This window comes from Vibrio sp. T11.5 (assembly GCF_027587155.1).
Taxonomy (GTDB): domain Bacteria; phylum Pseudomonadota; class Gammaproteobacteria; order Enterobacterales; family Vibrionaceae; genus Vibrio; species Vibrio neptunius.
On sequence record NZ_JAPPTP010000017.1, the window covers coordinates 57,672 to 103,775 of the forward strand.

The window sequence follows — 46,104 nt, forward strand, 5'->3', positions numbered from 1 at the left end:
AGCTGGAGTTTAAAGTCATGCTGGCTTCACGCTGCAGATGAGAATGTGTTAAGTGAACTGTTTATACTCGGCATTGATGCACCGTGGAAAGAGATGCTCGACATTGCCGGAAGACGATGTGAATTACCACTATATGCCTTTGACGAACAACAATATTGGGTTGATTCTCGCCAAGATAAAAAACCGCAGCCGCTAATCACTCCAGAACCCGTAGCAACATACCCTCTGGAACCGTTAACACTGCGTTGCGCAGTCATAAACGACTTCCTGAGAACTTGTACATCTCGTAAGTCATTCAGCCTGATCGACATTATCCGAGGGGGAAGAATACTCCCTCGCCATCGAGATCATATCAAGGCGCTGTTAGATCTCTTGCTATCACAGGGGTATTACCACAAGCAAGGCAAACAGTGGGTGTCGTCTGAATCAGGACTGCCAAACGCCGACATCATCGCTCAGCATTGGCGCTCTGAAACAGAGGGCCATCACTTGGCCAGTGTCCAGCGTACCTGCACACAGTTACTAGCTTTAGGGCAGTCCCTGCCAGAGTTAATGCGCCAACTCGAACATGCCGAAAACCTAAGCAAGCACCTAGCGCCATTACTGGATGGCGATAGTGCAATACCAGTCAGCCCAAGCCATGATGCCGACCTAGTATGGCAAAACACGCTCTCAAGCCTCACCTATCAAGACTGGTCGCCATTGGCGGAGCATGGTGATTTACGCACAGCCATTAAGCACCAATGCTCAACGTTTCTACCCTGCGGTTGCAAAGATGTCGATCTATCGGTGTCGGCTAAAATTGGACTCAGCAATGTGTCAAGAGTTGCCATCAATCGACTCAGTAAAATGTGGGGACAAGATATTTATCACTTGCGAGCACAGGCCCCTCAAGGACACTGGGAGTGGCTTGCTCGAATTGAACCTCAGGCGACAAAAAAAGATGACCCAGCGGAGCTACTCCCTTCACCGCACAATCGCTATCACTGGCAAGTACGTCCTATTGAAGCAGACCAACCGCTGAATCCTATCACCGTTGAACAGGTGGCATCGGCATTTAATGAGCTAGGTACTGTCCACAGAACGGCTGCCGAACAAGGCATACTGGTTTTACCTTCAACTCCCTTATCAGAAACGGCCACACTGCTCGCACAAGGTTTAAGCAATAGTCCTGATAACTTATGGATACTGACTTGTGATGCGATGAAAGCGACGCCTAATGACACCACAGAGCCTACCGCAACGGCCCTGTTGTCTCTGATACGCGTCGCACGTACAGAGTATCCTAACAAGCGCTTTTGTGTCCTAGATATATCAGAAAGCGACGCGGAAGAAGTTACACAAGTACTGGCGCATGCACCGTTTGTATCGGCTAGCGAGCTAGCCTATCGAGACGATCAATATTGGGCTTATCAACTTGAGCATGCTCCGACCAATGATAACTCCATTCCAGCATCTTGGTTCAATGCCGAGGGCAGTCATCTTGTGACGGGTGCAATGGGAGGAATTGGCCGCTTAGTGATTCGTTGGCTAGCCTCTTGCGGTGTCAAACGCGTCATAGCAATTGGCCACCACCAACACTCAGACTGGTCAGCGTTTTGTGCTCAGATGGCCAAGTTCGGCTGTCAAATTGAAACACATTTGGTCGATTTAACCTTGAAAGGTGCACTGACTAAGCTGCTCAACCAACTCGCAGATAATCAGCCTGTCGCAGGTGCCATTCATGCCGCTGGTAATCCTCATCATGGTCTGATCGACCAATGGGATTCGCTGACGGCAGAACAGGTAATCCGTGTAAAAGCAGAGACCTTCGCAACACTTTATCAGTGGTTAGAAGCTCGACAGGCAGGTTACCTGATCGGCTTTTCTTCGGTCGCAACTCTCGGCGCACCGACACAAGGGCTATATGCTGTCGCTAATGCATTTATTGACGGTTTTGCTCAATCTCATCATGCCGATGGACACTGTCGCGTCATGAGTCTGGCTTGGGGGGCATGGGATCACGTCGGCATGACCCGCGACGCAGCACTAGTTGCCAAGCTGGGTGAGGAAGGTATGCATACACTGACACCAGCCGAAGGCCTATGGCATCTAAGTCAAAGCTTATTAATGGGTACCAAGCATGCCTTTGCCATGAATATAAGTTCAAACTCGCCTCAATTTAGCCAACATTTTACCTTGGAATCATCAGGGAGAGCCGCTGCCGATTGTGCCTCTTTGGTCGTAGATGGGCTAGCGACAAGCACATGGCTTGAGGATCGTATTCGATACCAGCTAGGCTTGGCTGAAAATGACCTACTAGAACCTCAACAAGACCTCATGCAGCTAGGTCTGGACTCGTTGCAATTCCTTGAGCTCAACGCTGCGATACAAAAGCAATTTAACGTTAAACTCACCGCTGAAGAAGCGTATCAGGCAATGACCATTCATGGGCTTGAAGCATTAATCGATAGTAAAAGCCATCATGCAGAGCCTCAGCCGTCCCTGCCTTTTGTTATCCAACCGGATCAGCGACATCTGCCATTCCCACTGACACCGATTCAGCACGCCTATTGGGTAGGGCGTGAATCTTGGGTGCCTTACGGAGGCATAGCATGTAACGTCGTGTTTGAATGGGATCTATCACACTCTCAGTTTGATATTCAGCGGCTAGAAGCGGCATGGAATGCACTGATACAGCGTCATGACATGTTGAGAATGTCCGTCTTACCCACTGGTGAGCAAGTTATCTTAGAAGAGGTTCCAAATTACACGTTTTCGACTCAGGACCTATCCCGTTTAGATAACAACGCCAAAACACAAGCACTGGCAGAAGCGCGTCAGACAATGAGTCAGCAAGTCCGTCCAGCCACTCAGTGGCCTTTATTTGATGTACGTATCAGCAGCCTCTCTGAGCACCAATACCGACTTCATATGAATCTTGATTTGCTTCAGTTTGATGTTCAGAGTTTTAAGATCATGATGGATGATCTAGGTCGTGCTTACCATGGCGAACATCTGCCACCGCTATCACTTTCATTCCGCGACTATGTGGTCCATGAACAGGCGTTAAAGAACCAACCAGATTGGCAAACTTCTTGGAACTATTGGCTGGACCTGTTGCCATCAATCCCCAAAGCACCTCAACTACCACTGGGTAATGTGGCTAATTCGTACAAGCCAGAATTTGTTACTCGGAAAGGCAGTTTACCAAAATCCCAGTGGTCGAATCTGAAATCACACTGGCAACAAGCTGGCATTACGCCATCTGCAGGCTTGCTGACGTTATTCTCTCGCATACTTGCTAAGTGGTCAGAATCCCGTGCTTTTACACTGAATATGACCTTCTTCAACAGACAGCCATTTGATCAGAACGTGCAAGATCTAATTGGTGATTTCACATCCGTTCTTTTGATGGATTTTGATTGGTCTCAAAATCTGAACCTGAAAGAACAATTGTCTCGTACTCAGGAAACGCTTTGGACCCGTCTAAGTCATAGTCAAGTCAATGGGGTTGAAGTGATGCGAGAGCTAGCAAAATACCGCAAAGCCGAACAGCAGATGACGGAACAGGAAGCATCACTCCCCATGACACCCGTCGTGTTTACCAGCATGCTAGGCATGTCGATGGACGGTATGGACATTGAAAAAGCAATGACACACTTGCTCGGCGATCCCGTTTATGTACTCAGTCAAACGCCACAAGTCTGGCTAGACCACCAAATCATGGAGGTTGATGGCGAGCTGAAATATCACTGGTACTGCATGAATGGCGTGATCGCACCGGATGTACTAGATGACATGTTCACACAATACGGTCAGTGGCTTTGTCAAATGGCAGAGGCACCAAGAGAATTCGAACGCACAACCCTAGTGTCGAAATCAGCGTCAACACCATACAAAACAAGACTCCCTGAGATTAGCTCTGCGATAGAAAGTGAAGTGACTAATGCTTGGTCATACATAGAGCACAAAGCACTTACCGGGCTGTTAACGACCTTACGTCGACATCAGATCTTTCACCAACGTGACCAACTGTTCAGTTACTCTCAGATCATACAAGTACTGCGCACCGCACCAAAGCATCACAAATTAGTCCAACTATGGCTGGATCAACTTGTAAGAGAAGGCTTACTTCACTTCGACAATGGCCTCTATCAATGGCAAGGACATGAACCCACTGCGCCAGACTGTGACTTACCACAGAGCGAATGGTGTCAGCGTCTATCTCAATATCTAGACGAATCACTACAAGCACACCCAGAATTATTGAATGACCAAAAATCCGCACTGGAGATCTTATTCAAAGACAACCAGATCACTGATGCTCTATACAGAACGAACCCTTCTCTAAAGATACTCAACCAAAGCGCAGCCAATCTGATCTCAGCGCTGGGAGAGAAAAAGGGAACACCGCTAAAAGTCCTAGAAGTGGGTGCAGGAACGGCGGCAACGTCCACTGCAGTTCTTGGCCAAGCCGCTCGATACATTGAGCACTATCGTTTCACTGATGTGTCGCAAGCGTTTTTGAACGAAGCCAAGCAGTCTCTAGCGCAGTACAACCAAGTTGATTTCGGATGGTTAGACATTAACCTCGCTCTCGAACCCGAAATGCGAGTAACGGGCGGCTATGACGTCATTATTGCAGTCAACGTCCTTCATGACGCAGCAGACCTTCCTGCCACGCTTAAACAGCTTAAAGGCGCACTCGCCAATAATGGGCATATGCTGCTAATCGAAGCCACTGATCAATACAGCCCGATGCAACTGGCCACGGTTGGCTTTATCGAAGGGATCAATGCCTTTAGCGATTTCCGCCAACATACTGGTAGCGCTATGCTCAGCGCCTATGACTGGCAACAAGTACTTGGCGAGCAGGGCTTGGTGATTGAGCGACGTTTCCCAGATTCTGAGCAATCCGTGTTACGCCAACATTTATTCTTGGCCCGAGCCACACAGAACGACTCGCCGGAGGCATTACCTTGTGCTTACTCACCCAAAGACAAAAACAAAGCACAAGAAGTGATTGTAGAGTCTCAGAGCGTACCAACCCAAGATGCACTCATGTCGCGTATCGCTGAAATCTGGACATTATTACTCGGACAGTCAGTGACCCCGCAGACAGACTTCTTCCTGTGCGGAGGCGACAGTTTAATGGCCACTAAGATGATTGTGGAAATCAACAAACAGGAGATTGCTCACGCTAGCTTACAGCAGATATTTGAACATTCGAAACTTGAACAATTCGTTCAAGTGCTGAACGGCACCTTGGATCAACAAGCGGGTAATGAAGAGCTAGAAATCAGCTCAGAAGAACATGAAGTTCAGCAAATCTGGCAAGAACTCCTTAGCCAAGACATCACTTCGGAGACAGACTTTTTCCAGTGTGGTGGAGACAGTTTGATGGCGACTAAGCTGATCGTTCAACTGCAGCAAGCAGGATTTAAAACAGTGACTCTGCAACATATCTTTGAGCAGCCAGTTTTCGCTCAATTCTGTAAGCATTTATTCAAGCCGGATGCTGAAGCAACGGTCAATGCACAGAAAGCTAATAGAGACTACCCATTGACTCCGTTGCAAAACGCCTATTGGCTGGGAGAGAGCAGCCTATTTTCTTTAGGTCAGGGCATTGCACACTTTTACGCTGAACTAGAAATTAAGGACCTGAATCGCGCAAGGCTTGTCGACAGCTGGAATACAATGGTACATCATCATGATCAGTTGCGTGGAGAGATTCGTGAAGGGCATTATTGCACTCTTCAAGAAGTACCCCATTATGAGCCTGATTATGTTGACCTAACACAATATGCAGAATCGGACAAAGCACAATATTTGACCGAAGCACGAGAGCACATTGCAGCACAAGGTATACCGACTGATCGCTGGCCTCTATTCAACCTCACTATTATCAAAACAAATGAAGACACTCACCTACTTCACCTGGTGATTGATTTAGTCGTAGCCGATGGGACAAGCCTCAACCTGCTATTCCAGCAGTGGCAACAGTTATACAACGACTCTTCAGCGACTCTGAATAAACCTTCAATGACGATTGCTCAATATCTGGATCAGAAAGCAGAACGACATGCAAATGGTTCGCAACACGCCTCTCGACAATACTGGATAGAGCGCTTGCCAACTCTACCGGATGCTCCTGCACTTCCCTTAGCGGATTCGAGAGCAGAGAGTATGAACCAATGCGTGCTGACACACCGCGTGTCTGAAAAGGACTGGAACCAGCTTCAACGTCAGTCACTTGGCCACAATGTTTTACCTTCTATGGCAATGCTGGCGACTTTCTGTCTCGTTTTACGACGTTGGAGTGATACACACCACTTTTCGCTCAATGTACTGCACAGTAATAGACCAGCAAGCGAACCTGATATAGCCAATTTAGTGGGGAACCTGTCGACGACATCCATGTTGGAAGTAGACATCAGTAAAGAACCCACTTTGCTTGCTCTTATACAGCAAGTTCAACAGCAAATGTCAGACGACCTCGCCCATGCAGAATTTGACGGACAGGACGTTTTGACCGAAAAGAACAGGCTCAATCGTAACTTCAGCGCAGGTATGCCCGTTGTGTTTAACGATACCGTGTCTGTTGGCCAGCAAAGCTCTCTTACGTTGGGTACACTGCGTGATTTTGGGGCACAAACACCGCACGTTTACCTAGACGCGATGCTCATTTCCTCCGCATGCGGCGGCATAGACATCAAATGGACAGTGCAGCAAGACCACCTCAAACCGGGGGTTTTCGACGCTATGTTCCATGCCTATACCAAGGCTGTAGAATCACTGACGACCAGTGACTGGCATAAACCCCTTTGTGTCAGTCTATCTGAGTCGCAATGGGGACATCAGTCAAACAGTTCTAAAGCTAGCCTCACCGAACAGCTAAGCGCTTCAAAACCTCAATCCTTACTGGAAATGATCAAACAAGGCTATGAGGCATACCCAGAAAGAATCGCGATTCAACAAGGGGAAACGTTGCTGACTTATCGGGAGATCTGGAACGCGGCCCTTGGGTTGGCTTCCTCGATTGCAGCCAACGACGATGACGCTCCTTTAGTTGCCATCGTCATGAACAAAAGTTGGCAACAGGCCGTGGCAGCAATAGGTATCTTAATGGCAGGTAAAGCATACTTACCTATTGATGCCGCCTACCCTGAAGCAAGGATTCATGCATTACTTGAACAGGGTCAAGTCACAACCGTTGTTGCTGAAAAGGGATTAAAAGTCGCTTTAGACACTTATCGTGTCCTTACTCCATCAGTCAGCCATACGCAGCACAACGAGTTCCAACCTAAGATGGTGGGGCCATCGGATCTAGCCTATGTGATCTTCACCTCGGGTTCTACCGGGCAGCCCAAAGGCGTGATGATGGATCATCAAGCTGTCGTCAATACGCTTTTGGATGTAGAAAGCCGCCTTTCTCTCGATTGCGAAGACAGAGTACTGGCCATCTCTTCGCTCAATTTTGACCTGTCTGTATTTGATGTGTTTTCAACCTTACACTGCGGGGCTTGTCTGGTGATACCTGAATCATCGCCAACCAAAGACCCTGATGCCCTGATCGAACTCGCCATTAAAGCACAGATCACCATCTGGAATAGTGTTCCAGCGTTTGCTCAACTTTTGGCTGATGGATTGACATCACGCTCCTCAGTGCTTCCGTCGTTGCGTCATATAATGATGAGCGGCGACTGGATTCCTGTATCTCTCCCTGAACAGCTGAAAGTCATTGCTCCCAACACCAAATTACTCAGTCTGGGCGGTGCCACAGAAGCCGCCATTTGGTCCATTGCTTACCCCATTGAAGGGAGTCATGCTGAACGCAAAAGTATCCCTTATGGTAAGGCGCTTACGAACCAAGCCTTTTTCGTTCTAGACAGCCAACTTCAACCATGCCCAAACTGGGTTTCTGGTGAACTCTATATCGGTGGTTCGGGTTTATCACTTGGTTATTGGCAGGATGAGTCGAAAACACAGGCCGCGTTCATCACTCATCCAGAATCCGGCCAGAGATTGTATAAAACGGGTGATCTGGGTCGCTATCAAGACGATGGCAACATCGAATTCTTGGGCCGTAATGATCATCAGGTCAAAATCAACGGCTATCGAATTGAGCTCGGAGAGGTAGAGAGCACGCTTCGTCTGTGTCCGAACGCGGGTTTGAAAGAACGGCTACAAAACATCATCGTTCAGCCTATCGCGATCGAAGGTGTAGGAACAAGATTGGTTGCCTATACGGTCTGCACACAGCCAGAACCTCAAGACGCAACACATTTACTCGATCACGCAAGAAACAATCTGCCTACTTATATGTGCCCAGTTCAGATAGTCTCGCTTGACACTATTCCTCTGACATCTAATGGAAAAGTAGATCGAAAGGCTCTGCCAACTCCGGTGGTTGAGATCAACGCAAATTCGCGACCTCCAATGACAGAGACAGAAGAGCAGATTGCTCAGATATGGCGTGACTGCCTGCAGCAAGCTGCCATTCCAGCCAATCAAAGCTTCTTCGACTTTGGGGGGAATTCACTCGCTGCCGTTAGGGTAATCAGTCGAATCAACTCACAGCTCGGTAGCCAGCTTACCGCAGGTCACCTTCAGTCTCATGATACTATCGAACGGTTGGCATCACTGATCGATCGTCGGACAACATACGAGAGCTCCGAGCCTGTACTTCTTAACCCGACCAAAGAAGCCAAACCGCCTCTGTTTATCGTGCATCCGATTGGTGGGCACTTACTCAGCTATCAACCTCTAGCCCAGCAATTAGATCATGTTTCCTTGTATGGATTGGCTTACCCAGACACGGGGTTCAAGCAAAATGAGTTCGACGTAACACAGCTAGCACAGCACTATCTGAATCAAATAAAAAGAATTCAACCACACGGTCCCTATCGTCTAGCGGGCTGGTCATTTGGTGGCATCGTTGCTTATGAGATGGCCCACCAGTTGGTCGAGAGCAAGAAGAAGGTTGACGCTTGCATCTTAATCGACAGTTACAGACCAATACCTCAAAAAGAAACCATGTCTGCTCAAGAAGTGCGCCGCCATTTTTATGCTGATGTGATTGGCCGCTTCCCGCAGCTTATGCAGGTAGAAGAGCCCGATCTGAGCACTGACGATTCACTCTGTGGTCACCTTTCATCAGCGTTTGGGCATATCGCAGCAATCGAAGATGTGACCAAGGATAGCGTACAGCACTTACTTGATGTGTATCGCCGAAATCTGGCCGCCATGTTGTCATATACCGTACCTGAGCTCACCTCTGTGAACACAGCACTTATTGCAGCTGGTCGGAATAACCATCTCGATTTTATGAGTTACCAAGATCCCATCATTGCTCAAAGCCCACATCATGGTTGGGGTGATGTGTGTGATCTGACCGTACATGAATTGGATGGCGATCACTATACCTTACTGCAAGAGCCCAACGTCAGCGAATTGGCTAACACGCTCGTATCTTTGCTTGATCGAACTCTGAAGCGCACTCAGGGTTCGCAATCTTCCACAATGGAAATCCTAGAAAATGAATAAAACAAAAAAAATCATCATTGTTGGTGCCAAATTTGGGGAGCTTTACCTCAATGCGTTTATTGATCCACCCGAACATTTGCAACTGGCTGGCCTGCTTTCAACAGGCAGCCCACGTTCAAAGAACCTTGCAAAAGCATTTGGCGTGCCTTTGTATACGAACGTATCTGATTTGCCGCAAGACATCGATATCGCCTGCGTCGTTGTGCGAGCCTCTGTTATAGGAGGCACTGGCAACCTTATCGTCGAAGAGTTGCTAGAACGAGGAATACATGTCATCCAAGAACACCCAGTGTCGATCAATGAAATGACACGCCATCAACGTCAGGCTGCGCAGCATCAAGCCCATTACTGTGTTAACGCTTTCTATGCCGCCTCGGACGCAGGACAAGCTTGGCTAACCAGCACCAATCATATCGTACAACGCACAGGCCAAAAACCAAGCTACGGTAACATCACCACCAGCAGACAACTTTTGTACTCAACACTGGATTGGCTGCTGCAGAGTTTTGGAACACAAGCCGAGCCGTTAACGCCTGAATTGCTGAACAAGCAGCCTCAGTTTGATGTAATCAATCTGCGTTCACAATCCGGTCATTATTTATTGCAGTTGCAAAACTATCTCGACCCCAGTGACCCTGATATGCATAGTCTGGCAATGCACCGAATGATGCTTGGTTGGGATAATGGTTACCTTTCATTGACAGACAGCTACGGCCCGATCACCTGGACACCCGTTTTGCATGCCGACAACCACCAAAGCGATCATCTCAGTCTGTATCAGCGTGCAGGCACTCCTGAGGGCGACTACCTTCAAGCTCCCGTCACTCAGGTGCTCTACCAAGAGAACGCTTCACGACTCGAGACATTTGAAACCCTAGGGCCAAAAGGCGTCGCCAACACACTGAGTATGTTCGCTCGTCTAATTGACGGCGAGCAGGATATCGCCCCTCTGGGTGTTGCTCATCAGCGAAATGTCGCTCGTCTATGGGAAGAGATCTTAACCCTATGTGGACCAGCAAAAGAATGCGCTCTCAAACCCGCCGATATGGTTCACTTTCCATTGGGAGGTGCAGCATGACCACAGCTACTTTCAAGGTGTTATGTCAGCGAGGAAAGGTGGTTGATGAACTGTGGGTGATCTGCCCGTTTGCTGGCGGCAGTCACAGCGCCTTCACTAGTTGGGCTTCCCTGAAGGAAAACGACCTACCTAACAATACGCAGGTTCTTCTTGCCACCTACCCCGGCCGTGATCAACGAATGAGGGAGCGTGCGCTTTCTAGCATCGGTGCGATCGCCTGTGATGTGTTTGATGCACTCATGGCACGCATGGCTTCTGCGCCACCAAACCAAGTGCCACGCTTGCGCCTTTGTGGACACAGTATGGGGGCACAGGTGGCCTTTGAGGTGTGCAAACATTTCGAAGACTACTACGGCTCGTCAACACCAGTTTCACAGCTAGTTTTATCGGGCTGCCATGCGCCACATCTAGAAAGCCGACGTAAGCTCAGCCACCTTAACGACCAAGACTTTGTCGAACAATTAATAGAAATTGGCAGTGGCAGTCCGGTTCTTAAGCAGCACCCTGAACTGCTGGCACTCTTTTTACCTATGCTCAGGGCTGATTTTTCAGCCACAGAAAACTATCTAACGACTCAGGGGGCCGCCCCAAAATTGGCACATACTCCCTGCACTTTAATGTTCGGAGAGCAAGACCCTGAGGCATGGTCTAGCGAAGTGATCGCTTGGCAAGATTGGCATTCTTGCCCAGAAATGACTTCAGTATCAGGCCTTTCAGGAGATCATTTTTACATTACCGCTCAACCAACACAGTTTATTCAGAGCGTGATTAATCACGCTCATGATGCCCCACATGCATCTCATATCGAATTTGGAGAACCTCAATATGGCTAAACCATCTATTACTCAGTACCACAACCACATCATCCCACACCAATGTGACCCTCTAGCCATAGCGACCGAGCTCAGCATGGCTGAATTTTGCGATGATTATGTGGTGTACGAACACAACCAAGAGTGGTCAATCGGTATCAATAAGCTGGCCGAGCTGACCGTCGATACACAAGGCAAAATCACTGACTTTTCTGGTCACGTGCATCAGCCTGAACACGATCTGATCTGTGACACCATCTACCAAGCTACCCAAACTTTACCTTGGGAGGGATGGCGCGTATTTGGCCGAGTCGATTTTGAGTTCAGCCACTTCGCCCATCATTTGGCGCAGAAAGAAACAAATCGCACTCTGCTAGAACTCTTTGTGGCTCAGCATGATATTCGAATTTCAAACCATCAACTCGCTGTTCGCACAACCGACGACTCGGTATTGCCAGAGATTCATCAGGCGATAGCCAGAGCATCATCGTTAGTTCAGCCAGAACCGATGGCACCGCTGACACAAGACGACATCCTAGACCATCATAAAATTCAACATGACTATCAAACTATCGTTGCTTCAGCGGTGCGAGAAATCGTTGCAGACGATTACAAAAAAGTCATTTTATCGCGCTCAGCTACTTTGCCTGCTGCGATCGATATCCGTCGCAGTTTTGTATCTGGACGTCGCAATAACACGCCAGCCCGTTCTTTCATGCTCAAACTAGGCGAGCTTGAAGCCTTTGGATTTTCGCCTGAAACCGTACTGGAGGTCGATCATCTAGGCCATCTAAGCACGCAACCTTTGGCAGGTACTCGCTTCCTCCCTGCCGATCCCGAAGAAGCCCAAAGACTGAAACGAGAGCTAACAACAGATCCAAAAGAAATTGCAGAACACGCGACATCAGTCAAACTGGCCGTAGAAGAACTTGAACAAGTTTGCGACCGAAGTACCGTTAACGTGGCTGAATTTATGGATGTCTCTGAACGAGGTACCGTTCAGCACCTTGCTTCACGAGTGACAGGACAGCTGACACAAGGAAAATCTGCATGGCATGCATTTAAAGTCTTGTTTCCAGCGATCACAGCGTCGGGAATCCCAAAACGAGAGGCCATTGACGCCATCGCACGCTTTGAACCCACTTCACGCGGTTTATACAGTGGCAGTGTCTTGATTGCCGATCAAAACGGTTTCTTTGATGCCGCATTGGTATTGCGTGCCGCCTATAAACGTCACTCTGTCTCCATGCTGCAGGCCGGAGCCGGTGTCATCAGCCTGTCCACACCGGCAAGAGAATGGGAAGAAACATGCGAAAAAATGGCTTGTGTCCTTGATCATCTCGTCTTTGAAGCACCAGCAGAAGACCAACCTTCTTCAACAACTCAGCACAAGGAAGAAGTGAAAATATGACCTCTCGCAAGGCGATGGAACCGGTTATCCCGCATTCCACTGAAAAACAACAAACGTACCAACAAGCAGGCCTATGGGAACAAGTCCCCTTGTGGCAATTACTGTGGTCTCACTCTGCCAATACACTCGACCAAATAGCCATCAGAGATGACAGTAAATCAATGACATACCGAGAGTTAATCAATGAAGCGGATCAAATCGCTCAAGGGCTAATTTCTCAGGGCTGGGCAGCGGGCGACCGTGTAGTTATGCAACTGAGCAATCGCTGTGAGTTCGCTGCTACACTGTTCGGATTCCTGCGTGCGGGGCTCATTCCTGTGATGGCGTTGCCTGCACACGGCCTAGCAGAGATAGAGCACTTTATGCGTACTTGCAATGCGCAGGGCTATATTGGAGAAGGGAAGATTGGTGAGAAAATAGTCAACAACCTCAAGAAACAGGGCGATCTAAAACTCTACCTGATCGATCAATGCACGCCAACGTGTGCTTTACCTTATTCCGAGGCGAATGGCTTTGCCCCTGCCGACGTTGACCCAGCAGAAACCGCATTATTTTTGGTCTCTGGGGGTACGACAGGGCTGCCCAAGTTGATTCCCAGAACGCATAACGACTACCTGTATAATATTCGCTGCTGTTGCCGTGCGAGTGAAGTGGTAGAAACAGAGGTTTACCTAGCCGTGCTTCCAGCCGCTCACAACTTTACGTTAGGTTGCCCAGGATTTTTAGGCACCTTATCGGTGGGTGGTGAAGTTATTTTTACTCAGTTAGCAAGCCCTGACCATTGCTTTGAACTTATTGAACAGTACAGTGTGACAGCAACCGCACTGGTGCCTGCTCTGGCACAACTATGGACCGAAGCAGTTCAGTGGGAAGAGGCGAATTTGACCAGCCTTAAGCGTATCCAAGTCGGTGGTTCTAAATTGGCGTACAGCGACGCGATAGCAATGCAACACGTATTTCCGGGGGTCTTACAGCAAGTGTTTGGTATGGCAGAGGGCCTGATTGCCTGCACCCGGCTAAACGACACTCCCGAGGTCGTTGCTTCAATGCAAGGCAAGCCTGTGAGCGAGTGGGACGAAGTACGTATTGTCGACTCCGATGGCAAGGACGTTGAATTGGGAGAAGAAGGCGAGTTGTTAACCCGAGGCCCCTATACGCTCCGTGGCTACTATCGTGCGGCTGAACACAACGCTCGCTCATTTACAGAAGATGGTTTCTATTGTAGCGGGGATAAAGTACGCATGAATGACCAGCAATACCTCTCTGTCACAGGCCGTATCAAAGATGTCGTCAATCGAGCGGGAGAGTGCATTGCTGCGGATGAAATAGAAGAACAATTACTGGCTCACCCCGATATAGCTCAGGTTGCGGTGGTGGCAGTCCCTGATCCGCACTTAGGTGAACGGATAGGAGTTGCAGCGATTGGACGCGATACATCACTGACACTGCAAGACTTAAGACGATTCCTACTCGAACAGAACCTAGCAACATTCAAGATGCCCGATGAATTGCTATGGGTGTCGACATTGCCCAAAACAGCGGTTGGCAAAGTGGATAAAAAAGCCATAGTCGGGCCATCAGGCACTCCTTGGCATCTAGGCTAAAACCCTAAACAAAGCCTCGCTTCATAGCGAGGCTTTTACTTTGCTGTCTGGGATTTCTAGGCAACTTGGCCAGCAAGCCACAATTGCTGATAGCCCCCTCCTTCAGCCATCAAGGTATCATGGGCTCCGGAATCAACAATTTTGCCATCCTCTAAGTAGTAAATAGTATCGGCATGTTGAACGGTGTCTAAGCGGTGGGCGATAGTAATCACGGTCTTCCCTTCAGACAATCTAGCAATCGACGCCAATACTTCATTTTGCGTGGCTTCATCCAGCGCCGAAGTAATCTCATCCAAGAGGAGAATCGGCGCATCATGCAGCAAGGCACGAGCAATGGATACTCTCTGGCGCTCACCTCCGGATAACTGGTTACCGTTTTCACCAATATGACTATCCAGACCTTTTGGTAAACCCGCCACTAAGGCAGACAAACCGACGGCCTCAATCGCTTGTTGCAACTCTTCACTGCTTGCTTCTGGTTTCGCAAGTAACAAGTTGTCTCGTAAACTGCCACCGAGCAGTTGAACATCTTGTGTGACATAGGAAATCAGTTTATACCAGTGTTGCGTTCCGATCTCATCAATGCTGCGTCCGCCAATATTTATAGAACCCGAAGAGGGAATATGGAAAGCAGCAATGGCATCCAGAAGACTGGATTTTCCCGCTCCACTTGGTCCCACAAAAGCGATACGATGCCCTTTGGGGATGGTAAGGTTGACGCCACTCAGTATCTTTTGCTCATCAATAGTAAGATATAGGTCATCAATGACGATATCGTGCCCAGCAGGAGCTTCCCCTTTCGCTGCTTGTTGAGGCAATTGAGCGAGCGCCTGCAAACGGTCGGCGGCATTGAGCATATATCGCAATAACGCGGCATAAACCGTCATTCGGGTTAAAGGACGGATACAAACCACGCTTGCCACAATCACCACTAAACATTCTGGCCATGTCAGCTGATCAGATTGCAAAAACAGACTTGCGAGGCCAAGGTTTAGCACCAGTGCAAGCTCAGTGATCAATGTAGCGATAAGAACACCCATTCCACCAGCCCATTCCAGACCAAGGCCAGCGGCTCGTTGTTGCTCTATTTTGTCACACAAAGGGGCCGCCAGACGTTCACTTTGGGCAAAGCCACGTAGCATAGGCAGACAGTCAACATATTCTAACAGTCGGCTGGAGACCTCACTATTCATACTGTGATGATGCTGTGCTCGCTGACTGAATGTGCTCTCCGCGAGCATTAACACCCCCAGAGCCAACACGAATATCCCCAAAGTAACAGCCCCTAAAACAGGGTCAACCAAGCCAATCACCAATAGCATGGCAAATGGCACAACCCACGCTGAAATGAAATCCGCTAATAGATGACTGAATATATCTTCAAACTGCTTCAAATCTGCAGTCAGAAGTTTCATTTTTTCGCCGAGACGCTTGCCTTTTAGTGCAGCAAGAGGTTGTCTTCGAATATCCGTCAACAGCTGGCTTCTCAGTCCATGAGTAATGCTATATGCACCGAGAAATGTCTGCTTGGCACTCTGGCCAAACCACCATTGGCTCACCACCACCATCAATGAGAGCGATCCTACCGTCAGCCAAGACACTGATTCTGGGCTCAAAAGCCAAACAAAAAGCGCACCAAACACCAATAGAGGCAAGGCTTCCACCACCAGCTTTCCAGCAAGTCCTTTCCAGAACTGCCGAGCACTGATACCACTATGGCGTATCAAGATCTGAATACTAGTCATCACCACTCTCCTGCACTTTACCCTCCTCCACTCGGAAGCGACGATTCACTTGCTTAACTCGATCCGCTCGATGACTGATAATCAACTGAATCTGTTCAGGGTGATAGTCACGAAGTCCTTCTAGCACCATTTGCTCAGAAATTTGATCAAGATGCGCTGTCGCCTCATCAAGAATCAACACTGGCGTTTTAGCCAACGCCGCCCTTACGATTGCCAGACGTTGCATTTCTCCACCACTGAATAAACGCTGAGCTTCGCCAATAGAGGAGTCCAGACCGTGGGGCAATTTCATCACCAAGGTTTTCAGTTTCATTAGCGACAACAGTGACCAAAGCTCATCATCATGCAATGCCTCGCTAGTCAATGACAGATTGTCACGCAATGAACCGGAGAAGAACGCCACCTGTTGATCGACACTCGTCACATAACGGCTGCGTGTTACATCATCCCAACCCTTCATCGGCATACCATTGACACACCAATCACCCTTGTCCGCTGTCAGAGCTCCAGTCAAGGTCATTAACCAAGAGCTTTTCCCCGCGCCCGATTCCCCTTCGATCGTCACCCGTTCCCCGGGATAAAATTCGACATTTATCTCACTCAATAGCGGATTGTTTGCGCGAGAAAGCGTCAACTGAGTGCAGGAAAGAGTGGCTAGCGGGGCCACATAACTTGGTACCACAGACTGACGAGAGTGAAAGAAAGGAAGGAGGCGATCGACGGCGACAAATGATTGCTGTATCTGAGAAAAAACCTGAGTCAGATCGAGCCAAGGTTTTAAAATACCCGCACTGATACAAACCACCATTACCAGCTCTGCATGCGACAACTGTCCCATTTGAACCAATGCGATGGCAGCAGGCACAACCAACATGAGTGATGTCTGAGCCAGTGTAACAAACGTCACCCAAGCGCCAACCATGACGCGAGTATAGCCAGTTACGATTTTATTATGGGAACGAATTGTGCGGCTAAGCGTCAAGTAAGAATCTACATCGACGGAGAACAGTTTCATGACACCAATGCTACGCAAAAATTCCATCTGCGCTTGGTGCATATCGGCAACGATCTGCATGTACTTTTCTTGCCGATGACGGAAGCCACTCATCAACATAATCTGAACAACCAGTGCCACAGGCAAAGGCAGAAGTGCGATCAACGCCAGACGCCAGTCTATGTAACCCATCAGTATGGTGAGCAGTACGGGCATCATAAGACCGTTGATCACATCCGTACCATGATGGGCAATGAGTGGCTCAAGACTCTGACAGTCATCCGAGAGTCGTTTTTCTATGTCTCCTCGCTTCAAGCTTCGGAGCTGTTCGATTTTCATGGATGCCAAAGCACGAACAATGTGTTGGCGCGTCTTCTGGATAATCTGATACGCGGCTAAATGCGCCAGCCAAACCGCAAAAGCGTACAATCCATAGCGCGCAAACAATGCGCTAACGAATACCAACAGGTACCCAATTGGTGACTCTCCAGAAGCCATGGCTTCGAGAGAGAGAAGCAAACATAACCAAGGTACGACTTCTATTAGACTGCACATGACCGCGCTGCCTAATGAAAGAGTGACCTGACGACGCTCACTGTACAGCATGGCTTTGAGTGCTTCGCTTCGCCCCATGCCCTTTGACAGTAACATACATACTCCCGACAAATGGAGAGTATTGTCCGGCAGTTTGTCGGGAGCCACTAACGTAATCAGGTGTTAAAATGGCGACTTCCGTCCTTATTGATCACTCGACGAAAGAGAGCAAAAAGTCAGCCTGCCCTAGCACATTTAACCAGTGAATGAGATGTCATGATGCTAGTAGGTTGGCGAGATAACGCCCTAAGGTGGGATGCGGGCGGTGTTTAATATCTCCCTCAATTCGGGAGACATCCTCGAACTCAACACTCAAGCACACTGCTCGACTTTACCTTGTTCGGTTTTTGCTTTTGGCTTTGAAGTCTTTTTCGCCGCATCTAAGTTGACCACTTCTTCTGTGGAAACATTTTTTGAATTGCCTAGAAAGACGCCACCTTTCTGAATCGTAAACTCTGTCGCAGACACCTCTCCTTCAAGGTAGCCGTGTTCGAGAATCTCCAAACTTTTGGTGTAAACCTTGCCCAGAAAGCGGCCATTGATAATCAGGCGTTCTGCACGAATCGACCCATCGACAGAGCCCGTAGCGCTTATAGTGACACTTCGATCGGTTTCAATACTGCCCTTTATTTGACCATCTATCTGGATGTTACAAGTAAGCTTGAGCTGTCCCTCAATGTAGCCTCCTTCCGCGATGACAGTTTGAGAGCAGTGGCTATTTGATTCTCGATTCTGTTTACCAAGTAATCCCATTTTACGTCCTTATTCGATTCGAAAATCGAGTCAAAGTTATTCATTTCCCATTTGGTGAAAGGCAGTGGATCCAGAGAGCGCCCCACCAAACGAACCTCATAATGCAGGTGATATCCAGTCGACAATCCGGAGTTCCCCGATAGGCCTATCAAATCACCTTTTTTAACGTAATCTCCACGCTTCACCTTGAATGCACTCAGGTGAGAGTAAGAAGAAGTAAATCCGAAGGAATGCGCCAGCTTGATGAAATTGCCAGATCCCTTATTGCTCTTTCTCGCCACTTCAATAATGCCATCGGCTGGAGCGTAAATAGGTGTGCCAGCATTCACCGCATAATCAATACCATGATGCATGGTTTTTACTTTGGTAACAGGATGCACTCGACGGCCATAATGGGAAGAAAGGTAACCAGCCTTGACTGGCCGTCCATTGGGTATCAGTTGCATCATTTGATGACGAACAGCGGCACTGAGCCCAGCACTGTCTACTCGTTCCCTTAGATCTAACGATTCGTTAGAAAGCGCTAGCGCAGACTCAATATCGCGCAGTTTGTCCGTCACATAAGCAAGGTCTTGCTTCTTTCTTGTCAGGTGGCTTTCCAAATCACTCTGAAATTCATGTGAGCGTATGAGCTCTTGTTCGAGAGAAGAGGCTTTGCTCAGTAACTCACTTTTTTCTCGCTCAGAGTCAGAGGCATCACCTGCTAAAATCGACAAAAGTCCAAGCAGGGTACAGAACACCACTGCAATAAAAAGGAGTGAGTACTTAATCCCTTTAATGGCCCGGAACGAAAGATTAAAAAAGCGCGTTCCTTCAATGCCTGTGACCATAACGGTTAAGTGATTAGATTCCATACTTGTTCAATGACACACTCTTACAATCATTAAAGTGAGAGGAATTCTATCAGGGCACGACGACGCGAAAAGAGGCAGGTTTCCAATTCGGAAACCTTATCCCAGAGATAAAAATTGAATTTAATTCGCGAGTAAAACTGGTCGCTTTGCCTATTGTGGTACTAAAAATAGAGTCTCAACTACTCAGCGACTTTCTCGCGACTAAAACGCTTCATGTCACTGGCAAATTGTTTAAAGTCGATACGTTTAACCAACACAGCACAGATAGGAGGAAGTGGTTCAAACATAAACACACTGTCATGATGGAGAAGGTGGTCAAAAATGAGGGTAAGATTGTCTTTGCTGGACAAGCCCGTTGAAAGATATAGGGCGTGGATTTTTGCCACACAGCTCACCTTGTCAAGCTTACGGGTAAAGCTATCCAGCACAGACTCGGCACTTTGGCGTACACCAGTGAGGAATTCAGAATGAAGCTGAATTATCGCCAGATGCTGACTTTCACTATCTGTAAGCTTATGACGAGACATTTCTTTAACAACCTGATGAAATTTCTTCTCATACAAGCCACTGCCCTCTTCGCTTCGCATCCATAACATTAATAAAGCAAAGAGATAGTTTAGCGTGTGCTGAGCCACATCTCGATTGATCAGTTTGGCCGCATTAAGTCCAGAGGAAAAGTGCACCAGAGCATCATCATATCGGCCCGCTGCAATACTCATCAGCGCCAAGGATGTATGTTGAGTTAAACTGAGTCCCCAACGTGAACCTGAGCGAGTCAGCAGACGATAAGCCTGCTGTACACTGCCATTTTGCAACATCAGCAACGAGCCTATCTCATCAAACGGCTGACCGAGTTGGAACTTAGCAGAATGGAACTTGTTATACAGCTCAAGAGCATCCTCAGATTGGGCATTTAATACCAGTGCATTGAGGAACAGGCTGATTTCCAGCGAGTAATCGCGCTTACCCGCTTCTTTTATCAAAGCACCATAGAGCTCTGTCGCTTGCTTAAGCTCACGTTTAACGAGATGGTAGTGGGCACGATTAAGTTTGAAATCATACTGATACTCGAAGTAATGCTGCTCAAAGAATTGGTAGCGCTTCTCCATTTCGTCAGCACACTCGATATCGTTACGCTGAAGCAATGGCCAGACTTTGTTCTTCTTTTCAAACACCTTACGGATCAGAACGCTGACATCGCGTTGATTGTCTTCCGGTTTAAGGTGAACATCACCCAAATAATAAGAGCTATCACGAGTACTACTATCCGCGCAATCCATAATGATGGTCGAACGTTCATCAATGGTCTGCGACTTTCTCAGCTCGAGAATCAAGTCCTGTGACTTGACGGTGTTTTTGCGAAAGCTCTGATCGCAGATCAGAATATCAAACCGGCCATGGAAGGTACGATTGAGCGCTTCATGAGGCGAATTGAGATGGATTATCTTATGTTGCTTGATTCCCAAAGAAAGCATCAGGCTAGATATGCTAATGTTTTTGTTAGGAAATTCTTTGATTATAAGGACATTTGCATCTCTTAACTTAAGCATACCAACCTTTCTCTTATTCTTAGCTAAATTAGGCTTGATGCAGTTTAAGGGGACGCAAAGCCTTGCGGGTGACGAATTATTGAGCTTTTTGTGCGAATCGGCTATTGATAATCTCTTCTAACGCGAGCTCTTCCTTGTGTCGAACATCAGAATTGTGCGCTTCCTTCCAACATTCGAGGGTTTTTTCTAGACCTTTGACTCTGAGATGCTTAGTTTCAAGTTGTTTTTGCAACGAGGCGCACTCTGCTTGCATCACTTGCTGTTCATGCTGTTGATGTACAATCAGTTTATGGAGCATCTGTTCCACACGGCTACGATTGAGTAACGCCTCTCGATGCGAGGACGTGACATAGCTCGATCTAGGCTGCGTCTGGCTCTTCAAATCCATCAGTTGCTGCAAACGCTGTTGAGCTGAAGCATGTTGTTGACGAAGCGATTCTAACTGCACCGACATCAGATCTCGATGCTTTTTCTGAATTTTCTGAAATTTCTCCACAGCACGCAATTTCGCTTCCATACGTTAATTCCTAATTTGATTGAAAGAGCTGAGCTAGCTCTGTCAGGCTTTGAGAAAAATCCACAGAGCAATCAGCGGCTTGCTGGAGGTATGCCGTCAATTGTGGATACAGAGCTACTGAGCGGTCCAATTCAGGATCTTGTCCCGGCTGGTAACCTCCGAGTGGCAGTAGGTCTTTAACCTGAAGGTAGTTCGAGTAAGTTTTGCGAAACTCGTTTGCCAAGGTCAGATGGGCAGGCTGGGAGCAAGCCGTCATACAACGACTCACTGAAGCATTTATATCAATCGCTGGATAATGCCCTTGTTCTGCAAGTTTACGCGACAAGACAATATGCCCATCAAGAATGGCCCGCGCCGAATCCACCACGGGATCTTGCTGGTCATCGCCTGCAGCAAGGATGGTATAAATAGCGGTCAGACTGCCGTTTTGGTTTTCGCTGTTACCAGCGCGCTCAAGCAACTGTGGTAAAGCATTAAACACCGAAGGCGGGTAACCTCTGGTAGCAGGGGGCTCCCCCAAGGACAGGGCGATTTCTCTCTGTGCCATCGCATAACGAGTCAAAGAATCCACCATCAACAAGACATCTTTGCCCTTGTCGCGAAAATACTCTGCGACTCGATGGCACAACAGCATGGCTCTAAGGCGCATCAGGGGCGATTCATCTGCTGGTGCAGCAATGATGATCGCCTTGTCACGAGCTTCAGGTGTTAGGTTTCTCTCAATAAACTCGCGCACTTCACGACCACGCTCACCAATCAAACCGACCACAATGACGTCTGCTTCCGTGTTTTGAGTGATCATTCCCATCAAAACACTTTTCCCCACACCACTGCCGGCCATCAGACCAATACGCTGGCCTTTGCCAACAGTAAGCAGGCCATTCATCGCTCGTACCCCAACATTGAGCGGCGAATCTACCGGCCTACGCTTAAGGGGATTTATCGGTCTAGGTTCAAGCGAAACTCGCTCCCCTCCGTGCAATTGAGGGCCGTCGTCAAGGGTTTCACCCAATCCGTTGACGACTCGGCCCATCCAGTTTTCGCCAAGTTGCACTGTGCTATCGCCATCCAATGGAATCACTTTCGCACCAGCAAACAAACCACCAAGTCGACGAATTGGCATCAGATAAGCGATAGTATGGTCGAAGCCGACGACCTGAGCTTCAATCATGTCACCTTCAGCGGTTTCAACTAAACAACGCTGTTCAAGCTTAAAACGGCACCCTACTGCTTGAAGCATGATCCCCGTTACCTTTACCAGCCTGCCCGTTACTCTAGCCACAGGAATAGAATCCAATGAAGCAATCGCTTCATTGGTTCGCTCAGACAAAAGCTCAAATGCGAGAGTATTACTCATTATGCTCTTCTACCACAGGTGTCACTTCGTCGAGCAAGTGTTCTTTGACGTTATCCATGCAGGCTTGTAAACGAGAATCACAACTGGCATCGGCCTCAGCCTCTTCAGTCACTAGATGGCAGCCCCCCGTCGGCAATTCTGGGTTACCGACCAGTTTCCATTCTTTAGGCAATTCCGCGTTAATTTGGGTAATTCGGTCAAGATCCTGAGGGTTAAGGTGCACCGTCACTTTCTCGGTTTTTCCTGGCATCGCTTCAAGTGTTTCATCTACAAGCGCTAAGATTTGCTGTGGCATCAGAGTGAGTTCTGCTCGAATCACCTGTTGGGCAACCTTTTGTACCAGCTCGCAAATGATGTGTCGCTGTTGCTGCTCACGTTCAGATTGCCAGCGCGACAAAGTTTGATAAAGCTCATTAACTGGCTTAGCCGCTTCGAGGAAAGCTTGTTTGCCGGACTGTTCGCCGGAGACAAAGCCTTGCTGGAAGCCTTCTTTTTGTCCTTCCAATAACCCTTGCTGCTTACCCTGATTCATTCCTTGACGCAGACCTTCTTCGTGCCCCTGTTCGAGGCCTGTCTGGAACCCTTCTTCAAGCTTTTGTTGGATATCTATCTGAGAATCTTGCCAAGAATCTTCTATGGCAAATTCATCCTCATTGACCACTGGCTGCGCCAGTGGTGGAAAGCGGTGAATACGATACCCAGAGGCAGGAACTTGCAATAAATTGGATTTCATTATTGACATGCATTACTCCACTGTCGGTTCGTCATAAAGCACGAGTTCGATTTCACCTTCTTCATCCAATTCACGCACGATCTGCATGACCTCGTGTCTGGCTCGTTCAACACGACTCAGAGGGACAGCACCACGGATTTCCATATCATCTTCCAGCGCTTTGACCATGCGCTGTGGCATTGCACTCTTTATCGTTTGTTGTAGAAGTATCTCCGCCCCTTTAAGAGCTAGGCTCCAAAGTTCAAGTGGGACTTGCTGAACCAAAGTATCCAGTGTTTCTTCTGTCTGTCGACCAAGCACCAAAAAGTCGAACATGTTGAGCTCAATCTCACTCACCACCTCTTCATCGTGCAACTTGAGCATTTCCATTAACGAGCCACGGTCACCTTCAAAACGGTTGATGATGTCTGCCACTTGCTTGACTCCAGATAATGGCGCACTCTGACTGGCCGATACCTGCTCAATACAGCGGTCAATGAGGTCGTTGAGATCACTGGCGACCTGATGGTCAATATCCTGCAGCCGGGCAATCCGGTACAAAATTTCGTCATGATAATCTTCAGGTAGATGCTTAAGTACCGTCGATGAGCTTTCTGCAGGCAAGTAGGCCAGAAAAATGGCTTGCATCTCTGGGTGCTCATTGGCGATGAATCGAGCTAAAATGTCAGCATCCACCCACTGTAAACGCTTCATGTTATTGCGAATCTCATCACCATATAAGTTGTTGAGAAGACCTTTGGCTAAGTCATTCCCCAGCGCTTTGCGCAGGGTATTCGATAGATACTCTTTCGACGCACCGCGAATGCCGCTGTGCTGCCGAAAGTCTTCGAAGAAGTGCTGGATAATGCCATGAGCACGATCACTTTTTATTCCACTGAGCTTCGCCATTGCTTTAGTAACACGCTGGGTTTCATCTCGGGTGAAGTTGCGCAGCACTTTGGCCGCGGCATCTTCCCCCATGCCGAGAAGTACCAGAGCGGTTTGCTCTACGTAACTAAGCGTTGCTTTTTGATTTAACTCTGCTGTGTTCATTCACATTTACCCATTGTTTTAGTACTTCGGCGACTCGTTCAGGTTCTTCGTTGGCGATTAACTGTAGGTGTTTCAGTTGAATCTCCAGTGGCGACCCAGGTGGTGGTAGCATGTCGTTCCCCACATCCAAGCCAGTGGAAGCGGCAATGCCTTTTTCCGATAGTTTTCGATTCAAAGCTTCTTCTCGCTCACGTTCTTCTCTTGTTTGCAGATTTTCGTAGATAGGGTCATCCTGAGGATCAGCGAACTCCAGCTCTTGCGAACGCATGTCCGACCCCGTCAAATGCATGATAAGTGGACGCAGCACGAAGAAAATCATCGCCATCCCTAGCATACCGCCTATCACGTAACGCATAGGTTGCTGAACGGTGGGATCCTGCCACCATGGAATGGTCGGTGGTGCCTCAATCGTGAGCGGTGTAAAGCTGAAACTCATCAAGCTAAGAGTGTCGCCACGGTCAGCCGCAATGCCTACCGCGTCGGTAACCATGGTCGAGATTTGTGCTTTTTCCTCTGCGGTCCAAGCGGTACCATTAGGTGCGGCCGCCTGGTTAAGCAACACAGACACACTGAGTTTTTCAATCTGGCCCTGCTGATAATGTGTGCGTCGCACACTACTGCCCACCGCGTACTGGCGGTTTGTTTCAGAACGTGTGTTGGTATTTTTGCTATCCTGAGTTGGCGCTTCACCAGTGACTGGAGGCTGGTTGCTCAATGTTCCCGGAACACCGAGTGCTATCTGATCAGTCGAGTTGTTGGAGATAGTATGCTCGTTGCGAATGATCGGGGTATTATCAAGAATTTCTTGAGTCTCTTCGACCTGACTAAAATCAAGATCTGCCGCTACCTGCACACGGAAGTTGCTCGGTCCAACAATCGGCGTCAGCATGTCTGAAGCACGTTGAATGATTTGTTTCTCAACGTTCTTCTGATATTCCAGATATTTTGCATTGACCTTACCCGCTTCCGCTGAGGCGACATCGGCACTCAACAAACGACCGTATTGATCAATCACAGAGACCAACTCAGGCTTCATTCCTGTCACACTGCCAACAACCAAATTGATAATCGCTTCAACCTGTTCCGGCTTCAGATCTTCACCAGGTTTAAGCTCAAGCATGACTGACGCTGAAGGCGCTTCGCTGTTTTGTCTAACAAACAAAGTTTGACGCGGTATTGCTAGGTGAACACGAGCGTTAGACACTGCATTGAGTGACATAATGGTACGTACCAGTTCACCTTCCAAGCCATGACGATAGCGAGCGGTTTCCATAAACTGACTGGTGCCAAGGGAACTGTCTTCTTTAAGGGAATCTAAGCCGGTTGGCAGCTTGGCTTTAACGCCTTTTGCTGCGAGCAACATTCGGATTTTGGCCACATGTCCTTCTGGCACTAGTACTTGGCCATTTTGCTCTTGAAGTCGGTAATTGATACCTTCAGATTCGAGGACAGAGACAATTTCACCAGTATCAAACCTCTCTTGCTGACTGTAAAGCGGGCGATAACTCTGTGTTGAGCTCCAAAGTGCGACCACTATGATTGCCGCCACGATAGCGGCCAAAACCGCGGACAGAACCAGATTTCTCTGACTGTTTGACCACAGCTGTTTCAATTTATGAGTGAAATCTTCCATTCCTCGCGTGGAGGAGGTTTGCGTACTGGCAGCGCTAAATGTTCCGCCACCTGCAACTTGGGTTGTTAAGTCTGACATGGGTTACACCGGCATCTTCATAATATCTTCAAACGAGGTCACGACCTTGTTACGTACCTGCATCAAAGCGTTGAATGACAGGCTGGCTTTCTGACTAGCGATCATGGCTCCGACTAGATCATCGCTTTGGCCTGTTTCGACCGCGGTCATTTTCTGGCTGGCCACTGATTGATGCTGATTGACCGTATCGAGCACATTGGTCATTGCTGTGGAAAATGAGAGAGGCGAATTCACCTGCTGCACATCAAGTGGATTCGCTGAAACCACAAACTCAGGTTGGATCTGAGCACGCATTGCATCCATCTTGGATAGCATCAATTGTTCTGCGGTCATCGCACTGTTTATTGGTTGACTTGCCATAACTTATCCTCCTTAAGCAGCCGAACCTAGGGCCGACTGTAGATCAATACCTTGTTCACGCATTGCCGCTAACTTGTAGCGTAACGCGCGGGTCGTAACGCCAAGTGCTTTAGCTGTCTTGGTGCGATTGCCGCCATACTGACGAAGTTGTTCGAGAATGTACTGGTATTCAGCCTGTTTCTTGACCTCAACGTGCCCCATGCTTTGGGAAGGCGTCGTGGTTTGGACAGGGCTGATTAACTCAACGGGTAGCATCAGATCATGGGCAGTAATGTAGTCACCATGTCGCATGACAAGTGCACGCTGAATCACGTTTTCCAGCTCGCGGATATTACCAGGCCAGTGATAATGGCTGAGCGCCATGATCGCGTCCTGAGAAAGATGACACTGACTGCCATCCTGAAATTTGTTGATGAAAAACTGACTGATCGGCAGTATGTCTTCACTGCGTTCCCGCAGTGGCGGCCAATGCAGGGGTAAAACATCCAAACGGTAATAGAGATCCTCACGGAATGTGCCGTTTTTCACCTCTTCACGCAGATCTTTGTTGGTTGCAGCAATGACTCGAATATCAAGCTGAATGGGCTTATGACTGCCAACTCGCTCGACTTCTCTTTCCTGAAGTACACGCAAAAGCTTTGCCTGGACCGCTGGCGACATCTCTCCGATCTCATCGAGCAATATTGTTCCGTTATTGGCTTCTTCAAACTTACCGCTTTGAGAATGAGTCGCGCCAGTGAACGCGCCTTTCATGTGGCCAAATAAGACAGCTTCAAGCATAGATTCGGGAATAGCGGCACAGTTTACCGCAATGAAAGGGCCGTTCGAGCGTGGGGAGTGCTCATGGACATAACGCGCCAACACTTCTTTACCTGTGCCAGATTCTCCGGTCACTAACACACTGGCATTGGTACAAGCTGCACGGTGCGCCAACTGTAGTACCTGTTTGCTGCGCCATGATTCAGCCACAATATTAGCCATGGGCTTACCAATCACTTCAACACGCCGTAACAGGTTGAGCAACTGACTGTTTTCAAATGGACGAAGTAGGTAATCCGTCGCACCAGCTTTCATGGTTTCGGCGGCTAAGATGCCCTGCTCTTGTTCTACGATTGCAATAGCGACACCATTGCTTGATGTCTTTTGATGACAACTGACAAACTCTCTGACACACATGTCAGGCAAATTTGAACTCACCAGCGTAATCGACGCCGAGCCTTCAAGCAGTGCACTCCGCCCAGTACGAGAATGAGTAACATGGTAACCCGCCTCTTCTAGCACTCTAATGACTGGCTGGGCGAACTCATCTCTTGGCTCTACTAACAAGATATTGGTCTCTGCCATCTTTAAGCCTTTTCCCTATCGTTAATTTTATTATTTTGTTTTGGTATCACTGCTTCATCATTGCGCACCAGTCTTAAAGTCACGCGTCGGTTCTTAGCCTGCCCTTCTAAGGTTGAGTTATTGGCGATGGGGTATCGAGAACCATGAGACCTTATTTCTATTCTTGCGGCCTCTACGCCTGATTTTTTAAGTGCTTTCGCAACCAAATCTGCTCGTTGCTTAGCAATAGTGAGATTCGCGACCTTAGACCCGATGTTGTCGGTATAGCCGTCAATAAGAATTTTTTTGATATTTTTATCAGCGCGTATGTACGTGTATAGCGCACTAAGCGTATCGATTTGTTGAGTCGTTAACTGACGCTGGCCTAGATCAAATGACAGTGTGATATTGCGTGCTTGAGCATAGGGCATGCTAGGTAATGAAGTTTGGCAACGGTGAAACTGAGCGAGCGCTTTTTGAATACGGATCGTGGGTAAAAGATAAGTCCGACTATCGGAAGGGTGACTTCCGCTAAACGCGAGTTTTATCCAATGCCCTGATTCAATATTGTTCAACAATTCAGGTATATTATGCTGAAAAACAGAACGCTGTTTATTAATAGTGGCATTAGGACTTATAAACTTGGGGTCACTTTCCCTACTCCATGGAGCAGGAGAACTATATAACTTTCCGTCATTCCAATTTTTATTATTCGCTTCAAACTGGGAGTGTAAATATATTTTACCTACTTCCTCAGAGCGGAAATAAAACTTCCCATAGGAAGGATTCTCATATTTAAGATTACATACCAAGCTGTTCCCATTATAAAGCCAATTGACTTCATCCATGGGTACTTCAACTTCAGTTGTTGCCAGTGAAGAGGAGCAATGGAAGAGTAAAGCTATTAAATATATTTTCTGAGCCTTCGTGTTCATGATGTTATATGAGCGCCATTAAATAAACAGACTAATCATCCATTTCGAATTAATAAGATATCTAATGGGATTTAAACAAATTATAAGTTGTCTATATGTTGCACATTGCTTCCTAATACGAAAGCAATTGTAATTAACATGTAAAAAATCAATAAAATCCATTTAAAACCATGAAGATAAGACAGAATAACAGGCTAATAAATGTTTAAAACTGTCATTCGTCATTCGCATGCATCGCAAACTAACCTGTTTTATTTTTTATGAGAAGATATATATAACGACTTAAAATCAACATATGGAGTAAAGTCACAAATTTTATAAATCAGGCTTATTTATAACGAATTTTTCTATGTAAACTTGCGCCAATTGAGTTAGAAAATTCAAAAATCGCTTTGTCAAGACATGGTAAAATATAAATGGAAAGTAGCAGCAAGATATCTATTCCAGATTATCAGACTCTAAGCATAGAATCGTTAGGGAAACCTATTCACATTATTCGGGATAAACTGGAAGATCTAATATCCAGCTCGTGTAATGGCCTGACTTATGAGCTGCAAAACTGGTTAAAAACGCATCACGCAGAAGCTAATATAAATCTAGTCTCACTGCATACTTTTACACCAAATGAAATGGATAAGTCTTCTATCAGTACTTTCCGTCATGATGGTGGAGGGCAAGTATTTATCCATGCCGATAGTCAGACTCTAATTAAGTTAGCTGACAGCTTTTACGACGCCAAGATGCAAAGAAGCCACACGTCACTGAACAACAGTGATTTGCGTCTTCAGGAAAAAATCGGCCGGATGATTATTAACTGGCTGGCTCCAGAGGAGATGTGGTCTAAATGCGAGTTCGAGCCAGCACAAGGGACAGGCCTTTACGCCACCATTGACGTCAGCCTGAACGACCACCAAGGCACTATACACATTAAGCTAGACGAAATGCTTGTCGTCACATTGACAGAACAACTGGACTTGCAGCCCAAAGGGTCATTGTACGAGTCTTTTTGTCAATCTCTCACTTCAACACCAGTCAAACTCAATGTCTTACTTAGTAAAAAAACCATACCGCTCAGTGAGTTAATTTCACTGCAGCCTAACGATGTGTTACCGATCGAATTATTGTCTTCAGCTCCCGTCAGTATTGGCCAAGAACACCTTTTTTCTGGTCGAGTCGCGGAGAATGATGGCCAGCTAGTTTTAATTCTTAATCAAGATAAGGAATCTTTTTAATGAGCGAGACAACAGAGAACCACGCATTTAATGGTGAAGAGCTGAACTTTGATGACTTTCAACTGGAAGAGACTCACAGCGACATTATCAATACTGAGGTACCAACCCCAGAACGTGATCTGAGCTTTTTCAAGAATATTCCTGTGACTGTTACTCTGGAAGTTGCCAGTAAAGACATCGCGTTGGGCGACTTGATGAAAGCCGGTGAAGGCAGTGTCATCGAGCTCGACAAACTCAACGGCGAACCTCTAGACGTAAAAGTCAACGGATCCTTGATGGGCCACGCTGAAGTGGTCGTAGTGAACGAAAAATATGGTTTGAGACTGATTGATATTGTCGATTCGGCTCTGGCCTCTGCGGTTCAGTAAGGATTCACTGAAACATGACTAAGTCACCTTCCTTTCAGGGATGGGGGATCCTAATCGGTTTGGTTGGCCTGCTCTTCGCGTTCCCTTCTGTAGCGAATGAGTCAGGCTTAACCATCTTATCGGTCAGCGACGGAGCAACCCAGCAAGAGTACAGTGTCAAACTACAGATTCTGTTATTAATGACAGCACTGAGTTTTCTCCCTGCATTTATACTGATGGCCACCAGCTTTACTCGCATTATAGTGGTTCTCGCGATTCTTCGTCAGGCTTTGGGGTTACAACAAAGTCCACCAAACCGAGTGTTAGTCGGTATTGCACTCGCGTTATCGCTATTGATCATGCGCCCCGTTTGGACGGATATTTACCAAAATGCTTTCCAACCCTATGACCAGGGCGAAATTACCTTAATGGAAGCATTTTCTATCGCAGAAAAACCCGTGCGTAATTTCATGTTGGCACAAACTCAACAAACATCTCTTGAGCAAATGTTACGCATTGCCAATGAACCACTCGATACTGCGCTTGAGGACATCTCATTTGCCGTGGTTCTGCCCGCTTTTGTTATCAGTGAGCTAAAAACCGCTTTTCAAATCGGTTTCATGCTGTTTATTCCTTTTCTGATCATTGACCTTGTCGTCGCGAGTGTCCTTATGGCAATGGGTATGATGATGCTCTCGCCATTGATCATCTCACTTCCATTCAAATTGGTGGTGTTTGTTCTAGTCGATGGCTGGGCCATGACTGTCGGCACCTTATCCGCCAGTTTTGGATAACAGGAGTTCACATGACACCAGAAATGACCGTCACGCTGTTTTCCAATGCTGTATGGCTGATCATCACTATGGTTGCGGTATTGGTTGTGCCAGGTCTGATTGTTGGCCTCGGCATTGCCATTTTCCAGGCCGCCACGCAAATCAATGAACAAACATTGAGTTTTCTGCCAAGGCTACTGGTCACCCTTTTGATGGTGATCTTTGCTGGACACTGGATGCTGCGCAAAATCATGGAGTTGTTTGACTACCTGTTCCACAACATTCCTGGAATGATTGGCTGATGGAAGTCAACTTCGCAGAAATATCTCGCCTGCTTGGCCAGTTATGGTGGCCTTTTTTCCGTATTGGCGCCGTGTTTATTTCCATGCCTTTCTATGGTGACTCATTGATACCAGTTTGGGTACGTAGCTTGCTGGCCCTTTCGATTGTGATGGTCTCAGCACCACTGATGCCACCGATGCCAACCGTCGAATTTTTCTCAATGACCTCACTGTTTCTCGCCTTTGAGCAAGCCATTTGGGGGCTGTTCTTTGGCCTGATTTTGCACATGTTGTTTAGTATTTTTACGACGCTGGGCCAAATTGTCTCAATGCAGATGGGCTTAGGCATGGCGATGATGAACGACCCTGTTAATGGCATGTCTGTCGCTATTCTTGGTCGTATTTTCCTGATTTTCAGCACCTTATTGTTTTTGTCTCTCGAAGGCCATTTAGTGGTGATTGATGTGCTTATCCAGAGCTTTGTTGTTTGGCCAGTCGGTTCTGGCCTGACGACAGCGTCTTTGCAAGGCATCGTCAATTTGTTTAGCTGGATGTTCGCTTCAGCACTAGCCCTGGCGCTTCCCGCCATTGTTTCTATGTTGTTAGCGAACATCAGTTTTGGCGTAATGAACCGCGCTGCGCCTTCATTAAATGTCTATGCATTAGGATTTCCGATGACCATGTTACTTGGGCTATTCAGTGTCCTTATCTCTGTGTCAGGCGTACCAGGTCGATATACAGTGCTGGTCAATGACACCCTACGTTTTATGAATCAATTCATGTTGGGGGGCGGATGAGCGAACAATCGTCACAGGACAAAACCGAAAAAGCCTCCCCGCAGAAAATCAAAAAGGCGCGTCAGGAAGGCCAAATACCCAGAGCGAAAGAATTCACCACTGCTGCTATTTTTCTCGCGGTAGCTATATATTTCTACAGTCAACTTTCTGTTATTTGGGAAAGCGTCGCCGGTATTTTTCGTTTTAACATGGCATTAACTAAGCAAGACCTTGCTCATCCGCAGCAAATGATCGAGCAGCTCGGTCATAGCCTTGGCATGATCATTACCCTGCTTCTGCCAATGTTCATCGTGATTATTGCCGTGACACTGGCGAGTACGATGGTGCTGGGTGGCTGGATGTTCCGTTTAGCAAATGCTTTTCCTAAACTGAGTAAACTTAACCCGCTTAGCGGCATCAAGCGCATATTTTCCACCCGTTCATTGGTTGAACTGCTCAAGTCTACCCTCAAAGTGCTGGTTATTTTTGGCGTGCTTTACGCGTATCTCGATAACCACTTGCAACCTTTGTTGGGAATGCAACGACTCTCGCTTGAACAAGGTGTGGTTAATGTCATGCAGATCCTGTTCGATGGACTGTTAATGATGGGGTTCGCTTTGCTGTTGTTCGGCGTGATTGATATCCCTTACCAACGCTGGGAACACATGAAAGAGCTCAAAATGACCAAACAGGAGCTCAAAGAAGAGTACAAAAATAACGAAGGACGACCTGAGGTCAAACAACGTATTCGTCAGATTCAGCAACAATTTGCTCGACGTAAAATTGATAAGATGGTACCGACGGCGGATGTGGTCATCACCAACCCGACCCATTATGCCGTAGCGATGAAATATGACCCTGCTTTATCTGACGCTCCATTTGTGGTCGCTAAAGGGGTCGATGAAACGGCAATGCACATTCAACGTATCGCCCGTGAAAACAAGGTCGAAATCGTCAATTCGCCACCACTGACCCGTTCTATTTACTACACCACAGCAATCGAGCAAGCCGTACCAAGTCAGCTCTACATCGCTGTGGCACATATTCTGACCTACGTAATGCAACTAAAAGCATTCCGTACTGGGAATGGTGATAAGCCGATGCCTTTACCTCACTTCGCCATTCCAAAGCATTTACAACACTGATCATCCGTATACACCCAAGGACACCCACCTATGCTCAATCGGTTAAAACAGATACAACAATCCACAAAAGGCTTTGTCGGTATTCCGCTGGTCTTACTCATGGTGCTGGCAATGGTCATCCTGCCACTACCTCCCCTACTGCTGGATGCCTTGTTCACTTTTAATATCGTGCTCGCCATTTTGGTGCTCTTGGTCAGTACTACCGCAAAACGTCCACTCGACTTTTCTATTTTTCCAACCATTCTGTTGGTCGCGACTCTATTACGCTTAACCCTCAACGTCGCCTCGACTCGAGTCGTCCTACTTGAAGGTCACAATGGTGGCGATTCTGCGGGTAAGGTAATTCAAGCCTTCGGTGAAGTGGTGATCGGAGGTAACTATGTGGTCGGTATGGTAATTTTCGTTATCCTGATGATCATAAACTTCGTCGTGATCACTAAAGGTGGCGAACGGATTTCAGAAGTATCGGCACGTTTTACGCTTGACGCTTTGCCCGGTAAACAGATGGCAATCGATGCAGACCTTAATGCGGGGTTGATCGATCAGGACGCCGCTCGCCAGCGCAGACGTGAAGTCGCCAACGAAGCTGATTTCCACGGTTCTATGGATGGTGCATCAAAATTTGTTCGTGGTGATGCAATTGCCGGCTTGTTGATCCTGTTCATCAACATCACAGGGGGTATCAGCATTGGTGTGTTCGAACACGGACTTGCCGCTTCAGAAGCATTCAAAACCTATGCCCTACTGACTATTGGTGATGGCTTAGTCGCCCAAATACCATCGCTGCTTTTAGCAACCGCAGCTGCGATTATCGTTACTCGCATCAACGATAGCGATAACGACATGTCAGAAACCATGCAAAAGCAGTTGTTGGCGTCACCGGCGACCCTGTTTACCGTTTCAGCTGTGATGTTGATTATTGGCATGGTGCCGGGAATGCCCCACTTGGCCTTCTTTACCTTTGCAGCCGTACTCGCATTTGCAGCTTGGCGACAACACAAGAGCCCAGTTCATGATGCTCAGATTGAAGACGTCGAAGTGCTCACTCAAGCCATGCAGCAGGAAGACGCACCACTGAGCTGGGAAGATATTCCACATGTGCACACACTGTCATTAGCACTCGGCTACCGATTAGTTCACCTGGTCAACAAAGAGCAAGGAGCACCGCTCACCCAACGAATCCGAGGTGTAAGACGCAACCTGTCTGAGCAAGTCGGCTTCTTACTACCAGAAGTGCGCATTCGCGACAACTTGAGCCTAAAACCTAATCAATACACCATTTCACTCAATGGAGAAACCATAGAGCAAGGCTTTATTGAACCAGAGCGTTTGATGGCGATTGCCGTTGGCGAAACATATGGCGAGGTCGATGGCATTCTCGGCAGTGATCCGGCTTACCAATTGCCCGCGGTGTGGATTGAACATACGGATAAAGCTAAAGCGTTAAACATGGGTTATCAGGTGGTAGACGATGCAACGGTGATCGCTACTCATATCAGTAAAGTGATCAAAACCCATCTGTCCGAGCTGTTTAATCACGATGATGTCGACGCCATGATGCAGCGACTGACACAGCAAGCACCGAAATTGGCCGAAGCACTTGGCGCAGCGCTCAACCCAGGGCAACAACTCAAGGTGTATCGTCAACTTTTACTCGATCAGGTGCCTTTACAAGACATTCGTACTATCTCGAACACCATGCTCGAGTCTTCAGAAAACACCAAAGACCCTATACTTTTGGCAGCCGATGTGCGCTGCGCATTACGCCGAACATTGGTGAACTTGATCGCTGGCCAACAAGTGGAACTCAAGGTGTATGCCCTTTCTGACGAACTGGAACAAATGCTGATGACCTCTCTGCAGCAGGCACAAGCGAGTGGCAATGTGAACCTCGACAGTTTTCCTGTCGAGCCTAATATTCTGTCTCAGTTCCAACAAAATTTACCTTTGATCAAACAGCAGCTAAAACAGCAAGGGCTGGCTCCCATACTTCTTGTGATGCCACAACTTAGACCCTTGATTGCCCGCTATGCTCGCACGTTTTCTCAAGGATTGGCGGTATTGTCATACAACGAAATACCAGAAACAAAACAAATCAACGTGGTAGGAAACCTTGGCTAACCTCAACTCAAATCAGGCGATGTACCGATACATCGCCAAGCTCATGGAAGAACATCTCGAGACCGAAGACGACCAAATCATCCATCAAGCACTGGTCCACAATGACATCCGACATGCTTGTCAGGCTATCCGCTCTACTGACTCTGGCGAAGTCGAGTTTCAGCACCTGACTCTCAGGTTTGGCGGTGATGGCGAACAAAGCGTGTATCAATTCGACCTGTCTCAAAAAGTCACATATTGCTTAGACTTATTTAGCCTATACCTAGCCCTGCGCCAAACAGGCTTTCAACTCGAAACCTTTCATCCTGATTTGATCAGCAATGTAGTGGTGCCTCTTCAGGTTGATGCACTCGTTTGGGCACCGGGTGAACAGTTTTTAGAACAAGTGCTGCTTTGTCATAAGAAAGCATTTCAGCATGTCATTCCTTCATTGCAGCTCAGTCAATCTTTGGGGTTTCATACGTCGGTAGAAGCACTGATCGAGCGTGTGGAACAATGTGCTTATGCGCTGTGGTTTGAAGTGACTCCGCCCTGCACTTTGCTTGAACAGCTTGCTCACTATCAACCCTCCATGCTGAAACTCTCGGTGTCATTGAAAGAAAAGCAAGATCGCATGGCCTTTTTGCCCATCGTGCGTTTTATGAAAAAACACAAATTAAAGTGGGTCGCCAGTCGGGTTGCTTGCCAAAAAGAGCTCAATCAATATAAGTTACTGGGTGCCAGTTACTATTTTGGCTACTTTAGTGATATCCCGACCTCGCTCTCTTTTAAGACATTTACCAACGAATACGACATCTAATCAACCCACTAATCGGCGCTTACAGTGGCGATTAGTGGAATCAACTTCACTAAATCTGTCGCCGATCTCTATAAATTTTCTTTATTTACAATTTTTAATTAATCTTCGATATTGTTCGTCCGCCTCTTGTTAGTGACCAGGGAAATCCTGAAGCCAAAATCTGAGTATTGTAATTACCGAAGGAGACCATAATGGCTTTATCAATGCACACTAACTACGCATCACTTGTTACACAGAACACGCTAAGCAGCACAAACGATCTACTGACTACCGCTATGGAGCGCCTAAGTACAGGTAAACGTATCAACTCTGCAGCAGATGATGCCGCAGGTCTAACAATTGCAAACAAACTTGAAGCGCAAACTCGCGGTATGTCTGTGGCAATGCGTAACTCTCAAGATGCAATTTCAATGCTGCAAACAGCAGACGGCGCACTGGAAGAGCTAAGCAACATTGCATACCGCATGAAAGACCTTGCTACTCAAGGCGCGAACGGCACAAACGGTGCCACTGAACTTGCTGCACTGGATGCGGAGTACCAACAACTTGAAGCAGAAGCAACGCGTATTCTAGGTGAAACTACATACGGTGCAGGTCAAAAGCTACTGAATGGCGGTACACTTGCTGCTGCAGTAGATTTTCAAATCGGCGCATCAGGTGATGAGACGCTCACTGTTAATGTAGGAACTCAACTAACCGCCATCGACTTCACTTCAACAGGTGATCTTGCCTCTAATACAGACTCAAACGCTCAAATCGCTGTTGTTGATGGTTTATTTGACAAAATCAATACTGTGCGTTCATCACTAGGTGCGAATATCAACCGCCTAGAGCACACCATCAACAACCTAGCGAACATCTCTGAAAACACAGCGGCAGCGAAAGGCCGTATCACAGATGCTGACTTCGCAGTTGAATCTTCAAACATGACGAAGAACCAAATGCTAATGCAAGCGGGCACAACGGTTCTTGCGCAAACGAACCAAATGCCAAGCATGGCAATGTCTCTACTTCGCTAATTAGCGAGAGACACTCTTCTATTTATTTAACTCCAACAAGCTGATGGGCAGAATACCTGTTCATCAGGTACTCTCGAAGTAGCCCATCAGTGCAACACAAAACACCCTCAAGTTTTACTTGAGGGTGTTTTTTTATTCATCGTTCTCTAGCTTCAACATCATACGCTAAGGTTACCTCGTTGCTTTTCAAAACACCGCGGTTGTGAATCGATGAGACGTTAAGCTTAAACGTTCAAGAGGCTAGGCCGAAGCAGCACCTTAGCGAGTGATAATACCAAATGAAACAGCCTAGCTAGGCTATCACATTCGTGGCGTTGCCCCTCAGTCGCGCTAAGTGAATTTCTCGCTCAAAACTTGATGTTTACTCTAATGGATGGACGTGATGTTAACAGGTGTCCACAAGCTTAAATACTCAATTACCCTGTTAGCTATGTGGTATTCGCTATTCAATTGATGGCTAGTTACGATGTTTAACTAAACGCACCGGCAACCCGAGTTTAACCAAATGATTAAGTACAAACCGACAGTTCCAAGCACAATCGTTTAACGAGATAAGATTATCATCAACACCAATCAGCTTTATATCTTGATCTATATACATTGTAGGTGGCACCGCATCCTCTGTTTTAGCTTGAATATCAGCGTAGCTAATATAAGCAATGGCGGCGCGTGATATTTTTCTGGATTCATGACCATTTATGCTGGGAGTTAGCAACCAAAGTCCTTCATTAGTGGCGCAAACCGCTTCAAATGTGGAAAATCTTACGTTGTGACAAAAGTTATATATGGCTGAGAAACAAGGCAAAGCAAATATGATAAACATAATGAACATCATAAAATGTACGCCAAAGTCAGACATAGATTCAGTCCCATTTACCATATGACCAAACTTATTTTGATGACGTTCAACAGGGAACATAAACTCAAATAGGCTAGGTAACCAAAAGACGTAAGCGTACAAACAAACCAGACTCAGTACAAATAGCGGTGCTGTATCTCGCCACGACTTTCTAGTCATAGTATCTCCCATAGTCGTGGATAAATGCTGATTGATCTCTGTAATGATAGTGGCCGCATCATCAGCTTCGAATGGTTCTTCTTCAAAAGAGATCGTACCCACAAACTCGAGTTCCCTCTCTTTATCCGCGCTTTGATAAGTCTCATCCACTGCAGATAGTGCAAGTACTTCAGCGGGCCGCTTGTCTATATAGATATCAAATCTTTGCATTAATAGGCAATTGGACTGCTTGTTCTCAAGCAGTAAATACTTATTCGTCAAAGGTAAAGACAGTTCTTCTTGTTGATGCATCCATCTATAAACTAATACGGACAGACAAATTTGATAAGCCACATTACCAAGCATTAACATAGTGACATCAGCCCAAGCATAGGCATTGCCCACTACGGAAATCAAAATAAAACAGCATAATACTCGTTTATCAAGATTGGACATTAGTGCCGACTTTACTACATGAAGGCAGTCATCTTGCTTGTATATGTGCTGGTGTAACCTAGGCTTGAAAACAAAACTAACAATAACGTAAACCGTGGCTATTCCGCTTGTTACTAGCGTAATAGTCTGAGAATCATAGAAAAATGCACTAACAAGTATACACAGGCCAATCAGCAAAAAGGCTTTTTGATAAATACTTCGAGTAAATGGGGTGAGAACGGTATCTTGAATACTGGCTATTGTATTCACTGTATCTCCTAGGTTTATCAGATGGTTCATTAGGGGAGTGAATCTATCGACAACGGCTAGCGAAGCCCTGAGCTACCATGAACAAAAGGCTGAGCTTTGGTGGTAAATACATCCTAGCATCGATGTCTCGTTATCACTTGGGAACAAGGATTCGTATCTTGTTGGCTTTTTGGGCATAACGATTTGTAAGCATTCGCTATAATTTCTTAGCCTTGTAAATAGAGGGAAGCTGATGTTCTTTGCTCAGTATTCTCTCCAATCTTTGTTCGAACTGCTTGGGCTTCTTAGAAACAAAAAAATACGTTTTAGGGGCTTCACGCTCAAAATCCTCGCCAGTAATTATCGCTTTTTTCCCATATTTCATGAAGTCAACGATCTGGGACAACAAGAAGTTTTGGTTTCCATGTTTACTATTTGCGTGGCTTTTTGAGGTAGCTTCAAGACGAAATGGACGAGGCTTGTAGGTGCTGGAAGATAAGGTTTTCTCACCTAGTAAGCACACAAACCCTCCATGACAATTGATGTATCGGTAGCCTAGACTCTGGAATGAACATGCCGAAATCTTGCCTAAGCGCCATGTGTAAACAATCCCACGTCTTCGATCAAAGTGCAGATAAGCTCGGCGAGGAATAGCCAGAATAACGATAGATATAATGAGAGCAACGAGAAGATAAGCGGCAATAAATATTAGAGTTTCATTGAGCCGTTCTTTTTCTGATTCTGTGCCGTATGCCTGTATTGCTTGTACATATCGAATAGCCGAGCTTGTTCCCTTGTCAGATAACAACACTCTATAGAAATCTATCCTTCGCTGGTCCTCTTTGAGTAGGGTATCAATGTCCACTCCTCTGCGCTTTCGGCTATAGATATAGTACTCATAGGTATAGACCTGCGGGTTGATGGAAGCACGTGAGATTGTGCCGAGATACCGACTCTTATCGGGCGTGATACCTTGCTCTAACTCATCTAGAGTGCTGTTGGCAACGTCAATCATGAACTTACTTGGCCCAAAGTCAACGATACGCCATAAGCCAAAGGCCCAAATGGCGACTAAGATAGGTAGCAACAAAAACAGTCTCAGTTGATGCCAAGATACATCTTTAATAGTGAGTATATCGTCATTTACTGACATGATCGGTGACAATGGATCATCGTACGGCTGTGAATAAGCATGGTTCTCTGAACGAGTAACCCAGTCCAATATGGGCTGATAATGCTTTCGATTCAGAGAAGCCAATAATAGCATAAGACTCCCACCAATTGCCGGCATAGCGGGGAAAGGAATTTCTCCATTTAAAATACGCTGAAAAAATTCCTTCCCCTCATTTAGCCAGTAAAGTACTGTTTCCAAATCCATCGATTGCCCTACCTCACTCTGTTCATTTAGGGATTTTTATTGCATCTACGCCTTGAGAACACTGGTAACATTATTCTCTGCCGAGATACTTCCAGCCACTCCGTATAAATTTGATCCCGCTTTTTTCCGGATAGATTCCAGACAACTTGCCTCGCTATGGCCTTGAGGTGGGGAAACAAGCCATTCATAATTTGAGTTGACCTTCTTTTTCCCTAAGTATTCAAAAATGAGCAATGCATATTTGTAATCATCGGAGTGACGTCCCGTTTGCAATTGGACTTGATAAACACTGTCATCTAGGGGCAGACCATCGACAGTTTTCTTGTTGCCAAGCAACTCGATCCCCATAAGCCCTGCTAGGGCAATGGCCGATGTAGTCTTATGCTCCGCTGCCACCTCTGGCTTATAGGTAAGTACAGGAATAGTGGTTTCTAGCCGCACTTGAATACCACAATAAAAATTAGAGGCACCATTACCGAAAAAGGAAGTATCGCCTTCTGTATAGTAAATTCCAGCATTGGCAGACTTCCAATCGACTTTAGCCTTGTTCACATCACCAGTTTGGGCGCCGAACAAGTCTAGGGTAGGCTGCTCCGTCTCTGTAATTTCAACAGAAAGTGTCACCTCGGGATCTTTCGCAGAGAGCGAGTCACTGAGACGTCTAATCACTTTGTCGACCGAGTAGTCTTCGATACCCTTCTTAGCCTTGACGCTGATGTTTACGTATCGATTATGTCCTAACTTCCCTGGGGCTTTCTCCCACTCAAATTTATTGACGATCGCAATATCTTTGATGGCTGTTTTTATTTGAAACTCGGCTTCTTCGATTTGATCGACACTTCTTTCAAACTTAATATTGACTTGATCGCTACATCCTGTGATCAGTAACAACAATAAAAGGGCAATGATTCTCATGCTTATACTTTCTGGCTAATTTAAATTCTGAAATAGTAGCAGAACCGTTTTTATTAATATAACAACCATATGACAGGCTCATAGTGAGTAAAACAATCCAATAGCTTTATATTTTCTGTTAGTTTGTCTAAACCTTTAGTTAAAATGAAACTTTGAATAGAGAAAGTGTTGTTATTTGTTATAATTTATATTTTTATTTTTGTGATCTCTTGCTAATAATTATATTTAATACATAGAACAGCTATAATCCACACACGTTAATCACTGTGCATTAATCGACCATTGCTAGGATATGAGCGTGCTAATGTAGCCTCGATGGGTAGATGGTAATGGTCTGTAGGCCGCACTACTCTTGTAAATACCGATACAATTTAGGAAGAACGTGTTCTTGTTGCAAAAGCTTTTCCAATCGTGCTTCAAAAGGCTCTGGTCTTTTATCAATCATAAAATATGTTTTAGGTTGAGGGCGGTAAAACTTCTCACCGGTAATGACGGTACTTTTGCCATTTTCCATAAAGTTGAAGATTTGTTGAAAGAACTCATTATTGTCTCGGGCAGTATTAAGAATTATTTTACCCGTCGGTTGAATTCTGATCGGCACCATATCGTAGCCATCTTTACCCTTTCTATTTTCAGCGTATAAGTAAAGAACAATACCCGTACTTTTCTCTAAGAACCCCAAATTTTCAAATCGACAAGCGGCCACACGGCCATAGAACCACGTATAAACAACCCCGCGTTTTCTATCAAAGAAAATATCAGTAGGCCTTAACGTTCTTATGAAAAACACACTCACAAGAAAAACGATCAAAGCCGACACACCCGTAGCTTTTAATTCTATTTCTAAGCCTTCACGTAAATCTCCACGACCAGACTTGTAAACAGCTCGAATATAATTGACCAATGAATATTCTCCATTATTAGCAAACACTGTTTGATAAAATGAATACTCCCTTCGGTCATAGTCATCAAAATAAGCTCCTTTTTGTTCTTTTTGTTGATAGCGACTCAATTGCTCTTTCCCATGAGATATAGAAGCTGAATTTAAGCCCAAATCACTGAGTATAAAAATAAAGAGAAACCACACCACCACCACAACAGGAACAAGATAAACGGAGCGAATAGTATGCCTTGCATCGCGAATAGATATAATATCATCAGTCACCTGCATAAATGGCTCTGGTGGTTGATCAGTAGGCGGTATAGCTTTCTGATTGACAAATTCATCTCGCCCATCCATCAACTTTTGTGCATACCGAAACCTAACCAGGGTTTCTTGGTTATTGACTCTGCTCATCGATTAATCCTATTCAATATTGCTATGCTTACCATCAATCATGCCGTGGTGGGTTGTGACTAAATTGCCATCATTTGTGACCATACGCTTTGGAGGTGAATACTAAACCTTTCATGTGACTCTCATTCAACCTGTAGCCACCTGTCCGCCTATCAATTGGGCACTTGTATTCTGCCGTACATCAGAGGGAGTTCTTCCTCCAACTCGAGGATTTTCTCTAATCGCTCTTCGAACCGCTCTGGGCGTTTGTCCAAACGAAAATAGGTCATGGGGCGTTCTCTAAAAAATTCCGCCTCTGTGAGGATCGCACTTCGGCCTTTGTCCATATAATTGAATATTTGCGCTAGGAAATAGTCGTTATCTTTTTCTCTATTTAACGTGATTTTACCCGTAGGTTGGATAACAGTCGCCTCTGTGCAATAGCCAACTTGACCGCCTCCCTTTTCCCAATATAGGTACAAGTACAGCCCTGTTCGGTGTTCTAAAAAGCCCAAGTTCTCAAACCGACAAGCGCCAATACGACCAGACGACCAAGTGTAAACAATCCCTCGTTTTCGGTCGAAATAGATATCGGCCGGCCTTGGCATTATAAACAGAACAAAACTGAACAATATGGCCAAACTGAGTGAGACAGCAGAAAGAATGAGATATGTAATGAGAGATTCTTGTTCTAATTCTGAACCATGGACAAAAACAGCTTGGCTGTAACCCCAAAGCGAGTAGTTACCATCCTTATCGAGCATCATTTTATAATAGGCATAATATTTTTTATCAAAGTCATCGAAATATTCACCTCTAGCTTCTTTAATTTGGTAGTCGATAAGACTCTCCTTCGCTGTATCAATCGATGCTGTATTGAGCCCCAATTCTCCTACACAAAGAAAAACTATAAACCACAGGCCAAGCACCAACGGTAATAAATAGGGCAAACGCAAATTATGCAGAGAATTGCGCACGGCCAACACATCTTCCGTGACCTCCATAAAAGGTTCAAGAGGGTCTTGCTGGGGTTCAATGGGAATACGCTGGGTAATCTTTTCTCGCCAGTTCACTAACTTTTGTGGATATTGATACCCGAGCAAAACGCCATGTTTCTTTTTTCTTTGCATTCTATCCCCTGCTATATGTTGCTTGGCTTGTCGTCAATCATCCCGTAATACGTTTGTGTCAGAACGCCTTTGGACGTTAACATACGTTTTGGGACAATAATATCTGGGCTTTGTTGGTAGTACCAATGCAGGTGAAGTTCTTCATCTGGCTGAGCTTCCATCTCCACGGTAAAATTCAAGTATAGGGTTCCATTGACCATTTCAGACTGGAAAAAGTCCTGACTGTTGGCGGCCGCGCTGAGAGCCCGCTGAAATGCCTTTGTGGCCGCTTCATCCTTTATTAGCGTTCCATTCCGCATTTGATTGATCGGCTGCATAATATCAACAACTTTCTTTCTGCATACCATACCAATCAGATTGGACTTCCCTTTCATATAACTTGGCAGCGCGATGCGGTAACCGTAAACTTTTCTGGTGCTGGACAGCTCTTCCTCGACCCACACTTTTAGCTCAGGGCGCAATAGTAAGTTCATAAACTCTTGCTGCTCTATTTCAAAAGCTAAGTTAAATTTTGACTCATGAAACTTTTTAGCTGCAAAATCTAGCCTCTGCGCTACATTAAGCTTCCCCTTGAGGTGAAAATACCAGAAAGCATAATATTTACTGTTGCCCCAAAAACATCGATTGAGGAGGTTCTCCAGCTCGGTTTTGCCGTATTTCAGTTTCATGGATTCCGCCACAATCAATAGCGTGAAACCGATCAACGCAAAATACCCAGAGCTAATCGTCGATGAAGACATACTTCTTATCGATAAAATAGCACCGTGATTGGAATTAGCAGGCAATAAACTTTGGACTACTTTCAGGGAGGGAGCCGCCGCAAACATAGAGTAGGCAATCATTGAATTCATATTGGCATACATAAGGCCTGTATTCCCTGCCTTACTAGCATCCATGGCATCCATCGCCGATGTGGCAACCAGCGCCAAATTGGAAGCACTAACCAAACCGGACATGCGTGTCGATTTCGATAGTACTTCAAGCTTATCTAATCGGCGACTAATGACGCCAGTAACCGAGCGCGCGGTTCCTCTTGCTATTGCACCTAGCAGCCCAGGTAACCCAATAGACACGGCTTGGTAGAACTTTTGAGAATTGAGGGCTTTTCTGGCCAGCAACAACTGAGCTCTGTGCCCCCCAGTAGAATCAACCACCACGGCCGATAACCCGGCCACCGCCAGCGCATAATCCTGACTCGCGGACAGCCAATCGTGATTTTTTGTTGGATCCGCTTGTTCAAATTCACTCTTTAGAAGCAATTGCACTAGCATTTCGATATTGGCTTTAAGCGAAACGGAAGATAAAGCTCCATCAGCCGTTTTACCCAATAAACTGGCTGTCGTTGCGGCTTCAAAATTAGCAAAACGGTGGCCGAATTTCGGTAACTCTAACTCTGGGATGGCTCTATTTTCTGCGTCCAATTCAAACTCAGGGAGCGTGGTGGTTCTCTCAACATTGGCCCATTTAATTAATCGGGTGGCTGTTGGCATCACGGATTGAGTTCTTGCCATCTTAAAATGACTCTTGCCACCTGAATTGATATGTTCAGAGAGCATATCTGCCAGCTCCTGCAAAGTAATTCTAACCTTGCCACCTTCTTCAACAATACCGAAACCTTTTTCAAAGAAGAAGGGGATAAAATTGAGCAAGCCAGCATAGGCAACCGGCCTTAAATTTAACGCCGTCGTAACCACGGTATCACCACCATACTTCGCCATGGCTGAAATCCAATTCCAAAGGAACTGAAGGAGGCTAGAGGTGTTATTCGCCAGCGACGTAGACAGCTCTGCCCAATCCACGGTATCTTGACATTGAAGAAGGATAAGTTTGAGCTTATCTTCATAAGTGAGATAGATATTGTTTGTGCCTTGTTCGTAAGCCAAATTAATCATACTGATGGCTGTATCATGGCCTTCCTTGGTACCCTCAAGGCCATCCATAATACTTGTCATAATATGGTTGAGCTTCTGAATTTCTTTCAGTGGCTCGATTGACTGCTCCGAGAAAAACATATCGAAGTAGGCATCTAGGGAACCTAATGACCCGTCTGCTAAATCCTCAAAGGCGAACATCGAAAACAATTTGAGTATCTCAGCTCTTCTTGTCTTAAAATCGGAAAACAGCGTCTCTCGTTCATCAAAGAAGTGGGTCATCGCCTCAAGATTGATATTCTCTTGCACGGCTTGGTGGATCTGAGGATCTTTATCTGGCTTCATTAACTCGCGTATGATGTTACCAATGACTTTCGGATAGGTATCCGCGCTATCTGCAGTCATTTCAACCGTGGCCAATAGTGATAACACGAAAGACAGCTCAACCTGGCGGCCAACCGGGTCAAAC

33 protein-coding genes (1 of these 33 cut by a window edge) are annotated in these 46,104 nt (G+C 46.5%); 14 read left to right on the forward strand and 19 right to left on the reverse strand.

Going from position 1 to position 46,104, the window contains the following annotated elements; all coding sequences use genetic code 11:
* The 5 genes in view from OH455_RS16405 to OH455_RS16425 are tightly spaced (each overlapping or abutting the next) and all read left to right on the forward strand, a layout consistent with a single transcriptional unit that may run on beyond the window.
* Window positions 1–9,528, forward strand: the 3' portion of a protein-coding gene (locus OH455_RS16405; RefSeq protein WP_269982110.1) for a non-ribosomal peptide synthetase/type I polyketide synthase. The gene continues 2,451 nt to the left of window position 1, outside the view; 9,528 of the gene's 11,979 nt are visible here — the last part of the coding sequence; the start codon falls outside the window, past its left edge; its stop codon occupies window positions 9,526–9,528.
* Entirely contained in the window at window positions 9,521–10,606 is a 1,086-nt protein-coding gene (locus tag OH455_RS16410) for a Gfo/Idh/MocA family oxidoreductase (protein WP_269982111.1), read from the forward strand. The genes OH455_RS16405 and OH455_RS16410 overlap by 8 nt, the downstream gene beginning before the upstream one ends.
* Window positions 10,603–11,439 carry a thioesterase II family protein gene (locus OH455_RS16415; RefSeq protein ID WP_269982112.1) on the forward strand — a complete coding sequence of 279 codons (837 nt, stop codon included), beginning with the start codon at window positions 10,603–10,605 and terminating at the stop codon, window positions 11,437–11,439. The genes OH455_RS16410 and OH455_RS16415 overlap by 4 nt, the downstream gene beginning before the upstream one ends.
* Entirely contained in the window at window positions 11,432–12,829 is a 1,398-nt protein-coding gene (locus OH455_RS16420) for a salicylate synthase (RefSeq protein WP_269982113.1), read from the forward strand. The genes OH455_RS16415 and OH455_RS16420 overlap by 8 nt, the downstream gene beginning before the upstream one ends.
* A complete protein-coding gene (locus tag OH455_RS16425) occupies window positions 12,826–14,433 on the forward strand; it encodes a (2,3-dihydroxybenzoyl)adenylate synthase (RefSeq protein ID WP_269982114.1) in 1,608 nt (535 codons plus the stop codon). The genes OH455_RS16420 and OH455_RS16425 overlap by 4 nt, the downstream gene beginning before the upstream one ends.
* A gap of 56 nt (window positions 14,434–14,489) precedes the next feature.
* Here the strand turns inward: OH455_RS16425 and OH455_RS16430 are convergent, their stop codons facing one another.
* From OH455_RS16430 to OH455_RS16490, 13 genes are all read right to left on the reverse strand, one after another.
* Window positions 14,490–16,178, reverse strand: a complete 1,689-nt coding sequence (locus OH455_RS16430) for an ABC transporter ATP-binding protein (RefSeq protein WP_045975023.1) — start codon at window positions 16,176–16,178, stop codon at window positions 14,490–14,492.
* Window positions 16,171–17,823 carry an ATP-binding cassette domain-containing protein gene (locus tag OH455_RS16435; protein ID WP_269982115.1) on the reverse strand — a complete coding sequence of 551 codons (1,653 nt, stop codon included), beginning with the start codon at window positions 17,821–17,823 and terminating at the stop codon, window positions 16,171–16,173. Before OH455_RS16435 ends, OH455_RS16430 begins: the two co-directional genes overlap by 8 nt.
* Window positions 17,824–18,078: 255 nt before the next feature.
* Window positions 18,079–18,519 carry a bactofilin family protein gene (locus tag OH455_RS16440; RefSeq protein WP_129542192.1) on the reverse strand — a complete coding sequence of 147 codons (441 nt, stop codon included), beginning with the start codon at window positions 18,517–18,519 and terminating at the stop codon, window positions 18,079–18,081.
* The gene (locus tag OH455_RS16445) at window positions 18,405–19,373 is read right to left on the reverse strand and encodes a M23 family metallopeptidase (protein WP_269982116.1); all 969 of its coding nucleotides are present in this window, start codon (window positions 19,371–19,373) and stop codon (window positions 18,405–18,407) included. The genes OH455_RS16440 and OH455_RS16445 overlap by 115 nt, the downstream gene beginning before the upstream one ends.
* A gap of 179 nt (window positions 19,374–19,552) precedes the next feature.
* On the reverse strand, window positions 19,553–20,923 hold the full coding sequence (locus OH455_RS16450; protein WP_045975027.1) for a hypothetical protein: 1,371 nt from the start codon (window positions 20,921–20,923) through the stop codon (window positions 19,553–19,555).
* 76 nt (window positions 20,924–20,999) lie between these two features.
* Complete coding sequence (locus OH455_RS16455; RefSeq protein WP_045975028.1) at window positions 21,000–21,440, reverse strand: flagellar export protein FliJ; 441 nt, start codon at window positions 21,438–21,440, stop codon at window positions 21,000–21,002.
* A gap of 10 nt (window positions 21,441–21,450) precedes the next feature.
* Window positions 21,451–22,797, reverse strand: a complete 1,347-nt coding sequence (locus OH455_RS16460) for a FliI/YscN family ATPase (protein ID WP_269982117.1) — start codon at window positions 22,795–22,797, stop codon at window positions 21,451–21,453.
* Window positions 22,790–23,539, reverse strand: coding sequence for a flagellar assembly protein FliH (fliH, locus tag OH455_RS16465; RefSeq protein ID WP_269982118.1), 750 nt, complete (start codon window positions 23,537–23,539; stop codon window positions 22,790–22,792). The genes OH455_RS16460 and fliH overlap by 8 nt, the downstream gene beginning before the upstream one ends.
* Window positions 23,540–23,542: 3 nt before the next feature.
* On the reverse strand, window positions 23,543–24,562 hold the full coding sequence (locus tag OH455_RS16470) for a flagellar motor switch protein FliG (protein ID WP_045975031.1): 1,020 nt from the start codon (window positions 24,560–24,562) through the stop codon (window positions 23,543–23,545).
* Complete coding sequence (fliF, locus tag OH455_RS16475; RefSeq protein WP_045975032.1) at window positions 24,525–26,273, reverse strand: flagellar basal-body MS-ring/collar protein FliF; 1,749 nt, start codon at window positions 26,271–26,273, stop codon at window positions 24,525–24,527. The genes OH455_RS16470 and fliF overlap by 38 nt, the downstream gene beginning before the upstream one ends.
* 3 nt (window positions 26,274–26,276) lie before the next feature.
* Window positions 26,277–26,633 carry a flagellar hook-basal body complex protein FliE gene (gene fliE / locus OH455_RS16480; protein WP_045975033.1) on the reverse strand — a complete coding sequence of 119 codons (357 nt, stop codon included), beginning with the start codon at window positions 26,631–26,633 and terminating at the stop codon, window positions 26,277–26,279.
* Window positions 26,634–26,645: 12 nt separating this feature from the next.
* Window positions 26,646–27,977, reverse strand: coding sequence for a sigma-54-dependent transcriptional regulator (locus OH455_RS16485; RefSeq protein ID WP_269982119.1), 1,332 nt, complete (start codon window positions 27,975–27,977; stop codon window positions 26,646–26,648).
* Between the two features lie 2 nt (window positions 27,978–27,979).
* On the reverse strand, window positions 27,980–28,804 hold the full coding sequence (locus tag OH455_RS16490; RefSeq protein ID WP_045975049.1) for a MotY family protein: 825 nt from the start codon (window positions 28,802–28,804) through the stop codon (window positions 27,980–27,982).
* Between the two features lie 503 nt (window positions 28,805–29,307).
* On the opposite strand from OH455_RS16490, the gene OH455_RS16495 reads away from it, so the two are divergent.
* The 9 genes from OH455_RS16495 to lafA all read left to right on the forward strand — a co-directional run bounded on the left by OH455_RS16495 (window position 29,308) and on the right by lafA (window position 37,384).
* Window positions 29,308–30,123 (forward strand): FliM/FliN family flagellar motor switch protein, encoded by an 816-nt coding sequence (locus OH455_RS16495; RefSeq protein WP_045975035.1) that lies wholly within the window; start codon window positions 29,308–29,310, stop codon window positions 30,121–30,123.
* Window positions 30,123–30,491 (forward strand): flagellar motor switch protein FliN, encoded by a 369-nt coding sequence (gene fliN / locus OH455_RS16500; protein ID WP_045975036.1) that lies wholly within the window; start codon window positions 30,123–30,125, stop codon window positions 30,489–30,491. The genes OH455_RS16495 and fliN overlap by 1 nt, the downstream gene beginning before the upstream one ends.
* Before the next feature lie 14 nt (window positions 30,492–30,505).
* Window positions 30,506–31,264 (forward strand): flagellar type III secretion system pore protein FliP, encoded by a 759-nt coding sequence (gene fliP, locus OH455_RS16505; RefSeq protein WP_045975037.1) that lies wholly within the window; start codon window positions 30,506–30,508, stop codon window positions 31,262–31,264.
* 11 nt (window positions 31,265–31,275) lie between these two features.
* A complete protein-coding gene (gene fliQ, locus OH455_RS16510) occupies window positions 31,276–31,545 on the forward strand; it encodes a flagellar biosynthesis protein FliQ (protein WP_006963035.1) in 270 nt (89 codons plus the stop codon).
* Window positions 31,545–32,321 (forward strand): flagellar biosynthetic protein FliR, encoded by a 777-nt coding sequence (gene fliR, locus OH455_RS16515; RefSeq protein ID WP_269982120.1) that lies wholly within the window; start codon window positions 31,545–31,547, stop codon window positions 32,319–32,321. Before fliQ ends, fliR begins: the two co-directional genes overlap by 1 nt.
* A complete protein-coding gene (gene flhB / locus OH455_RS16520) occupies window positions 32,318–33,445 on the forward strand; it encodes a flagellar biosynthesis protein FlhB (protein ID WP_269982121.1) in 1,128 nt (375 codons plus the stop codon). Before fliR ends, flhB begins: the two co-directional genes overlap by 4 nt.
* Before the next feature lie 30 nt (window positions 33,446–33,475).
* Window positions 33,476–35,566: a flagellar biosynthesis protein FlhA gene (gene flhA, locus OH455_RS16525; protein ID WP_045975040.1), complete on the forward strand. Its 2,091-nt coding sequence runs from the start codon at window positions 33,476–33,478 to the stop codon at window positions 35,564–35,566.
* On the forward strand, window positions 35,559–36,365 hold the full coding sequence (locus tag OH455_RS16530) for a diguanylate phosphodiesterase (RefSeq protein WP_045975041.1): 807 nt from the start codon (window positions 35,559–35,561) through the stop codon (window positions 36,363–36,365). Before flhA ends, OH455_RS16530 begins: the two co-directional genes overlap by 8 nt.
* 191 nt (window positions 36,366–36,556) lie before the next feature.
* Window positions 36,557–37,384, forward strand: a complete 828-nt coding sequence (gene lafA, locus OH455_RS16535) for a lateral flagellin LafA (RefSeq protein WP_269982122.1) — start codon at window positions 36,557–36,559, stop codon at window positions 37,382–37,384.
* Between the two features lie 457 nt (window positions 37,385–37,841).
* Here lafA and OH455_RS16540 read toward each other — a convergent pair whose 3' ends face one another.
* The 6 genes from OH455_RS16540 to OH455_RS16565 form a co-directional block, all read right to left on the reverse strand.
* On the reverse strand, window positions 37,842–39,086 hold the full coding sequence (locus OH455_RS16540; RefSeq protein ID WP_269982123.1) for a hypothetical protein: 1,245 nt from the start codon (window positions 39,084–39,086) through the stop codon (window positions 37,842–37,844).
* Window positions 39,087–39,282: 196 nt separating this feature from the next.
* On the reverse strand, window positions 39,283–40,332 hold the full coding sequence (locus OH455_RS16545) for a hypothetical protein (protein WP_269982124.1): 1,050 nt from the start codon (window positions 40,330–40,332) through the stop codon (window positions 39,283–39,285).
* Between the two features lie 156 nt (window positions 40,333–40,488).
* A complete protein-coding gene (locus tag OH455_RS16550) occupies window positions 40,489–41,358 on the reverse strand; it encodes a hypothetical protein (protein ID WP_269982125.1) in 870 nt (289 codons plus the stop codon).
* A gap of 346 nt (window positions 41,359–41,704) precedes the next feature.
* Window positions 41,705–42,655: a hypothetical protein gene (locus OH455_RS16555; protein WP_269982126.1), complete on the reverse strand. Its 951-nt coding sequence runs from the start codon at window positions 42,653–42,655 to the stop codon at window positions 41,705–41,707.
* Between the two features lie 152 nt (window positions 42,656–42,807).
* Window positions 42,808–43,764: a hypothetical protein gene (locus OH455_RS16560; protein WP_269982127.1), complete on the reverse strand. Its 957-nt coding sequence runs from the start codon at window positions 43,762–43,764 to the stop codon at window positions 42,808–42,810.
* Between the two features lie 11 nt (window positions 43,765–43,775).
* A partial coding sequence (locus tag OH455_RS16565; protein ID WP_269982128.1) for a hypothetical protein occupies window positions 43,776–46,104 on the reverse strand: 2,329 nt, incomplete at its 5' end.

Excerpts from the sequence above, each read along its gene's own strand:
- OH455_RS16410 (WP_269982111.1), top strand. The coding sequence starts at position 9,521 with ATGAATAAAACAAAAAAAATCATCATTGTTGGTGCCAAATTTGGGGAG.
- OH455_RS16415 (WP_269982112.1), top strand. The coding sequence starts at position 10,603 with ATGACCACAGCTACTTTCAAGGTGTTATGTCAGCGAGGAAAGGTGGTT.
- OH455_RS16420 (WP_269982113.1), top strand. The coding sequence starts at position 11,432 with ATGGCTAAACCATCTATTACTCAGTACCACAACCACATCATCCCACAC.
- OH455_RS16425 (WP_269982114.1), top strand. The coding sequence starts at position 12,826 with ATGACCTCTCGCAAGGCGATGGAACCGGTTATCCCGCATTCCACTGAA.
- OH455_RS16430 (WP_045975023.1), bottom strand. The coding sequence starts at position 16,178 with ATGACTAGTATTCAGATCTTGATACGCCATAGTGGTATCAGTGCTCGG.
- OH455_RS16435 (WP_269982115.1), bottom strand. The coding sequence starts at position 17,823 with ATGTTACTGTCAAAGGGCATGGGGCGAAGCGAAGCACTCAAAGCCATG.
- OH455_RS16440 (WP_129542192.1), bottom strand. The coding sequence starts at position 18,519 with ATGGGATTACTTGGTAAACAGAATCGAGAATCAAATAGCCACTGCTCT.
- OH455_RS16445 (WP_269982116.1), bottom strand. The coding sequence starts at position 19,373 with ATGGAATCTAATCACTTAACCGTTATGGTCACAGGCATTGAAGGAACG.
- OH455_RS16450 (WP_045975027.1), bottom strand. The coding sequence starts at position 20,923 with ATGCTTAAGTTAAGAGATGCAAATGTCCTTATAATCAAAGAATTTCCT.
- OH455_RS16455 (WP_045975028.1), bottom strand. The coding sequence starts at position 21,440 with ATGGAAGCGAAATTGCGTGCTGTGGAGAAATTTCAGAAAATTCAGAAA.
- OH455_RS16460 (WP_269982117.1), bottom strand. The coding sequence starts at position 22,797 with ATGAGTAATACTCTCGCATTTGAGCTTTTGTCTGAGCGAACCAATGAA.
- fliH (WP_269982118.1), bottom strand. The coding sequence starts at position 23,539 with ATGTCAATAATGAAATCCAATTTATTGCAAGTTCCTGCCTCTGGGTAT.
- OH455_RS16470 (WP_045975031.1), bottom strand. The coding sequence starts at position 24,562 with ATGAACACAGCAGAGTTAAATCAAAAAGCAACGCTTAGTTACGTAGAG.
- fliF (WP_045975032.1), bottom strand. The coding sequence starts at position 26,273 with ATGTCAGACTTAACAACCCAAGTTGCAGGTGGCGGAACATTTAGCGCT.
- fliE (WP_045975033.1), bottom strand. The coding sequence starts at position 26,633 with ATGGCAAGTCAACCAATAAACAGTGCGATGACCGCAGAACAATTGATG.
- OH455_RS16485 (WP_269982119.1), bottom strand. The coding sequence starts at position 27,977 with ATGGCAGAGACCAATATCTTGTTAGTAGAGCCAAGAGATGAGTTCGCC.
- OH455_RS16490 (WP_045975049.1), bottom strand. The coding sequence starts at position 28,804 with ATGGATGAAGTCAATTGGCTTTATAATGGGAACAGCTTGGTATGTAAT.
- OH455_RS16495 (WP_045975035.1), top strand. The coding sequence starts at position 29,308 with ATGGAAAGTAGCAGCAAGATATCTATTCCAGATTATCAGACTCTAAGC.
- fliN (WP_045975036.1), top strand. The coding sequence starts at position 30,123 with ATGAGCGAGACAACAGAGAACCACGCATTTAATGGTGAAGAGCTGAAC.
- fliP (WP_045975037.1), top strand. The coding sequence starts at position 30,506 with ATGACTAAGTCACCTTCCTTTCAGGGATGGGGGATCCTAATCGGTTTG.
- fliQ (WP_006963035.1), top strand. The coding sequence starts at position 31,276 with ATGACACCAGAAATGACCGTCACGCTGTTTTCCAATGCTGTATGGCTG.
- fliR (WP_269982120.1), top strand. The coding sequence starts at position 31,545 with ATGGAAGTCAACTTCGCAGAAATATCTCGCCTGCTTGGCCAGTTATGG.
- flhB (WP_269982121.1), top strand. The coding sequence starts at position 32,318 with ATGAGCGAACAATCGTCACAGGACAAAACCGAAAAAGCCTCCCCGCAG.
- flhA (WP_045975040.1), top strand. The coding sequence starts at position 33,476 with ATGCTCAATCGGTTAAAACAGATACAACAATCCACAAAAGGCTTTGTC.
- lafA (WP_269982122.1), top strand. The coding sequence starts at position 36,557 with ATGGCTTTATCAATGCACACTAACTACGCATCACTTGTTACACAGAAC.
- OH455_RS16545 (WP_269982124.1), bottom strand. The coding sequence starts at position 40,332 with ATGCTATTATTGGCTTCTCTGAATCGAAAGCATTATCAGCCCATATTG.
- OH455_RS16550 (WP_269982125.1), bottom strand. The coding sequence starts at position 41,358 with ATGAGAATCATTGCCCTTTTATTGTTGTTACTGATCACAGGATGTAGC.
- OH455_RS16555 (WP_269982126.1), bottom strand. The coding sequence starts at position 42,655 with ATGAGCAGAGTCAATAACCAAGAAACCCTGGTTAGGTTTCGGTATGCA.
- OH455_RS16560 (WP_269982127.1), bottom strand. The coding sequence starts at position 43,764 with ATGCAAAGAAAAAAGAAACATGGCGTTTTGCTCGGGTATCAATATCCA.